Source organism: Streptomyces sp. NPDC031365 (genome assembly GCF_055569765.1).
Genome location: NZ_JBVIIM010000005.1, coordinates 279,701 through 336,409, shown reverse-complemented (window position 1 = coordinate 336,409; position 56,709 = coordinate 279,701). Strand labels below are relative to the sequence as shown.

Genomic DNA, 56,709 nt, shown 5'->3' with positions numbered 1-56,709 from the left:
CGGGGTTCATCGGTCGTGTTCGCCGCTGGTTTCGATGATGCGGCAGACGACCACGGTGTCGCCGTCGCCCCCGCGTGCCGGGGCGGCGGTGTGGTGGGCGCTGACCAGGGACTGCCTCGGCTTGCAGCTCCGGCGCTCCGCAAGACCGGCGGCTGCGGGCCGTGGCCGACGGCGCCTGGCGGCTATGCCCATCTGCGTAGCGCGCGTCACATTCCAGGGCTATCGGATCTCGCCGTCCGGTGATGTGCCACACAGGCGTTTTGTCCCTTACTAGGTGGAATAGTGGCGAGGATTGCCATGAATCGAGGTGCTTTCAGCCCATGACTTAGTGGCGGTTTGGGTGTCAGGGGCCGGAGCGGCAGAAAGGCGGGCTGATGGGTGCTATGTGCTGCTTGTGTAGTGCGGGTAAACCTCTCCGCCGAGGGTGGGCGGATGGTGTTTTGGGATGATTTAGTCGCTGGGTCGTGGGTGCCGAAGGGGTGGGGATTCGAGCGCCCGGCTACGGTCCCGATTAGTAGAACGGCCCTTTGAGTAATGGAGGGAGCGCGGGTACCAAGGGGTGGCCCGCCCGGCATGTGGCTTGTGTGCCGGGTCCATTCATGCCCGGAGGTAATCCCGAATGTCCCAGCGCTCTCGCTCCCGCAATCCCGGCTCGTCCCTGCTTCGTACCCGGGCGGCCGTCATAGCCGTTGGTCTCGGAGCGTCGGCTGTGCTGGGCGTGGGCACCGCGGTGGCTGCGCAAACCGGCAAGACCGCCTCCGCGCTGCCCGGCTCGGTCACCGCCCAGGCCGCTGAGAAGGCCGCGAAGAAGGCGCCTTCATGGGTCGCCCCCGTCAAGAAGTACAAGCTCACGGCGGGCTACGCCCAGACGGGCAGCAGGTGGTCGTCGACCCACTCCGGGCAGGACTTTGCCGTGCCTCTCGGTAGCCCGGTCGGCGCCGTGCGTGGCGGTACCGTCGTCAAGGCCGGGCCGAACGGCGGCGGGGACGGACCGGCGTATGGCAATGCCATCGTGATCAAGCACGCCAACGGGACGTACTCGCAGTATGCGCACCTGTCCCGGATCGATGTGAAGGCCGGGCAGACCGTGAAGACCGGGCAGACCATCGCCCGGTCCGGCAACACCGGCAACTCCAGCGGTCCGCACCTGCACCTCGAGATCCGTACGAGCCCGAACTTCGGCACCGCGATCAACCCCCTCGCCTTCCTGCGCTCGCAGGGCCTCAACGTCTGACGCGCGGTCCGAGGCGTGGGCCATGGTGCTCGCGCGCGTCAGGATGCGGTTGTCAGGCGCCCGCGTTGCCTGGGGCGTGCGGGCATGCGCGGCCATGTCTTCGTCGACGACCTGAGGCCGTCCGTGGTGGGACCGCGCGCACGAGCGTATGCCTGGCCTTCGATGACTCTCGGGGATGTATGCGTGGACCCGGCCATGCCGGCGAAGAACGCCCCGACGTGGTCCCCATGGACGTACGGATGCCCGGCATGGACGGCATCGAGGCCACCCGGCGCATCGTCGGCAGCGGCGGCCGCTCCCGCGTCCTGAGGCTCACCACCTTCGACCTGGACGAGTACGCCCACGCCGCACTGCGCGCCGGAGCCGGCGGCTTCCTCCTCAAGGACACGCTCCCGGACGAGCTGCTCGCCGGAATCCGCGCGGTAGCCTGTGGCGACGCGGTGATCGCCCCTCCGCCTGACCCGTCGCCCCCTGGACGCCTATGCCCATCAGCTGCCCCGGCCTGCTCGCAACCGGACAGCCGACGACGACCCCGGAGCGCGCCTCCTCACCGAGCGGGAGCGCGAGATCCTGGTAGCCATTGGCCAGGGCTGGACCAACGGCGAGATCGCCGAGCGGCTGGTGCTGTCGGAGTCCACGGTGAAGACCCATGTCGGACGGGTACCGGCGAAGATCGGCGCCAGGGGCCGGATCCAGGCCGTGATCCTTGCCTACGATCTGGGACTGACCCGGCCCAACAACCGGCTGACCCCCGGCCCGGCCGACCCAGGAAGCCGCGCAGCAACGCGGAAGGCCCCTACTCGTCACGGCCGCTGACCCAGGCTGAGCGTCGAGGCCGACGTGGCCGCTGCCGTCAGCCGTCCGCGGGAAGGGGAAGCCGTCGACGGGTGGGCGGGGGCGGCAGCGAGACGCCGAACAGCGCCCCATCCATCTGCACCCTTTCGCGACCACCGGCGATCGTGACCGAGGTTACCGCTATCCAACTAATTGACTTAGTCGGCTAGGAGATAAGGTGTGTGTCGATCAGCCGAGGAAAATCGGCCCGGCGGCGAGACGGAACGGCACCGCCGCTCTCGGGTACTCCGGAGAACAGGAGCTGTCGTGCCCATCGCGCAGTGCTCGGCCACCGGAGGCAGGTAGTGGCGGACCGGCGGGACGGCCGCCCAGGAGCCTGGGCGGGGCCGGCGTGCACGGGTAGCCCGTCGCGGTCGATTCCTCACGGCCCGGTGCCGGCTGTTCGTCGGCACTCGGGATCCCCGGCGAGATTCACCGCCGGCGCAGGAGGAGCCGTTGGCGCCGGCGCCGGCGCCGGCGCCGGACCTGATCGGAAGTGCTGCCGTCGGCGCTCCGCCGCCCTCAGCCACGCTCCGACGGCCCGGGTCTCCGCTCGGCGGAACCGGCGGCCGGGCCTGTCCTCCAGTGCGCCAACGTCCTGCCCGCAGGGAACTACCGCCCCGTCGGGGCCGGAGGCGGCGGCTCCGGAGCGGGACCGGTGACGGAGCTTACGGAATCACCACGAACCTCTTCTTACCATCACCCGGCAAGTGGCCCTCCGTGCGGGCCCTGCCCGCAACACGTGCCAGTCCCAGACGAGGAGAACCAGTGAGTCGCTCATCCCTGCTCGACCCACCCGCCGACACCACGTCGGCGGGTCGTCGGCGAATAGGCCGTCGTGTCGCGCTCGTGGCCGGGGCGGTGGGTGTCGGTTTCGGCGGGCTGTACCTGGTGGGCCTGCTGGTCTCCGGTGACGACGTCCCCGCGGGCACCCGGGTGAGCGGTGTGGACATCGGGGGGCTGAGCAGTTCGCAGGCGCGAGAGAAATTGGACAGTAGCCTGGGCGGGGCATGGTCGGAGCCGGTGAAGGTGCGCCTCGGTGAGAGTGATCGCACCGTCCACGTATCCGGCATCTCATTGGACAGTGAGGAGACCGCCGCCCGTGCCGCGCAAGCGGGGTCCGACCCGTTCACTGTGATCGGCCGCCTGTTCACGAGTGATGATCGCGAAGTCGCACCGGTGATCCGCGTGGACGAGGCGAAAGCCCGCGCGTCACTGGCCGAGGAGGCGAAGGCCTACGACCGGAAGGCACGGGAGGGAACGGTCACCTTCCACGCGGGCAAGGCGGTGCCGACGCGTCCGGTCACCGGGCGATCCCTGGACGTGGACGGCGCGGTCGAGGCCCTGACTGCCGCGATCCCGGGCCAGGGGAAGGAGCCGGTGCTGTTGCCGGTCCGCACGACCGAACCCAGGGTCGGCGCGGCGGAAGTGAACCGCGCGATGAAGGAGTTCGCCACCCCCGCGATGTCGGCGCCGGTCACGCTCACCGCGGGCGGCCGGGAGATCGAGATCAGCGCGGCGACGCTCGGTAAGCACCTCACCATGAAGCCGGACGGGGACAAGCGGCTGACCCCCGTACTGGACGGCAAGGGGCTACTGGCCGATCCGGCGGTGGCAAGTCCCCTCGCGCTGGCCACCGACGAGGCGGTCAACGCCAAGCTGCGTCTGGACGGCGGGCGAGTGGTGGTGGCCTCGGACGGCAAGGCCGGACAGGAGGTCACGGCCAAGGCGCTGCAGAAGGCCGTACTGCCGCTGCTGACCGAGACGGGGGCTGCCCGCACGGGAGTGGTTGCCACCGAGGAGGTGGAGCCCAAGCTGACCCGTGACAACGTCGGTGGCCTGGGCATCCAGGAGAAGATGTCGACCTTCACGGTGAACTTCGAGCCCGCCCCCTACCGCGTCACCAACATCGGCCGTGCCGCGGAACTGATCAACGGGTCGGTCGTACTGCCCGACGAAACCTGGAGCTTCAACCGCACCGTGGGGGAGCGGACCGAGGCCAACGGGTTCGTGGAGGGCATCATCATCAACAACGACCAGTTCGAGAAGGCGGCCGGAGGCGGCGTCTCCGCGGTGGCCACCACGGTCTTCAACGCCATCTTCTTCGCCGGCGTGAAGCCGGTGGAGTACGGAGCGCACTCGTTCTACATCGAGCGCTACCCGGAGGGCCGGGAGGCGACGGTGGCCTGGGGCAGCCTCGACCTGAGGTTCAAAAACGACTCGGGCAACGCCATCTACATCGACGCGAAGGCCACGGACACCTCCGTCACGATCACCTTCCTCGGCACCAAGAAGTACGACTCCGTCGAAGCGGTCAAGGGCCCGCGCACCAACGTGAAGGAGCCGGCAACCCGCGAGGGAGCATCCGGAGAGAAGTGCGTGCCGCAGACCCCGCTCGAAGGCTTCAACGTCGCGGTCGACCGGGTCTTCAGGGACGGCGGCAAGGAGGTCGAGCGGGAGACCTTCAAGACGAGGTACGTGCCCCGCGACGAAGTCACCTGCGACTGACTGACCGCCGAGTGACGAGCGCCGGACCCGGCGGCGCGCTCCTGGGCCGGAGCCGGCCGACAGCGGCGCGGATCGTTGGTCAGACCGCCTCGACGGCCTTCGGCGGAGTGGCCTTGCGCCGTGCCCGCCGCGCGATGGCGAGGGTGAGCACCATCATGGTGACGATGGCAGCGATCGAGAGAAGGAAGGCCGGGGAAGCGGGGGATGAGGCTGTGGCTCCGGCGATCACGTAAGCGGCGGTGCCGGGCAGAACACCGAGCGCGGTCGCGGCCGTGAAGGACCACGGGCGCACTCTGGAGAAGGCAGCGGCGAAGTTGACCCCCTGGAACGGCACGCCGGGCACGATGCGGAGCAGCAGCACGCTGACGAAGCCCTGATCGGTGAGGCGGCGGTCGAGGGCGGCGAGGATCTTCCTCTTCAACAGTGGCTGAAGCGCCTCCTGGCCGAGGCTGCGGCCGAGCCCGAAGGCGACCACCGCGCCGAGGGTGGTCCCGATCACGGCCAGCGCCAGCCCCTCGGGGATACCGAAAATGGCCCCGGCGGCGACATTGAGCACCGGCTTCGGAAAGAAGGCGAGGGTGCTCAGCGCGAAAACCACGGCGAAGGCCGGTCCGGCCCAGATCCCGGGCACCACGGATGTGAAGCCCTGGGAGAGCAGCCGCTCCGGGTTCCACACCAACAGGGAAGAGGCAGCAACGGCGAGCAGCACTATGAGCAGTGCGAGGCGGGCTTTTGGCCGCAGCATCGGTATCTTCTTCATCTTCCTTGTCCGGTACGGGTCGGCATGGCATGCGGTGACGGAGGCGGCCGGCCGCTCCGGGCCTCTGCGCGGAAGGCGACGAACGGCATGGGCGTGACCGACGGGATCAGAGCCGGTCAAGACTGCCTGTATGTGCCTGACCTCGGTGGACTGGTTCTCCACCACCTCGTCGGCGAGCCTCTTGGCAACAAGATTACGGCGTTCTTCTGCTCGTCCTCGCCGTCTCGGTCACGCGGTTATGAGGCTCGATCATCATTTCCGCGAACCTGTGGTCGAAGTCTGTGCCCCTGGAAGCCAGGCCATGAGGTCTTTCCCCTCCTGCTCAGAGGCTGTCTTCGGCCGACCTGCCAGTGAACTGGGGTTGCCGTTTCTCAGGGGCCGGCGTCCGGTGCTGCCCGTGCTGCGATAGCGGTCTGCCTGGTGGAACCGCGGGCCGTCAGCCAGTTCCAGAGTACTGAACTACTAAGTTTCTACGCAGTGTAGTAATTTCTGCTGGGTGGACGCCGACCTGCGCTCAGCCGCATATCCGAGCCCTGCCCGACTCGCCCCGGGCCAGAACCCCGCCGGGCCTCCGGGTCCGGTGACGAGAGACGCCGGCCCCCTGGCGCACGGCGGCCTTCGAATACGGTCCATGGACCCTGATGACCTTCCGTTCGTCGTCGCCGAGCACCTGAGGTACTTTCCGGACAGCTTCTTCGCCCGCCTCGGGCCGACGTTCCTGATCGCGTACAACGGGACCTACCTCACCGGTCCGGACGCGCGCGCCTACATCGCGGAGAAGGACGGGCAGCCGGTGGGCTTCCTCATCGGTGCGACCGACCCGGCGGCGCACCGCCGCCATGTGATGCGCGACTACGGGCGCGGACTGCTGTTCCGCGCCCTGGTCAGCCTGTGTCTGCGGCCCCGCCTCGCGCTGAACTTCCTGCGTACCCGGCTGGTGCGCTACGGCCGCAAGCTGATACCGAACCGGGCGGCCCGGCAGACCCCCGCTGCCGGTCACTCCGGCGTCACCGCTGTCCTGGACTACGTCGTCGTGGTCGAGCACGCCCGTTGCCGTGGCGTAGGGGCTCGGCTGATCGCGCGGTTCGTGAAGGACGCCACTGATGCGGGCTGCGCGCGTGTCACTCTCGTCACCGCCGCCGAGGGCGGGGCAGGACCGTATTACGACCGGCTCGGCTGGCGGCGTCAGGGCGAGATCCGCACGCCCGAGGGCCGTCGCCTCCTCACGTACGACCTCCCGCTGAACGAGGGCACGACGCCAGAGCGACACTGAGGCGCCGCTGGTCCTGGCTGACCAGCCCCGACCAATCAGATCGTCCCCGTACCGGGATCGCGGCCGTGCCGGCACGAGTCCCGGAAGCACTCCAGGAGATTTTGCTTGACCAGCCACGCACCGGAGGCGGCGCGCATGTGCGACGCGGCCCACCTCCACCACCCGCGCAGGGACACGGCACCATTGACCCGCATGGGTGGGCGGCGCAGGAAACTCGCTCTCGGCAGCCTTGCGCTCCTCTCCGCGACGGCGCTTCTTGCCGGCGGCTGCTCGTCCTCGTCGGCGTCGGGTGCCGCCCCGGCAACGCAGGGTGCCGGCAGCTCCGACGGGACCTCGTCGCGGCCCTCCTCGACCCCCAGTCCGACCCCCACCCCTTCGCCCACACCGTCCCTGGACGCCGCCGTCAAAGAGATCACGGACGCCCAGTGGTCCCGCATGGTGGCGGCGGGACTGTGGCGCAAGGGCTGTCCCGACGTCCGCGACCAGCTGCGCCGCGTCGAAATGAACTACGTGGGCTTCGACGGCAAGGTGCACCGCGGCGTCCTCGTCGTCACTGCCGATGTATCGGCCAGCGTCGTCCGCATCTTCACGCGGCTGTTTGAGGAAGGCTTCCCCATTCGCCGTATGGAGCCGGTGGAGGCCTACGACGGAGACCTGGACGCGAGCCTGGCCGCCGACAACACCTCCGCGTTCAACTGCCGCCGCCCCGACCAGATCAACGCCCCGTTCAGGGAGTCTCCGCACGCCAACGGCCGGGCGATCGACATCAACCCGTACGAGAACCCGTGGATCAACCTGAGGACCAAGAAGTGGTCGCCGAGCGCCAAGTACAAGGACCGCACGGAGGGGAAGGGCAAGATCATCGAAGGAGGCCTCGTCTGGCGGATGTTCACGGAGGAGGGCTGGGTCTGGCAGGACATCAAGGTGCCCGACTACATGCACTTCGACACCGGGTACCCGTCCAGGCCCTTCAAGGGGGCGTCTTCTGCCTCGCCGTCCGCTGCCCAGGAGCCAACCACGGTGGGGTGAGCGGGGTGAGACCGATCGACGAGGTGAGGGCGACACGACCGCGCTGTTCGCCTTCGTCCACAGCGTCGGCCGGGGCCTGCCCTTCCTCGTCGTCGCCCTCGGCTTCCGCCGCGCGCTGAAGGCGTTCGGGTTCGCGCGCCGTAACGCGCGGGGCGTGATGCGGTTCGCCGGGCGATGCTCGTCATTGTCGGCGTCCTCCAGGTCGCCGGTATCTGGGTGTACTTCACGGGGCAGCTGCGCTACTGGGTGGCGGCTTCCAGCCGTGGCTGTAGCGCACCTTCCGTGGGTGCAGCGACGCGGAAGCCCAGGCGTGCGTGAGGCGCAGAGTCGGCTTGCAGTCGTAGAGGCCTTGTTTGACGGCAGGCGTTGCGCTGGTCGCCGCCACCATCACCTACAACGTCATCGAGGCGATCGTCGCCATCACGGCCGGCACGCTCGCCTCCTCCACCGCGCTGATCAGCTTCGGACTGGACTCGGTCATCGAGGTCTCCTCCGCCGCGGCTGTGGCCTGGCAGTTCTCCGCGAGAGACCACGCCGTACGCGAGGCGCGGGAGAAGACCGCGCTGCGCATCATCGCACTCTCCTTCTTCGCGCTCGCCGCGTACGTCACCGTCGACTCCGTGTGCGCCCTGACCGGCACCGGCGAGGCCGAACACTCCACACCCGGCATCGTGCTGGCCGCCCTCTCCCTGACGGTCATGCCGTTCCTGTCCGCCGCCCAACGCCGCGCCGGCCGCGAACTCGGCTCCGCCTCCGCCGTCGCCGACTCCAAGCAGACCTGCCGTCGTCCTGGTCGGCCTGCTCGCCAACTCGCTGCTCGGCTGGACCTGGGCCGACCCCATCGCCGCCCTGGTGATTGCCGCCGTCGCGGTCAAGGAGGGCCGCGAGGCATGGCGCGGCGACAATTGCGGCGCGGTGACCGTCGGAGGGATCGCCGCTGAAGCCGAGGAGCAGGACGGCTGCGGCTGCGGCCCGGGCTGCTCGTGCTGCACTCCGGCGAAGGAGGCGAACACCCGGTGACCGGCTGGGCCTGGGCAACCCTGGCGCTCTACGGAATCTGGCTGATCTCCGCCTTCGGCGTCCGCACGCTCAGCCAGTACCGCCGTACCGGCGACTCCGGCTTTCGTGGCCTCTCGGGCACACAGGGCTCGGCCTCGTGGTGGGCCGGAGTGCTGTTCGTCGTCGCCCTGCTCGGCGCCGCCACCGCGCCGATTGCGACGCTGGCGGGTCTGCCGCTGCTCGTCGACGATGTCCCCGTGGTGCACGGAGCCGGCGTGGTGGTCGCGGCGCTCGGCGTCTACTCCACCCTGGTCGCCCAGGGGGCCATGGGGGCGTCCTGGCGCGTGGGTGTGGACCAGGACGAGCGCACTGACCTCGTCAGCGGCGGCCCGTTCGCCCTCGTCCGCAACCCGATCTTCACCGCCATGGCTGTCACCGGCCTCGGGCTCGCCTTGATGGTGCCGAACGTCATTGCCCTGGCCTCCCTCGCCGCGCTGGTCATCGCCGTGGAACTGCAGGTACGCGTGGCCGAGGAGCCGTACCTCAGGCGGGCGCACGGTTCGGCCTACCTTGAGTACGCCGCCACGGCGGGCCGCTTCGTTCCCGGCGTAGGGCGGCTACGGACCGGGGCCACGACGACCGACTCGTAGTCACAGCTCTTACGTCTCACCTCAGGGCCAGGGAGCCGGCCCTCGACCCTGGGGATGGACCTCGTCAGCGGGGTGCCGAGCCGCGCTCCTTGAGCATGTCGGCCATGAGCTTCATCTCGGACTGCTGGGCCTGCACCATGCCCTGGGCCAGTTGGCGTTCCTGGGGGACCTTGCACTGCTCGGCGCAGGCGCGGGCCATGGTGACGCCGCCCATGTGGTGGTCGGTCAGCAGCTGGAGGTAGAGGATCTCGGCTTGTTTGTCGCTCGTCTTGCGGAGTTGGTCGAGTTCGGTGTTGGTGGCCATGCCGGGCATGAGGGAGCCGTTCTTCGGCTGGTGGCCCATGTGGGCGTCGCCCTTCATCCAACTCATGTAGTCGGGGGACGTCTTCGGCAGGCTCCACAGGTCGAGCCAGCCGAGCAGCATGCCGCGCTGGTTGGCCTGGGTCTGCGCGATGTCGTACGCGAGGCGGCGTACGTCCTCGTTGTCGGTACGGTCGCGGATGATGAAGGACATCTCGACGGCCTGCTGATGGTGGACGGCCATGTCGCGTGCGAAGCCCGCGTCGGCGGAGGCGGCGGTGGGCACGTCGGACGTGTCCTCGTCGCCCAGAGCGGCCACGAACCAGAGGATCAGGCCGAGGGCGACCAGAGCCGCCACGGCGACGGCCCACGGACCGCGGGACGGCTTGCGGGTGGGCACGTCCTCGGAATCCGTCATGTCCGGTGCCGTCACAGTCGTATCGCTCATCAGGCGGTCAGCCCCCCGGCGCAGGTGGCGCCCTTCTCGGGGGTTTGCGAGCCCTGGACGTACTTGGTGAGGAACTGCTCGACCCTGGGGTCGGACGCCTTGTTCACGCTGAGCTGCTTGCCCCAGGCCGACAGCGTGATCGTCCCGGACTGGGTCTTGTCCGGGCTCATCAGGGTGTAGGGCGTCTTGGAGACCTTGTCGCTGAGCGTCTTGATGTCGGCGTCGGTGGCCTTGTCGTTGTAGGTCACCCAGACCGCGCCGTGCTCCAGGGAGTGCACGGCGTTCTCGTTGGGGACGGCCTTGGTGTAGACGGTGCCCTCGCAGGTCATCCACGCCTGGTTGTGGTCGCCGCCGACGGGCGGGTTCATCGGGTAGTCGACGGTGCCCTTGACATGGTTCTGCGTGAGCTTCTTAGCGTCCCAGCTCTTCTCGCCGCTGACGGGCTTCTTCGCGGCGGCGGCCTGTTGCTCGTCCTTCTCGTTGGCGCTGTTGATGTAGTACGCCCCCCAGCCGATCAGTCCGGCGACGATGACCATGCTGAGTGTGATGGTGATGATCCGGTTGCGGCGCTCGCGGGCCCGCTCGGCGCGGCGCGCCTCCTCTATCTTGGCCCGCCGTGCCTCGGATGCGGCCTTCTTGCTGGTCTTGCTCATGGCTGTGTGTTCCTCGTCTCCGCCGCGCGGTGTCGTCGGGCGGCGGTGGGTGCAGGTGTGGGGTGGATGGGCGGAAGTCGGCTGCCTGTGCATGTGGGCCCACGGCGGCGTTGCTTCCGTCTAGGTCCGTTGCACCTGCAGGACGTGGAGGTCGGGAGCGAGGCAGGCCGACGCGGGCCCGGTGGAGAGCGCGGGGGTGTCCGGCTGCCGGGGGAGGTCCGGCATGCGGGGCAGTACCGCCGGGAGTGGCTGGGAGGGAGTGGCGAGCACGGCTCGTACGCCGTCGGCCGGGCGGCAGCACACGTCGCCGGGAAGGCAGTCGGAGGGGTGCGCGGCTGTCGTCGCGTGGTGTTCGGCCGGGGTGTCCGTCGGGGCCGCGGTGGCGGACATGGTGGTCATGGAGGCGGTGGCCGGGGTGCTCTGGCCGTGGGCCACGGCTCCCAGGCAGATCACCAGTGCGGCGAGCAGCACGGCCAGGGCAGGGCAGAGTGCCGCGATCCGCGTGGTCCACCACGTTCCGCGGGCCGTGTGCTGTCTCAGGCTCCCCATCACAGTCGATATTAGGCGAGTCCTGTGGGCGGACTGTCGCCTTCGCCCGGACGCTCACTAGCCATGGCCGTCCCCCTCTGGCTCCGGGTAGACGAGGGTGCGGGTGACGAGGTGGTTGGGTGCGGTCAGAGTCTCGTGGACGATCCGGCCGGTCTCGTCGAGGGTGAGGTCGAGCTGCGTGTGCTCGGCCGGGTAAGCGAGGGCCAGGCGACGGTGGCCGTTCTCGTCCGGCAGCCGGGTGATCACCGGGGCGGTGCCGCTGCCGTACGGCTCGGAGGCGAGGAACTCCGTGCCGGTGATCGGAAGCTGCCTGAGGTTGCCGAGGCCGCGCGCGGTGTTGCTGGTGACCAGCTCGTGGAGGGTGAAGCGCGGGGTCTTCTTCATGGCGGCGACGGTCTCGCGCAGCAGGGCCGTGTCCGGGCGGGGCGGCCACGTGATCGCGAGGCCCGCGCGCCCGCCGGCCCATTCCTCGCCCGCGGACGCGGTGAGGGTGAGGCGGCTGGTGCCCCTGCGCCAGGTGACCGGGGTGTAGAAGCAGCCGGTTCCGCAGCCGCGGAGCTTCAGGGCCCGGCGGGTGCCGTGCGGGTCGGCGAGGGTGGCCTTCAGGCCGTACGACTGCTTCTCGTTGCCGCCGATCTGGGGCGCGGTGAGATCGATCACGAGCCGGCCGGTCGCGGCGCGGGCGCTGATGCCGATCTCCCCGGCGCGGGTGCCGGCGGGCACGACCGGGCCGTCGAGCGGCGGGGCGAAGGGGAGGGACCGGTTGGCGTCGGCGGGGACGGACAGCACGGTGAGCGTGGCGGAGAGGGCCAGGACGATGGCGAGCGCGCCGGTCTCGGCGCGGGCCGGGCGCTGCGGCGATGGCGTGTCGGCGCGGTGCAGGCGTCGGCGGGCGCCGAGGGCGAGACCCGCGACCACGGTGACCAGGGCGATCTTGGCGAGCAGCACCTGCCCGTATGTGGTGGTGGCAAGGTCGCCGAGCGGGACGAGGAGCAGCGCGGAGATCAGCCCGGTGACGACGACGGCGGCGAACAGCCAGGCGGCGAGGCGGGCGTAGGAGAGCAGCAGGGCACGGACGGGGGAGCGTTCGCCGCGCCATGCGGCCAGGGTGTGCAGCACGTGCAGCAGCGTTCCGGCCCACAGCGCAGCGGCCGTGAGATGTACGAACGTGAGCAACGGCCCCGCGATGGTCTGCTCGGCCTGCGGGTGGGCACGCAGAGCCTCGGCGACCAGGACTGCGGTGAGCGAGACAACCGCCCAGGTGCGGCGGCGTACCAGCACCGCCACGGCGGCGAGAGCGAAGCCCGCGACCTCGACCAGGGACAGGACGCCGGGCCGGGTGCCGGTCAGGGAGAAGAACGAGCCGTCCCCGAGTTGCAGGGCGGCCAGCACGAGTGTGGCGGCGGTGCCGATAAGCGAGGCGGGCAGGGCCCAGGAACGTGGGCGCCGGGTAGGGGTGTCGGGGACGCGGGCGGTGAGGCGTCGGCCGGCCTCCTCGCCGAGCATGACGGCGAGGGCCGCGAACAGCAGCCAGCGCAGGATCGTGGTGGGGGTGGCGTCCTTGGCGGCGGTGGTCTGGCCGGAGGCGAGGGCGATGGTGCGGGGGCCGACGGCGAAGCGGTAACGGCCGGTCATGACGTCTCCGTCGCGGGCGGTGACCTGCCAGTCGATGGTGCGCACGCCCTCGGCGAGGGTGGAGCGGACGGGGACGGTGACCGCTTGGTTGCCCTGGCTGAGCGTGGCGGTGCCCAGGCGGGCCGAGGGCTCGACGCGTACGGAGGTTCCGCTCAGGCTGACCGGCTGGTCGAAGACCAGGACGAGCGACTTCGGCGAGTCGGCCACCGTCGCGTCCGCGGCGGGGCTGGTGAACAGCAGGGTGGCGTGCGCGGACGCGGGCGCGGCGGCGCCAAACAGCAGGACCAGGACGAGCGAGACGAGCGGGACGAACGAGCCGATCGTGACGACGGAGCGCCGGACCGTTGGTGCGGAAGAGGTCACTTGTCGAGGATCTCCGGTCCCTTGGAGGGGGCGGCAGGCGGGGTGGCCTGTTCGCGCAGTTGCCGGACTTCCTCGCGGGCGCGCCGCAGCTCTTCCTGGAGCTCGGGATCGTCCGCGCCGGCCTGAGCGGAGTGGCAGGAGCGGTTCTTGGCCATGGGGCGTATACAGCACCACCAGGTGAGAGCTGCGGCGAGTGCGGTCGCCGCCAGCGGGAGCCAGACCCCCGTCATGCCGGGCGGTCCTGCGGGGTGGTGTCCCGGGACGCCTGCTCGCTGCGCAGGGCGTCGATCTCCTTGCGCAGGCGGGTCAGCTCTTGGCGGTCCCCGGTGGGGTCGGCCTGGGAGCCGCGCTTGGGGCGCATCATGAACCACATCATCAAGCCCATACCGACTGGGCAGGCGAGCGCGGGGAGGATGTAGAGCAGGTTTGCCATGGCGGGATTCCTTGTCCGATCAGGTCTGGGGGAGGCGGTTGAGCTCACGTCGTAACGGGCGGGCGGCAACGCACCCGTCCGCGATGAGCCGGTCTTCGTGGAGGAGGTGGGGTGCGAACAACAGCCGATGGGCGGCGGAAGCAGGTGGCCAAATATGTGGGCACATCACGGACACGCAGCAGGACGCGAGCAGCGCGCCACGACGTTTCCGAGGTACGACGCCAGCAGCGTCGTACCGAACAGAAGCTCTCCCATGCGGACGGCGCTTTCCGTAGTTACGTAACAGCGTGCCCACCACCGACCAGCTGCCCGTCGTGGTCGTCGGAGCCGGCCCGATCGGCCTGGCCGCCGCCGCCCGCCTCATCGAGCGCGGCCTCGAACCGCTCGTCCTGGAGGCCGGGCCGTCCGCCGGCACCGCCGTACGGGCCTGGTCGCACGTGCGGCTGTTCTCCCCCTGGGCCGAGGTCACCGACCCGGCTGCGGAGAAGCTCCTCGCCCCCACCGGTTGGGTCCGCCCCGACGGGACCGCCTACCCCACCGGCGGCGACTGGGCCGGGCACTACCTGCAGCCGCTCGCCGACGTCCTCGGCGACAAGGTCCGCTACGGCGCCACGGTCACCGGCGTCGCCCGCGCGGGCCGGGACCGCATCGTCGACTCCGGCCGCGACGAGCAGCCCTTCACCATCCACATCCAGCTTGCCGACGGCCGCGAGGAGCTTCTTGCCGCCCGCGCCATCATCGACGCCTCCGGCACCTGGTCCACCCCCAGCCCGATGGGCGCCGACGGCCTGCCCGCCCTCGGCGAGAAGGCAGCCACCGACCACATCTCCTACCAAGTCCCCGACCTGGGCGACCCGGCCGTACGTGCCCGCTACGCGAGCAAGCGCACCGCCGTGATCGGCTCCGGCGCCTCCGCCTTCACCGCCCTCGCCTACCTCGCCGACCTGGCCAAGGAGGAGGACGGGACGCATGCCGCGTGGATCCTGCGCCGCGGCATCGGTGCGAGCACCTACGGCGGCGGCGAGGCGGACGAACTACCTGCGCGCGGCGCACTGGGCCTGCGCGCCAAGGCGGCCGTCGAGGCCGGCCACGCGAGCGCGGTCACCGGCTTCCGTACACAGGCCGTGGAACGCAACGGCGACCAGCTCGTCCTCGTCGCCGAGGATCGCCGCCGCCTCGACCCGGTCGACGAGGTCATCGTCCTGACTGGCTTCCGCCCCGACCTGTCCTTCCTCTCCGAGCTGCGCCTCGGCCTCGACGAGCGCCTCCAGGCCCCCACCGCGCTCGCCCCGCTGATCGACCCGAACGTCCACTCCTGCGGCACGGTCTACCCGCACGGCGTCAACGAACTTGCCCACCCGGAGAAGGACGTCTACCTGGTCGGCATGAAGTCCTACGGCCGCGCGCCCACGTTCCTCGCGATGACCGGCTACGAGCAGGTCCGCTCCATCACTGCCGCGCTCGCTGGCGACCAGGAGGCCGCCGAACGCGTTGAACTCACCCTGCCGGAGACCGGCGTGTGCGGAGGCGCGGGCCTGTTCGACGATCCCGACGCCGCCCAGAGCAGCGAGGGCGGCGGCTGCTGCGCCGCCCCAGCCACCCTGCAGATCGGCATCGGCACCCCCGCAACCGCGTCCGGCGGCTGCTGAACTCCCCACCTTCCCAGGAGGTTCGCCATGTCCCGCGTACAGCTCGCCCTGCGCGTTCCCGACCTCAATGCGTCCGTCGCCTTCTACAGCAAGCTGTTCGGCACCGAGCCCGCCAAACTCCGCGACGGCTATGCCAACTTTGCCATCGCCGAGCCGCCGCTCAAGCTCGTCCTCCTCGAAGGCACCGCGGGCGAGGCGACCCGCATGGACCACCTCGGCGTCGAGGTCGAGACGACCGAGGCGGTGCACGCCGCCACCGCCCGCCTGGGCGAGGTCGGCCTGATCACCGACGTGGAGAACGACACCACCTGCTGTTACGCCCTGCAGGACAAGGTCTGGGTGCACGGCCCCGGCGAAGAACCCTGGGAGGTGTACGTCGTCAAGGCCGATGCCGACTCCCTGGCCAAGCAGCAGGGCAGCACCTGCTGCTCGGGCGGGGCTTCGGCCGACACCGGCTCGAAGGAACCGGTAGCCGCGGGCGGCTGCTGCTGATCCGTCGATGACCGACCTCCAAGCCAGCGAGGCCGTGACCGGCACGGGGGACCGGTCACGGCCTCGCGCCGCGCTGCCCGCCCTGTGCGTCACCCAGATCACCAGCTGGGGAATCGTCTACTACGCGTTCCCCGTTCTGAACCCCGAGATCACGCAGGCGACAAACTGGTCGGCAGGAGCGACCACCGCTGCGTTCTCGCTCGGCCTGGTCATCTCCGCGCTCGCCGGTATCCGGGTCGGGAGGATCCTCGACCGGCGCGGCCCGCGCGCCGTCATGACAGCAGGATCAGCCCTCGGCGCCGCCAGCCTGCTCGTGGTGGCTACGGCCCCCAACCTGCCCATGTTCTTCGCCGGTTGGGCGCTGGCCGGAGTCGCGATGGCCGCCACGTTCTACCAGCCCGCGTTCGCCGCCCTCACCCGCTGGTGGGCCCCGGACCACGTCCGGGCCCTGACGATCGTCACCCTCGCCGGCGGCCTGGCCTCTACCGTCTTCGCGCCGCTGACGGCCCTGCTCGCCGACCACTTGTCCTGGCGGCACACCTATCTCGTGCTGGCCGGGATCCTCACCACCGTCACCCTCCCCGCCCATGCCCTCGCGCTGCGAGCACCATGGCCCAACGCCCCACGCAGCCCTGCGCACGCCGCCGGCGCGGCCCCGGTGGCGCGCAGTCGGCCGTTCCTGCTGCTCGCGGCCGTCTTCGCCCTGTCGGCCTTCGCGATGTACGCCGTCGTCGTCGCCCTCGTACCGCTCCTCCTGGAACGCGGGTACACCACGAGCCAGGCAGCATGGGCGCTCGGACTCGGTGGCGCCGGACAAACCCTCGGCCGCACCCTGTACGCCACTCTCGCCCGACGCACCGCCGTGGCCACGCGCACGACGACCCTGATCGCCGCCGGCGGCATCACCACCGTCGCCTTTGCCGCCGTACCTGGGCCATACGCCCTGCTCATTGTCGTGTCGCTCGCGGCCGGCATGGTCCGCGGCAACCTCACCCTGCTCCAAGCCACCGCCATCACCGACCGCTGGGGCGCAACCCACTACGGGCGACTCTCCGGCCTGCTCGCCGCGCCAGCAACCACCGCCGCAGCCCTGGCTCCTTTCGCCGGGGCCATGCTCGCCGCGCCACTCGGCGGATACAGCCACCTCTTCGCGCTCCTCGCCGTCATCTCCATGGCCACCGCAGTCACCGCACCCTGGACCGTTCCTGCTGACGACACCCCGTCCGGAGCGTCACTCCGCTGACAGACCCGCGCATCGAAACTGTCCTGCGTGCGCGGCCGTCAGTTCCTGCGGCGGAAGGAAGTCGTTCTCACCTCAAGGGCCGACAGGCCGGCCGTCGTGGCAGCGGTCAATCATGCGTACTGGGCGAGGAGGCTCTCGGCTCGCGCTAGATCCTCAGGGGTGTCCACCGCTACGCCGTCCTCCTCGACAGTGATCATCTGCACGGCGTAGCCGTGTTCGACGAAGCGCAGCATCTCCACTCCTTCGGCGCGCTCCAAGGGCCCTTGCTGGAGCTGTCGGAAGCGGTGGAGAGCTGGGCCGGTGAAGCCATAGAGGCCCAGTTGGCGGAGGTACTTCGGTCGTTCGCCCTTCGGATAGGGGATGGGCTGGCGCGAGAACATCAGGGCCTCCCCATGGGCCGAGACAACGACCTTGACGACGTTGTGGTCCAGGACGGCGCCGACGTCGGCCAGTTCGGTGTACGCGTTCACGGCGAGCGCGCCCGGCGGCAGGTACTCCAGGGCCTCGGAGATGGCGTCGATGCCGGTCGGCGAGATGAACGGCTCGTCGCCCTGGACGTTGATGTACGCCTCGGCCGGCAGGCGCTCGGCGACCTCCGCGACGCGATCGGTGCCGGTGAGGTGCTCTCCGGTGCGGATGCACTCGATGCCCAGCTGGCGGCACGCCGCTTCGATGCGTTCGTCGTCGGTCGCCACGACGGCTCCGTCGAGACGTTTGGCCTCCAGGCACCGCTGGTGGACGTGCCAGAGCAGCGGCTTGTCGCCGAGGCGAGCCAACGGTTTACCGGGAAAGCGCGAAGCGCCCCAACGGCAGGGTATGACGGCGACGTGCCGGCGCCGTGTGGCGTCGGGAGCTAGAGCTGTGGTGGCGGCCACGGCGTCCTCCTGGTGGTCGAGTACGGGCGGGCCTTCAGGGCAGCAGAGCAAGCTTGGAGCGGACGGTGGGCGACGCGGCGCTCGTGAACGGCCGCCATTCGTAGCCGTCGACCTCCTCTTCCTGGAGGGTCACCGCGTGCCCTGCGCCGAGAAGGAAGGCCCAGCGGAAGTCCACGTGGTGGTGGGCCGGCTCGTCCTTCGAGGGGTTCGCGTCGATGGTGTGCACGTCGATGTCGAGGGGAACGTCCTCGAAGCCGGAGAGAGGAACGACGGCGCTGGGCGGGATGCCTGCCTCCTCGTGCAGTTCGCGCAGGGCGGCGTCGCGCAGGTGCCGGTCATCCGGTTCGTTGTGGCCGCCGGGCGCCAGCAGTTTCCCGGACGCCTTGTGCACGATGTGCAGCACATGCTGGCGGCCGTTGATGACGATGGCGCTGCATGTGACGTGGGCGGGGAACGTCTTGCGGTTCGTGGGGTCGTCAGCGGCGGCGAGCGCGGTGAACAGCAGGGTGAGGGATTCGCGTTCGCTCGGGTGGCGGGTGAGGTACGCCTCGGTGACGGAGCGGACGTGGTCGACTGAGGGAGGCACTGGGTCACCTTTCGAAGTGGTGGAGCCAGGTTGTGGCGATGGAGCCGCGGTCGGCCGCCGGCATCTCGTGCAGTCCGGGCTGGAAGCGGGCGTGGCTGAGCGCGGCGGTGGCGGCGAGTATCTCGGCCTGGACGAGGTGGATGTACGCGCCGACAGCGGCGCCGTGCACGAAGTTGACGGCACCGCCGTCAGCGAGGACGTAGAAGTAGTGGCCGGTGACTTCGTATCGCGTCAACTGGGCGCTGACAGGGCTGCGCTGGTAGAGGTCGTGGAGGCTTCCGAGTTCGAGTTCGTCCTCGGAGGAGGTCACCGATCCCAGGTACGCGCCGTTGCGCAAGGCGGCGAAGTCTCCCTGCCGCAGGGCGAGATTGCCGGTGGCGCACAGGACGAGCTCCGCATCGCGTACGGCCTCGGCGGTGGACGCGCTGGTGCGGAAGCCGAGGGAGTGCGCCTGGACTCGCTTGATCGGATCGTTGTCGTACACGGTGACGCGCAGGTCTTGGGCGCGCAGGGTCTGGGCGATGGCGCGGCCGATCTTGCCGAAGCCGATGACGCAGGCGTTGCGGCTGGTCAGGATGTCCCCGCGGGCGCGGACGAGGGCGTCGGTGGAGAACACGATCGACCGGCCGACGAGGTGGTCTTCGCAGTCCTTGAGTGGGGAGCGGGCCACGGAGACGATCGGGCACGGTAGGGAGTGGAGCGCCGCGTACCGCTGGTGTCCGTTCTCGGTGTCCTCGACGACGCCGAGGACACGGCCGGAGAATTTGCTCACGAGGGTGTCGAGGCTCGCCGCGAAGTAGCCGCCGATGTCCACCAGGACGACGTCCCTGCCGCCCGCTGTGTCCTCCAGGTAGTCCAGAGCCTGGGTGTTGTCGGTGAACCGTTCTCGGGTCAGGTCGTGGACGGGGAAGGTGCGGCGGACGGCGTCGAGGGTCGGCTGGTGGATCGATCGAGGTTTCGGCAGCACGGCGCCGACCGTGGACACCGCGGTCATGGCCCGCAGGAACGCCGGCCGTTCGGGGAGCAGATGCGTGATGACGAGCGTCGTGATCGCGTCGTCGGCAGGGAACTGCGTCGTGATCTGCCGGAAGAAGGCGTCCAGCCGCACTCGCTCGGGACTCTCCACTGCGTTTCCTCTCGGGCTCCGGGCCGCGGGGTTACGCGGCTCGGCTGTAGTCGGGGACCTGGGCGGCCAGGGCCTGCATGTGGGCGCGCAGGCCGTTGTGGAGGTCGACTCGCGGCTGCCACCCGAGGACTTCTCGGGCACGGCTGGGGTCGGCGCGGGTTAGGAGGACGTCACCGGTGCGCGCGTGGTCCTGCTGGAGCTGGATGTCGCGGCCGGTGAGGCTGGTGGCAATGTTGATCACTTCCAGCAGCGATGTGTTCGACCCGCCGCCCACGTTGATCGCGCCCTGCGCTGTCGGCACGGTCGCGGCGGCGATCGTGGCAGCGACCACGTCATCGATGTAGGTGAAGTCGCGTCGCTGGTGACCGTCTCCGTACAGGCGAAGCGGCTGTCCGGTCAGAGCGGCCTGCAGGGCGCGGTGGGTGAACATGTCGGCGCGCTGGCGGGGGCCGTAAACGGTGAAGTACCGCAGGGCGACGACGCTGGGACCGACGGGGCGCTCGGCGTAGGCGAGGCAGAGCTGTTCCTCGGCCAGTTTGGTCACGGCGTACGGGGAAGCCGGCTTCGGACGGTCGGCCTCGACACTCGCGCCGCCGTCGGTCGGGCCGTAGATGCTGGAGGAGGACGCAACGACCAGTCGCGGGACGCCGATGCGGGTGCAGGCTTCCAGGACCCGGTGGGTGGCCAGCACGTTAGACGCGAGGTAGTCGCTGAACTGCGGCCCCCAGGAGGGCCGTACGCCGGGAATGCCGGCGAGGTGGAAGACCGCGTCCGCGTCGATCAGGAGTGGGTCGATCGCGCAGTTGAGGAGGTCGGCGGTGATGTGGTGGTACCCCGGGATACCGCGCAGGGAGGCGAGGTTGGCGATGGCCGTGGCGTCGGCGGAGGGGTCGCGGCGGTCAACGCCGATGACGGTGGTGCCGGCCTGTACGAGGGCATGTGCGAGGTGGGAGCCGATGAATCCGGCGCAGCCGGTCACCACAGCCCGGCGCGGGGCGGCGGTGGTCGGGTGCTGCTGCTCGTGGTGCGGCACGGGCATCTCCAGGAAGGTGATCGAAGGGAGGAAGTCAGGTGAGGCGGGACAGGACGGTTCGGCCGTGCGCGCTCAGGGCGAGGTCGTTCTCTTTGTGGCCCTTGACCAGGGCGGTGGTCGCCTCGATGGCGCCGAAGGACTCCAGAAGGCGCCGCTCGGTGTCGGTCAGCGGGCGGCCGTACCCGTCGAGGAAGGCGGTTCGCAGGTGGGGCGCGGCCTGCCAGCGGCGGAATTCGAGCCGGGCGAAGTCGCGGACGCGGGCGTCGCGTCGCATGTGCTCGAAGTCGCAGATGCCGAAGGCATCGCCGATCAGCCAGTTGCGCGGCTGGTAGTCGAGGTGGCAGATCGCGCTGTCCATGAGGCTGTTGCCCAGGATGGCCGCGTGGTGCTTCAGCAGGTTCCGCTCGGCCGTGTCGATGAGGCCGACGTGAGCGGCCCGGTCGATCCAGCTCTGGAGGCGTTCGGCGAGCGCGGCGCCGACGGCGCCGCCCTGGGGCATGGCGGTTGCCTGGTGGAGCTTGCCGAGGACGTGGCCGGCCTCGTGATGGGCCAGTTCCTCCTCGGGTGAGCCCGGGGCCGCGGTGTCCGCCCGATCGCCTGCGAGCGCGGTCAGCAGAAGGGTGCGGGTGGCGTCGTCACGGCCGACCAGCTTCGGCGCGTGGCCGGTCAGGTGGGTGCCCCATGTCCGGTAGGCGTGGAGTTCCCTCGCGTATCGGTCGGGCTCGGTGTGCTGTTTGGCGACGAAGTGCTGCCCGTCGTCGGCCACTACGCGCACGACCCGGGGAGGGAGCAGGGGGTCCGGCATAATCTCGACGGCGCCGAGGAGGTCGTGCGCCAGTTGGATCCGGGGGTCGTCCGATGTGGCGATCACGGGGTCGGCTCCGGTGTGAGGAGACTGAGGTGCTCGGTGTCGTTGTGCCGATCGAGCATCCAGCGGGTCTGGCCCAGGCGGTTGCGGTGGTGCTGCCAGCGGGTGATGGAGGCGTGGTTGTGCGTGAAGCCCGCCGGCGAGCCGATCGGGATGTCGAGGAGCAGGGTGTGCGCGGTGATCACCGTCTCTCCGTGGGCGGCGAACACGATGCGCTTCCCCTTGTTCTCCTCGATGAGCTGACTCAGGTTCTTGCTGGCGCGCTTCAGGTACCCGTTCCAGGTGTCGGAGCCAGCGGCCCAGGGAGTGTCGGGGTGCGCATGCGGGCCGCCGTTGGCGGCTGTCTTCACCGCATCCCACGGTTTGCCGTCGGCATCGCCGTGGACGGGGCCGTCGAGCCGGTCGTCGAAGTGCAGCGGAATCTGGAGCGTCTGGGCCATGATCTCGCCGGTCTGGACGAGGCGAATCCGCGGGCCCGCGTAGACCATGTCGAAGGGCTTCTTCAGGTGCTCGGTGGCCAGGCGGCGCGCGGCCTGTTCGGCCTGGGCGTACCCGAGGTTGGTCAGTCCGGTGCAGGTGCGCGGGCCCCCGACGAGGCCGTCGGCGTTGCACTGGGCCTGGCCGTGCCGTACGAAGACGAGTTCGGTAGTGATCACGGGGTTCCTCGGAGGTGGGAGCGGAGCGGCCAGTGGTAGCCGTTGCGCCCGACGTACGGGGCGGTCAGGACGGCGTGCAGGGCCAGGAAGTCGTCGAGGCGTCCGCGGTTCGTTACGTCGAGCTGGGAGCCGTAGCATCCGGCCGCCGTGTTGTACGTGCAGAGGGCGGCGTTGACGGCTTGGTCCGTGAGTGCTCCGTACGTCAGGTGGAGTGTCGCGATGAGCTTGGCGAGGTCGTATCCCATCGGGGCTAGGGACAGGTCGTCGGTGTCGACGGTGACGATGTCCCCGGCCGTGGTGATGATGAAGTTGCGGGGGTTGCTGTCCTTGTAGAAGGCGAGCGGTCCCTGCGCGGTCTCCTTCAGCAGGCCGAGCATCGCGTACAGGGCCACCTTGTTCGGCAGGTAGCCCTGCACGTGGCGTCGCCGGAGCGCGATCTCCCGCGGGCCGAGGTAGTCGTCGAACGGCGTTCCGTCGTTGAAGCGGTGCGGAGTGCCTAGCGATGCCGACTGCAGGTCGCTGCGCCATGCGGCACCGTGCGCGCGGCCCAGCAGTTCCGCCATGCGCGGCAGGTCCTTGGGGCGTACGGAGCGGCCCTCGACTCGCTCGAACGCGAGACTGGCCGGTCTGATCGCGTGAAGGGCCGGCTGTCGCAGCGGCTTCGCGTGTTCTTTGATCCACCGGTAGTGGCGGACAGCTCCCGCCGCGCGCTCCGGTGTCTCGTAGTGCTTGGTGAACGCTGGGAGGGTCATGCCGGCTCCTCCTGCGCCTGTGCGACGACGAAGGTGATGAGGGACCGAGTGGTCAGCGGCTGGTCCGGAAGGAACTCGTGCAAGGTCGCTGCCAGGGCCCCGGGGTTCCCGTACAGGCCGGGCGCGAGGTCGTACTTGGGGTTGGTGGCGAGGTACTGCGCGAGGTGGTCGTGGCCGTCGAAGGTGAAGGCATGCTTCTCGTCCAGGGTGGCGATCACGTCGAGCGAGGAGGTGGCCAGAGCGGCGAGGTTGCCGCTGTGCGCGGCGGTGTAGAGGCTCTCGTGCTTCTCGGCCCGCACATCGAGGCCGGCCGCGGCGACCAGCTGGTCCATCTCCCGGTAGCTGTCGAGTCCCTTTGTGACGAGTACGGCCAGGCCCCCGGGGGCCAGAACTTCCGCGATCTGCGCGATGACGTCGTTGGGCCGCGGCGAGTGGTAGAGGCAGAACGCGGCGACGGCAACATCGCACGACCCGGCGGGCAGCGGGAAATCGTGGAAGTCCCCTTCGACGAATTCCGCCACGGTGTCGGGCAGTTCCTCGGAGCGTGCGCGGGCCTGGACGAGCAGGGCGGGGGCGGCGTCCAGGCCGATGACGCGCCGGGGCCTCAGCTGCTCGACGATGGCCAGGGTGCTCGTGCCGCGACCGCAGCCGATGTCGAGCACCATGCCGAGGCGGTTCGGATGCGCGTGGTGGGCCTGCACCAAGCTGACGATCGTCTCGAGCACGGGGCGACCGGACGTCTTCGCGCGCATCAGGGCGCTGGTCCGTCCGGCCAGCCGGGAGGCGTGACCGTACAGCTCCTGCCGGCGGGCGGGGTCCAGGAACGGGTTGGGCTCGTTCATGCCGCACCCCCGCTCCAGGGGCGCGGGCCGTTCAGGACTGCTCGGCGGCCACCTTCCGCAGCCAGCGGCGCGTCTGGCGCCGGTTGGCCAGCAGGACCACGTCGGCTCGGCCGGCGGCGTACTCCTCGATCTTCGCCATGACCCGGGGCCGCATCTTGCGGCGGTACGTGGCCACGTACTTGATCACGCCCCAGTGGATGCGGTTGTGTACGCCGTTGCCCTTGTGCCCGGCCCCGTGCCGGATCTGCCGGGAGAAGATCCCGTACAGGGCCGTCACGGTCGACACATCCATAAGGACCACTGTGTCGCAGGCTTCGAGCCGCACCGGCAGCGTCGAGTTGTAGTTGCCGTCGATCACCCACCGCGGCTTCGCGACCAGCTCGCGCTGCACCTCGGTGAATTTGTCCATGGGCAGCGCGTTCCACTCGTCGTCGTAGAACGCGGCATCCAGGTGCGTCACCGGGGCGTCGAGGATCCTGCCCAATTCGCGGGCCACGTGGGATTTGCCGCTGCCTCCGCAGCCGACGATGGCGACCTTCTTCATGGTGCTCCAGCGTAGAGAGGTTCGGGTGTGTGGCGGAGCCATCCCCCCGGACACGTTCTGATGACCCAGGCGTCAGGGTCTGTCGAGCGGACTCCATCAAGCAGCTCCCCGCTCGGTTGCCGTGGTCTGGACGAGCCCGTGCAGTGCGGATTCGAGGGTGTCGACCTGCTTGTTCCGGCCGAACAGGCGCAGGCGGTCCACGCACGCCGCGATCAGGTCGGCGTGCTGCCGTGTGCCGGCGATCTCGCGGAGGTAAGACAGCCGCTCGATGACGTCTCGGCCGGAGCGCACGATCAGCTCCTCCGGTACGAACCGGTCCGCGAAGCGGACGTCCGCCGGGACTAAGGGCAGGCACCCAGCGAGCACGGCCTCGAAGATGCGCTGCGTCATCTGCCCGACGGCGGCGTACCGCTCGGGCAGCATGAGGACCGTGGCCAGAGACCGGCCATAGACGTCGGCGGCGGCTTCGAAGGGGATTCGGCCGACGAAGTGGACGTCCGGCCAGCGGTCGGTCTTCGTCCACTTCCCGGCGACCAGGTGCTCGACCCGGGCGGCGGCCGGGGCGAAGAAGCGGTCGAAGGGCTCGTCGCGGTCGTACTGGTTGCCCACGTAACCGAGCGCGAGGTCGCGGGGGCGCGCGGCGAGGGTGGCGGGATCTGCCTGGGCGATGAAGTGGTCGGCGACGGGGAAGAGGAGGGAGCGCGCGCCCAGCGTCGGCGCGAGGGCAGCCTCGCAGACGAGGGTGTGGGCGGTACGCCGCCACACGCTCTCGGCCTGCAGGGTGCGGTCCTTGTCCCAGATCACGGTGGGCGTCCGGTGCCGCACGGTGTAGTGGTTGATGAGTTGGGCCTGGCGGTGCAGGTCGCAGGTGTGCCCCTCGGTCCCGCAGACCGTGGTGTTGCGGCCGGTGATCGCCCAGCGCCATTCCAGGAACACGACGTCGATGCTCGGGGTGCCGGCGTCGAAGGTGTACGCGCCGCCGAGGTCGTCGCCGGCTTCGAGGCGGTCGCGGTCGGCCTGTAGGAAGACGATGTCGTGGCCGCGGGCGATGAGGGCGTCGATGAAGGGGCGGCGGTGGCTGCGGCCCCCGTCCGGGGTGTCGGTGACGCCGTTGCCGAGGAAGCCCCAGAAGCTGTATCCGATCTTCACTTGGTGATCCACCGCCCTTCTAGGAGCAGGGCGTCGAGTCCGGAGTTGGCCAGGCAGTCCAGCGCCATCTCGGGCGTCCCGCAGATCGGCTTGCCCTTGACGTTGAGGGAGGTGTTGATCAGCACGGGCACGCCGGTACGGCGGCCGAAGGCGGTCAGGACCGCGTGTATGAACGGGTTCTGCGCCTTGGTGACGGTCTGCAGGCGGGAGGTGCCGTTGGCGTGCACGATGGCCGGCACGCGCTCGCGCGTCTTGTCCGTCACGCCGGAGACCATGGACATGTACGGCGCCTGCTGCCCGAGCGTGAAGAACTCGCCGGCGCGCTCGGCCAGGACCATGGGGGCGAAGGGCCGGAAGGGTTCGCGGAACTTCACGGTGGCGTTCAGGCGCTCGACGACGCCGGGCTCCAGTGGGGAAGCGAGGATCGACCGATTGCCAAGGGCGCGCGGCCCGGCTTCGACGGCCCCCTGGAACAGGCCGACGATCGTGCCGTGGGCCAGCTGGTCAGCGAGGAACTCGGCGGTTTCGATGCCACGGGTCTTCTGGTGAAGGCCGGGCCAGGGCGTGAGGTCGAGGGGCTGGTCCTCGTAGGAGGGGCCGAGGTAGCAGCTGCGGGCGACGCCGGCCAGAGGGCGGGGGCTGCGTCCGTCGACATGTACGGCGAGGGCGGCGCCGATCGCGGTACCGGCGTCACCGGGCGCGGGCGGCACGAAGACCTCGTCGAAGATGCCGGCCTCAATGATCTTCCCGATGCTCACGCAGTTCGTGGCGACACCGCCACCCACGCACAGGCGTTGGGAGCCGGTGAGCACGCGAGCGTGGCGGGCCAGGTGCACCATCACCTGCTCGGTCCGCTCCTGGAGGGCAGCCGCCAGGTCCCGGTGGAGGTCCGTGAGCGGCTCGCTCGGGTGCCGTTCGGGGCAGGTCTCGGCGACGAACTGCCGGGATGTCCTCGGGTATCCCGACGTGAGGGTGCGCGTGGGGAAGTAGCCGGGATTGATGCGGAAGCCCGTAGCCGTCGTGCGGACCGCCTGGGCGAACAGGTGACGGAAGCGGGCGGGGTCGCCAAGGGCGGCCAGCGCCATGACAGTGCCTTCCTCGTCGCCCCGGCGCCAGCCCAGGTGATCGGTGATGGCGCCGTACACGTAGCCCAGGGAGGCCGGGTCGTTGATCGCTTCCAGGGTCTGTGTGCGGGGGCGATGTGTGCCGTGGCCGCGGGCGATAGTGGTGGTCTGCCGCTCGCCGAGACTGTCGACCACCAGTACGGCGGCTTCGTCCCAGCCCGAGGCGGCGAAGGCGGTGAGCTGGTGGGCGCGGTGGTGCAGGATCGGCGCGACGCGAGCAGAGGGGAACTGCCGGCCGAGGATGCGCAGGCGCCGTTGGGTGCGCACGGCCACCTTGGCGAACCCGTGCGCTCGGGCCAGGCTTCGCTCGCGTGTCGCCGGGGAGAGCGCCAGGCGCAGGGCGGCGGGCGACTCGGCGAGGTAGCGGGCGGGCTGGAAGTTGTAGGCGACGGCGTCCACTTCGGCGGCGGTGAGTTTGGCCTGGCCGAGCAGCCACTCGATGGCCAGGGACGGGTAGAGCTTGGTGTGCTTCTGCTCGGAGAGGCGCTCCTCCTCCACGAAGCCGACCAGTTCGCCGTCCACGAGGAGGGCAGCCGACGAGTCGTGGGTGTACGAGCACAGGCCGAGGATGACCGAAGGCGTGCGCTTCATGGCGGCGGTCACCTCGCCCCGGCCGTCGCGGCGGGCTTGGTCGAGCGCCGCTTCAGTTCTCCGTACCAGGCGGTGAGGGCCTGGCCGAGGGGGCCGTCGATCTTGTCGGCCGCCCGCCATGCCTGCTCGCGCTCACCGTCCTTCCACAGCCGGTAGCTGTGCAGCGTCTCGGCCATCGTGTCCCAGCCGGGGTGGCCGGTCACGTCGCGGGCCTCGACTTGGTCGAGCAGAGCGTCGAAGCCCGTCCACGACGTTCGCAGCTCGGGCATGAGCGGGCTCGCCGTGAGCGAGGTCAGCAGCTCGGCCTGCTCGACGTGCTCGTCGTAGATGTGCAGCGAGCCGACGTGCAGGTGGAATTCGCCCAGCTTCGAGTCGAGCCACCCGGAGACCAGCTCGTGCAACACGGTGTAGAAGAACACGTCGTACGGCATGCCGATCCACACGTCCTGGCCGCGCATCATGGTCGCCATATGCAGGCGGCCGTCGCGCAGATGGAAGCGGAAACCGAGGGTGCAGGGCACGTCCTTGTGCCCTGCGGCGTCCTGGGCCGGGTCGTAGAGCTGGACCAGGGCCCGCCGGGAGTCGGGGTCCTCCTTGAGGATCTCCACGACACGGGCCAGCTGGTCCACCTTGCCACCCCAGTTCCGCATCCTGGGCCCGTACGCGCCGAGCAGTACGCCGTCGTTGGCGTACCGCCGCAGCCGCGCGTTGTAGTCGAAGATCCACGGGTCGTCGGAGCCGGAGAGGTGCCAGACGGTCTCGGCGACCGCGAAGGCCGGGTTCACGATCCGGGCCGGGGGAGCGTAGAGCAGGCGGGCGCGCGGCTGGGTGAGCAGCAGGTGGACGTCACGGACTTCCCGCGTGGCCATGCCCCGGGGGCTGACCTTCTCGCCGGACTTGGCCAGCATGATGGCGCCGGAGAACAGCTCGGCCATGCTGTCGGCGGTGAGGTGTGTCATCGGGCAGGAACTCCTTTGCCCTGGGGCGACGCAGAGGTCGCGCCGAAGGCATCGTGGTGGACGTGATCGGATGATCTGGCGCTGGCTTTGGCGCGCTGGGTGATGAGGCGAGCGACCTGGGCCGCGCTGTCGCCGCGCCACCGGCACACCGCGTCCATGGCCGTCTGCGGAACGGGCGTGCCCGGTTCAAGCAGTGCGGAGAGCGCTTCGGCGACGTCAACGGCGTTGTGGCACCGGGTCGCCAGGCCGTGGCCGGATAGGTTCAGCGTGCGTTCGCCCGGCGGGCCGATTTCGAGGACCGGGACGCCGAGCAGCGCGGCCTCGATCCCGCACGTCGAGTACGCACTCGCCAGAGCGTCGGCCCCGGCAAGGCAGCCCCGCGCGCCGACCCGCGGATCGGCCACGGCCACCAGCGGCCCTCCCTCCTGCTTCAGCAACGTGGCGAAGGCATCGGCGCCCTGCGCCGGGTGCGGAGCGATGACGAGACCCCAGTCGCCGTCCGCCGCACTCAAGCCGTCCAGGAGGAGGTCCGCCTGGGTCTTGAGGTGACCGGGGCTGAACGGCTGGCAGGCCCACACCGCGATCCGGGCAGGGACGCGGCGATTGCCCGGAGCCAGCACCTTCTCCAGGTACCGCCGCTGTGCCTCACGGCCGAGGGCGGCCAGCGCGTCGAAGCGAGGCTGTCCCAACACGTGCACCTCGCCTGCGGGGTGGCGGACCCACGCTCGGGCCAGGGGGAGGTCCCGTTCGCCCATGACGACGATGTCGCGGCTGTGAAGTGCCGGCCAGGCGACTGACTCTGCCATCCACGCTCCGTGCTGGACGTGGACCGTGTTCGCGCCGTGACGCTCGGCCGCGTGCGCGGCCAGTGCGCCCAGCGGGCTGGTGTCGTTGCTCAGGAGGACGGTGTGCGGCCGGGTCGCGGACAGGACACCGTCGAGCCAGCTCTCTGCGCGGAGGAGTGTCCGCCATGACGGCTGAGTGCACCCGCCGCTGGTTTCGAGGAGTACGGACAAGAGCCGTACGAGACGCGCGAGTTGGAGGCAAAAACCCTTGACGCGGACGATGCGCTCGTCGTCGGGCAGATGCAGGCCCTCGGCAGTGCCGGAGAGGGTGAAGAGGTCGCTCGGCGCCGAGCGCAGGTCGATGCCCGACGCCGTCGGCGCGGCGCACCGCTCCGCAGGGTCGGTGGCGAGATCGAGCAGCAGGTTCGTCCGTTCATCGCGCTTCAGCTCGACGAGAACCGGCATCAGGGTGGCCGCATGCCGGGAGGTCCACGACAGCGCCACGACGTCTCGCTGCTGCAGGTCCGCAGGGAGCGGGCTCGGCTCCGTGTTCGCCGTGCTGGAACGGGAGCGGTTGCGTAACTGGGCGGAGCGGGTCGGGTTGTGCGGAGCCGCTGCCCCGAGCAAATAGGCGATGCCGGACCATGTGACGGTGTACGCGAGGTACTCCCGCGAGCTGCTGGTACGAAGCCCGACGAGCCCCTCGTACGGGGCGAGGGCCAGGGGCCCCGGAGCCGTCGCGAACGGCTCCCAGGCGTCCAGGGCCAGCAGCTTGCGCAGGATCTCGGCCACGAAGCGCCGAACGGGAACGTGCTGGACGTGGAGCCAGCCAACGCCGCCCGGTGTGGAGGCGCGCGAGGATCCGTATGGTTCCAAGGCGTCCATGACGTCCTCGACGAGGGCGCGCAGTTCCTGCCGGTCGACAGGGATGGTCTCCAGTTCCCGGGTCCGGATGTGGTCGGCCTTCGCGTGGTCCAGGGCGCCGCTGCCGACGAGAGCCCATCGGGGCTGGCCGGCGAAGTCGGAGCGGACCAGACCCAGACCGCCGGTCGCACGGGTGCTCACACCAGGCTCCCCTCGACGAACGGCGAGGCGGAGGTAAGCAGTTGCAGCAGTTCCTCCGGCGAGGTGACGATCTCGGGTGCGGGCGAGGTGGGCTGCCCGTATCCCCACCCGGCATGGACGTAGGCGACACCGGCGCGGGCCGCCGATTCCTGGTCGACCGCCATGTCCCCCACGTAGACAGCCGCGGCGGGGTCGACTCCGAGGTCGACCAACGCCAGGAGGATCGGGTCGGGGGCCGGCTTCGCCCGGCCCGGCCCAGCGGAGGTGCGGACGGTGGCGAAGGGGCATCCGAGCTGCGCGAGGAGCGGGGCGGCACGGTTGATGTGCTTCGACGTCACGATGCCCAGCCACCAGCCGGCGGCCACGAAGGCATGGAGCACTTCGACAACGCCGGTGAATTCGTGTGCGAGGTGTGCGGCGGCGACGGATTCCGTCTCGTACGTCCGGCGGACTGCGTCGACGTCGGCGACGCCCAGCCGATGCATGATGTCGCCGAACTCGCGTCCCAGGTGACGCTCGTAGTCGGTGAACGGAAGGGTGATGCCGTGGGCCTCCTGCACCTGCCGCCACGCCTTCTGCATCACCGGACGGGTGTCGAGCAGGACGCCGTCGAGGTCGAGAAGAAGCGCACGCTGCGCGCGGCCAGCGTGCTGTCTCTCGCCAGCTGTGATCTCGGATGCGGCCGGAGGCGGTGTCGTAATCGGGGCGGGAACGGTCATGCTCGTTCTCCTCATCAGGGTGGCTATTGGCAGCAGGCGGCGTGACTCAGAGGTCCGAGACCGGGTCGACTTCACACTCGGGGTACTGGCTGGGCCCGCCGGCCTTCTCGAACGGCGCATTGAGGCTCGTGGGTGGGTGGTGACGCGGGGCGACTCGCACTCCTCTGCCGGACCGTGTGGGCGACGGCTGCGGGCGAGGCTGGCGAGCACACGTCGGATACCGACCGGATCGAGGAAACCGCTGTAAGGCACCGTGACGGGACGATGAAATCGGATCACTCACGGTTCACTCATCCACTCGACCGGCAGCGACCTTTCCCCCTCACTGGCTCGACTTGAGGTAAGGAAATGCCGGGCTGACGAGTGGACGCCGGTGCCGACGAATGGTCACAAGGTCCGGTTGCGCGGGTTGGACAGGAACAGCGCGGTTTGTCTGCCGAGTCAGCAGCGGTTCTGTTTGGCCCAGCCGTTCTGGAGGTCCTGCACTTGTTCCTCGGTGAAGCCGCGCTGCCAGGGCCTCTCGGCCGGTTCGCCCCCGCGCTCGGACCAGACACGAACAAGGACGTACAACTGCCCGCCAGGGCGCAACCAACGGCGTGCGTCGACCATGAACCGCGTGTGGTCGATGAACGGCAGGATGTTGCGGCAAACAATGAGGTCGAGCGAGCCGGGCTGCAGTCGAGGCGGGATTGCCCCCGCGTCGAAATCGTGCACACCGTAGCGCAGCCGACCGTTGACGCCTTGCCGATGCGCGGTCCGGATCGCGATCGGCGAGAAGTCCAGGCCCAGCACGTCGTAGCCCCAACGGGAGAGCTGTCGGCTGAAGCTGCCGATGCCGCAGCCGACGTCGAGTACGGATGCCCCGGCGTGCGGGTTGACGTGCTGGAGAAAGCGGTCGACCTCGGCGTCGGTCACGAGGCGGTCTATAGCCCGACCCTGGCTGTACCAGGCATCCCACTGCTCGGGACTGAGGCGATACAACAGCGACTTCATGCTGCGTCCTGTGGGTCATCAGTCGAAGCCGAGGCTGCTCCGTTCCCTGAAGCCGGCAGGCGGGAGAGCCGGTGAAAGCGGGAGAGGTCCAAGCCGCCACCTTGCACCTCGCCGGCAGGGACGGCGAAGAGATCGATCCCGGCCTCGCTAGGCAGTTCCGGGGCGGCCTCCTGGATGGCGAGGAGCGCCTCGCCTTGCTCGCGGTGCGGCAGGAGCCGCGGCGCCCGGTCGGTGTGTCCTTCGAATGTCATGGTGGGCCTCTGGTCAGGTGAAGTTGAAGGTGATGGCGAGCACGGCGAACACGGTGGCGATGAGGAGGACCTGGGCGCTGATCTGCCTCCAGCCCCAGCCCTTCTTGTCCATCCAGCGCAGCGGACGCCTTCAAGTCGGCGCAGTGGGCTCCTCGGGGATCACGAGGTGTACGAACGCCTGGTACCGCTCGCCCAGATGCTTGATCACGGCGCGGTACTCGTCGTCATCGGAGCTGATGTTGTGCCGGTCGAGGACGATCACACCCTCTGCGAATCCGCCTCGGATCTGTCGCTCGACTTCCCTCCATCCAGGGCGCTGCCAGGGGGGCGTGTAGACGCTCCGGCCCGTGCGCGAGCCGGGGAAGTACGTTGTGGGCACGGGTGCGGCAACATCGTGGAGCCTTGCTCCTATCGCGTAGCCGTGCTGCTCCGCCTCGGCATGGAGGGTGTTCCAGTCCTCGTCGGGGCTGGCCCCCGGACTCGGCACCAAGCTGTACGCCAGGACGCGAAGCTGCCGGTCGCTGCTTTGACGGTCGCGTTTTCCGACAGCCTCTCGATGGAAGTGCTGGCGGAGCTTACGGAGCTGCCCATTGTGCGACTGGCGCTCCAAGGGGTCGGGACCACTGTGCCGCCCCTGGATCCGGTCATTGCCGGCATTCGGCCAGCTGCCGGATGACTGCACCTCCAGCCCCAGACCACGGTCGGCCACGGAGCTCAACACGTCGGATCCAAGGTTGGTTGCGTCGTGCGGCGACATGGGGGCGCCTCCGTGAGAGTGGGAATGACCGCATATGTAGTCCGGCCGCTGTCGGTTACGCCCCACCGGTGTGACAGGCGTGCTACTAGGAGCAGCCCTCGTCCACCCAGGTCGTTGGCGCCGGCGCGTCGTCGCTTGGCCGGGGTGGTGCTCCCGTCGGTGACCTCGATCCGGAGCTGGCGGTTGCCGTACCGCACCCGCAGACCCACAGCCCCAGAGCCGTGACTGATTGCGTTGGTCACCAACTCTGAGACGACAAGCTGGGCGTCTTCTGCCGGGGCGTCCGGCAGGGCCCACTGCCTCAGCACGGCCGCTGTGGTGCCTCGTGCTTGAGCGACGTGAACACTCGCCGGCGCCATGACCATCTCGAAGGCACGGGATGCCAGCGCAGACACGGTCGGCGCGCTGCTGGCGGCGGTGGGCCCGCCGTCAGTCATCCGAGGGTGGGGAGGCGTTGCTGCCCGGTGCGTGGTCATGTGCCCATCGCACCGTGGTGTCGTGATCCGGAACAGGGGAAACCTGAGGGGGAAAACTTTGTCAAGGGGGGAAAGCGAGGGGGGAGTTGGGGTCAGGATTGGATTCCCCACCGATAGAGGTCACACTCATGGCAGCAGATCCGTTCGCCGAACTACTCCGTCAGCTGCGCCGTAACGCGGACCGATCGCAGGATGAGCAGGCGGATGCGATCAACGCGGCCTCGGGCCGGGCGACGGTGACCCGCCGAGAGGTCAGTCGGTACGAGAACGGTGAGAACGTCCCTACGAACCACACACTTGGGCACATCGCTGTGGCCTGCGGCGTCCCGTTGGAGCCGCTCCTGCGGGAGGCCAAGGCCGCCCGAGCCAGGCGGAGGAAGAAGGACGACGCTGAAGGGGAGGACCTGGACGACGTGAAGCGCCGAACGCTGCTGGGAGGCGCCGTCGTCGGCGCTGCTGCCGCTGCCGAGCCTTGGGGCCGACTCGCCTACGCGCTCAGCAAGGGAGCCAGGATCGACCCCGAGTCCGCGTCGGTGCTCATCGATCACGCGGCCGAGTTGCACGTGGACGAGCTGAGTGAAAGCGCACGCAGTTTGCAGAACCGGGTCGAGTCTCACCTCGACGCGATCACGGCGGCCCTTCCGCGCGCTGGCGGCCACGAGCGAGCGCTGACCATCGCGGCGGGGGAAACCGCGGCCCTTGCCGGATGGGTCGCCTGGGACCTGGGGGAACACGATAAGGCTGCTGCCTATTACCGGGTGACCTCGGAGTGCGCGAAGGAGGCCGGGCACCCGCCCTTGCGCGCCCTGGCGCTTGGCTACGCGAGCTACGGTGCCGCTACCCCGGGTAAGGCGCTGGAGATGCTGTCACAGGCGGCTCAGGATGTGCGGGGGCATGGCAACGCGACCGCTGCGGCGTGGGCATTGGGACGGTACGCGGAGGAAGCGGCTCAATCAGCTGACGAAGCCGGCGCTCTCCGGGCCTTGGAGCAGGCGAGATTCGCGTATGACTTCGCGGATCACACGAACGAGCAGGCGTGGGTCCGCTTCGTGACGCCGTACCGGATGGACTCACTGGCGCTTTCGGTATACGGCGAACTCAAGCGCCAAGAACTGACGGTCACAGCCGACTCCGCGGTCGAGCGCCTCGGTGAGGAACTGCCTGACTCTGGAGTGGTGGTCCTCGGTGACCTGGCGTCGGCACTTCTGCACGGCGGCGACGTAGACCGTGGGGTCTACGTCGCGCGCCAGTTCGCCGCAGCAGCGGAGTCAAAGCCGAACACCATGGGACGTCAGCGAGCGCAGAGCATCGCTGCCTGGCTCCCCGACACGGAGCGCGACCTGGCCGGCCACTTGTTGGCGTTCGCGTCGTGAGCCATCCGGCGAGCAGGCTCGGTGACGGTGAGACGCCGGGTGGCGTGCCCTACTGCGGGTGAGTCTCCTCGACCACCCAGGACAGGTACGCCTCCGATCCTCCGGTCACGGGCAGCGTGACCCACTGGGGGACGTCATACGGATGCTTCTCGTGCAGCCACGCCTCCAGTGCCGGGAGACGGTCCGATGAAGTCATGTACGAGATCCGCCACTCCTGCGCCGTCTCGACCTTCCCCTTCCACCAGTAGAAGGCGGTGATAGGCGCATCGATGTGAACGCCCGCTGCCAGCTTGCTCTCGACCGCACCCCGAGCCAGCGCCTTCGCCTGATCCTCGTTGTCACTGGTCGTCTGCGCGATCACAATTTCGTGGGCCATGCAACTACCTCTCCAGCTCGGGTACCGCGACCCTACCCAGCCGTCCAGCGCATGCCGACGGGCGGTCGTTACCAGTTGCAGACCTACGCGGAGCCGGACGAGGACGAATGCTGGACCGACCGCGAGGCACGGGACGCGGCCCTCCCCATGCCCGAGCCACCGTGCGCGGATCCGGCCTTCGCGGTGCTTGGCGTCAACAGCCGAGTGCCCGGGACACTGGTGGACCTGTGGCGCAGATGGCAGAGCGGGCCGGGCCGCCTCTGGGAAGGGGCGGGGACATGTGCATACCTCTCGGACGAGATCGTGCGAGGCATCCGCGGTAACGAGGTACCCGATCTCGTCGCCGAACAGCTACTGAGCCCGGCGAGCGGCCTTCCGTGCAGCCCGGCCGACGCAGAGCCGGACCTGCCCGAACGCGACCACGGTCCGGAAAGGCGGCCGGGCACCGTTCGGCCAGGCATCTTCGAGGACAACCCGGTCTTCGACCGGCGCCCTGTCACCCTCGATCACATCCGTGCGCTGCGCACGCTGGCGCCCCGTGCCGATGAGCTCGGCCTCGTATTCTCGGCGAGCGGAGGAGCAGAAGTGCTGCCTCTGGGTGCCATCGAGAGGCGGCTGACCAAGGGGTGGCTGGGCGTCCGCAGCGCAGGAGCCCGTCACCTGCCCGGTAGCGTGATCGGCCCGGAGGAGCCGGAAGCAGTCCCGAGCCGAGGCACGTGATGCCCAGCTGCACGGTCGCGGCCCGGGCGTCCACGATCCCCATGTCGCCGAAGGTCTGGGGCTTGACGAGTGCAGACGCCGAACCCTCCGCCAGACCTACGGCAACCGAAGATCCAAATTTGAATCTTCGCCTGCTTGCCCTGGCGCGCGGCGCGCACGACGTGCGGAGCCTGGACGCCGGATGGCCTGGCTGGCTACCGGTAGCGGTATGACACGGCCTGCTCACGGATGATTTGGGGACCAGCTCTGGGGACCAGTGCTCGGTGCATGGATCTGCCTTGCAGCGGCGCCCGTGGCAGAGGTCTGGGATAAGAGGGAATGCGCCCCAGGGTCGAAACATGGGGCGGTCAGCACAGATTGCTGCGCGAGACAGATCCGGATTCCGCGCTGCTCCACGGGCCTCGTGTCCAGTTCGCGCCCGGAACGGGCGTTCATCCGTCTATGAGCGTCCGCGTGACGGCATTGACGGACGTGCTTGGGTTGGGGACCATGTCTGGGGACCAGTGGTGGATACATGCATTGCTGCCGGCATGGTGGCACGGACTGCTGAGCTGCTGGCTACCCAGCGCGCCGGATGCTTGCCACGTTGGCTCCGGACTCGGTGCCGGCAGTGAGCGTGATGTGCCAACCATCCGCGGTACGGCGGTGTTCGGAGGCATACAGCGGAGGCAGAGTGCGCTGGACCGGGCCGATGGGGACGTCCTGGCCGAAGATCCTTATCTCGTAGGCGGGGTGGTTCTGCCTGAGCTGAACAGGCTGTGGCGCGGTGAACAGCCCTCGTATGGATTCGGTGTCATCGGCTTCCATGGTCACTGAAGTGACTACTTCATCGACCACTCCACCCGTCAGCAGTGTGTGGGCCTCGCGTATGGCACGAAGGTCTTCGGGGCTCGGGTCTTTGGGGACCATCAGAGTGGTCACCGCCAGCTGCTCGATGGCGACGAGCTGTTCGAGTACCCGCAGCACCGGCACCGCGCCGTCATGGCGCGGTGTGATGCGGAAGGGCGCGGGGTCGCTCACGGCGTGTCCCGCCAGGGTCATCTGAAGGCATCTTGCCGACTCCGCATAGGAAGCGAACCGGACGACATCCAGCCATTGCCCAGGCCGTAGCGCCTCGGGGACGTTCACATCGATCCTGATCGAGGACTCCCGCGTCGTGCGGTCCAGGCGAAGCCGGCAGGTGATCGCTCCTGTGGGGTCGGCTCCCAGGAGGGTTCCTCCATGAGAGCCGGAACGGATGGACGTCATGTGCAGCCCGAGCGCGGCGAGGCGTTTGCCTGCTGGGTCAGTAACGATCAACTGGGCCGGCAGGCCCCGGGGCTCGGGAACCGCTTCTAGGCGGACGCGGTCGGAGCCCTGCGGCGGTAGGAGCGAGGGCGGGCCGGACATCTGCACGTGGTGTGCCGGCAGCTCGATGGGGTCACCGTACCGTCGGCAGCGCTCGAATTCCGAAGCGGCGGACTCACCCTCCGGGGTGTCGGGGTCGGTGATGCTGAGCGCGATGTGGAGTGGCTGGTCGCGATCGGCTCCCGGATAGGCGGGGAGAACTTCAATGTCGGTGTGCGGCCCCGGGCCGGCGGTGATGCGGAAGGTGTAGTGCGGGTCCAGCTCGGCCAGGCGGTCGCACAGCTGTCGGAGCCGCGCGGCTGCGTCGGCCGCCGTGTCAATGGGCGAGATGTGACTCCGGGCGATCTCCTGAAGCAGGTGCCCCAGCTCCGCGTGATGGTCGGCGAAATAGAACCGGCGCACAGCCGGGTGCTCGGCCAGTCGGGCCTTGATCCAGGTGGCCCCGCGCCACGAAAGGGGGAACGAGAACCTCTGCTGAAGGCCGCTGAACCACTTCTCCTCGGTCGGGTTGAGGTCGATCGGCACGATGACGTCCCAGCTGACGGGGTTCAGCAGCGCGGCCCGACCCAAGGACTTCTCGACCTTGTCCCGACGCCCCTTTGTCATCCGGCCGGTGAAGGATTTCATCTCGAAGACGTGGAGCCCGTCGGGGGCCGTGAGCTGTGCGTCTCTGCCGCCATCGCCGCCTGATCCATCGACGCGCAGGAGCTGCGGGTGCATGCAGCTGAGTAGGACGGCGACGGCCTGTTCGTAGGCCCCTGGGTCCTTCGGCCACTCCACGTCACCCACGCCTGCCACCCTCCGAGGCCACGAGCCGACCTGGTCCATCCCTCACAGTAACGTCGGCCACTGACAGAGCCCCCGGAGCCGTCACAGCCGAGCGAGCGGTTATCGGCCCGAACTCGGCTGTGGGGCTGGACCTGGTCTGCGTTCTGGGGACCAGTTGGGGACCAAACGGCATGCGCGGTGTCGAACTTCATACCGCGAAGCGCACGGTATCTGCCCCTGAAATAGCCGGTTCATCCAGATAATCCCGGTAGCCCGCACTCCTGGGGGTCAAGGGGTCGCAGGTTCAAATCCTGTCGTCCCGACTGTGCGGAAACGCAGGTCGGAGGTCGTTCTCTCATCCGTGAGAGGGCGGCCTTTCGTGCGTGTGGGGAGCTGGTGGTCGGGGGTGGGGTCGCGGGCCCGGGAGAAGGCGGGTGTGTCAGTCTGCTGAGCTATCCTTCCCGCCACCGCACACCGACTGTAGGGACCACGAGAATTGACCGTCCTGTCTGCTTTCCCGCTGCCCTTTCACACCTCCCGGTCCATATCGTTCGCGGCACCCCGAACGCTGCGGGAACTTCAGATGATGCAGTGCAGCGCGCACATCCGCGCGAAGCCGGGGTGGTTCGACAAGATGAACGACGCCGGCATCGTCGCCAGGTGGACGCAGGAAGCGGTCGCCCAGGGCCTCACCGAAGCGCAGGTACGTTACGTGCTCGCCGAACTCGTGCACTACGCCGCGCTGCGGGACGGACGAACCGGCATCGAGGTGTCCGCCGTCGACGGGGTGTGGCAGTCGGACACCCTGGTCGAGGACCATCTCAGATCCCGGCTGCGCGAGGCGGTCCGGGTCCTGGAACAGATCCCCGAAGCAGAACAGGACTGGCATCCCGGATCCGGCAGGCAGGTACTGGATCTGGTTCATCCCTCACTGTTCTGCCTGGTGAGAGAGGTGAGCGGGGCGCCCGAGCGGGCTTGGCGGAACCCGACGGACCGCCACTCGACGTACGAGTTCTCGGAGAGATTCCAGTGGCTCCCCACGGACGTCGACGTCAGTGACGACGGCGATGTTGCCTTCCGTTCGTACGTGAACAACGTTCACCCCGAGAGGCATCACGCACTGGCCACCGTCCTGCCGGACGTGTTCTCGCGCATGCGCCCGCTGCTGGAGAACGTGCTCACCGATCTGCGTCATCCGCGGCCCCTGCGGATCGAGGCCGATCCCTTCGGGTGGTACGACGCGGAACCGGAGTGGCCGGACGAGTCTTCCTACAGTGATGCCGCGGCCTACACCGAAGCCCTCCGTGCATGGGAAGAGGCCCAGGACGACTGGTGGGAGAACCGCCGCCCGGCCGTCCCGGACGCCCCGGCCTTCACCCCGCCCGGGGCGCCCGACGACTTCGCCCGAGTCGACCTGCGCGGCCGCCGCCTTCAGGTCATCGTCAAGCTCGCCACCGTTCAACTCACCCCGGACAAGCCCGAGTACCCAGGCGGTTCCTGGCATGTCGAGGGGATGTTGAACGAGCGGATCGTCTCGACCGCCATCTACTACTGGGACAGCGAGAACATCACCGAAAGTCGGCTGAGTTTCCGGGCGGCACTCGACGACCCGCACTATGAACAGAACGACGACAACGGTCTGCGGGAGGTCTACGGCCTGGAGGACGAAGACGCACTGAACCAGATGCTGGGATCGGCATCGACGCCGGCGGGTCGCTGCCTGGCGTTCCCGAACATCCTGCAACACCGCGTCAGCCCGTTCAGCCTCATGGACCCCACCCGCCCGGGACACCGCAAGATTCTTGCGTTCTTCCTGGTCGACCCGTCGGAAAGAATCGTCTCGACTTCCGATGTGCCACCGCAGCAACCGTGGTCCGACACCTCGACCATGACGCTTGAACAGGCCAAGAGCTACCGCGAACAACTCATGCAGGAACGCAAGTTCTTCGTTGACGAACACAACGAGCAACTCTACGAACGAGAATTCTCCCTCTGTGAGCACTGAACGGCTTGACCCGCGCTCCTGGGGTGCAAGGCACTTCGGGGCCAAGGGGGCGCAGGTTCACATCCCGTCGTCCCGACGGCTGGTCCTGCCCGGCGCGCGTGGGCCGGGGAACGCCACCCTCCCCCGAAGGTGACGTCCCCCGGCCGCTCCCCCGGCGCCGGAAATGGCTCTGGTGTCCGCGGCCGGCCCGTGCCGTTACCAGCACATGACCGCAGTCTCGCCCGGCCCCCACGCGGAGTACAGGCGGATACGGACGTGATAGCGGCGGCCCTTGACGAGCCGGGCCCCGATCGCCGCGTCGCGACGCGTGCCCCCGTCGTCGTCGCCTGCGAGGAAACGGGGTTCCCCGTCCCGCTCCTCGAACAGCACGACGACCCGGTCGGCGTCGCCGAAGGTGCCCACCGTGTAGTCGCGGGTCTCCGGCGGGTCGACGAGGAAGTCCGCCTGCTCCCCGGGCCCCAGCCCCAGCGGCACCGAGCGGAACGGCACCAGCGAGGGCGGCGGTGTGGGCGGCGCCGGCGGATACCTGCGCAGTATGGATTCCTTGTCCGCCGGGGACAGGGTGCCCGGCGGATGCACACCCCCGCGGTACTGCTCCGGCTCAAGGATCAGCCCCGGCGGAAGCGCGGCGTGCATGATCGACTGCGGGTCCCAGAGGGAGCCGTTGGCCTCGTCCGGGCCGAGCCTGCGCAGGACGGTGTCGTACGTCCTGTCCCGGCTGAAGTGGTTCGGCGGGCACGCCAGTTCGGCGTACACGGCCTCGTCGTCCCAGTGGATGCCGGCGTACGGGCTCTGGTGCTCGTGCAGCATGCCGAGCGCGTGCCCGATCTGGTGCAGTGCCATCGCCCGTTCGCCCGGCACGGTCAGGTCCCAGCCGAAGTTCATGGTCCGCTCGTGCACACCGGTGCGCAGCGCGTCCCTGCCCACGGCCGACCAGGAGCCGTCACCGCACTGGAACCCGATGCGCAGCTCCGCCTCGGTGCGGTCACGGACCTCGGCGAACGTCAGCCCGAGACCGAGCCCTCGCCACTCCTCGAAGCACTCGCGCACCACATCCTGCTGCTCCTTGGCCCCGCCCCAGGCGACCCAGCGGGCCCGCCCGGTACCGGGTACGGCGATCCGGGAACCGGCCTTGTCGCCGTCGAAGAAGTAGTAGTGCAGCACCGTGCCGTTGACCCACAGCCGTCGCCCGCCGGTGAGCGCCCCGAGCCGCTCGGCGGCCAGGCCCGGCGGATACGCGGGGGCCGGCTGCCGGGGCAGCGAGCAGTGGCGAGCGGTCATGGACCACAGGCTGCCCTGCGATCCGGCCGGTGCGCCTGAGTCCGGGTCTCCTCAAGTGCCCCTGTATCAGGCTTGAGTATCCGCGCTCCTGTTCTCGTGACGAATGCGCGACGGTATGCCAACGGGCCGCAGGGGCCGCACGGGACGGTCACGACGACGCTCGGGCCGCCCTGGCCGTTCACCGGCCGGGAGGCCGAACTGGACCTCATACGACGGTCGCTGAGCGGCGCCGGGCGCGGCCTCGTGGTGACCGGGGCGGCCGGACGGGGCAAGACCCGGCTGGTCGCCGAGGCCCTCCGCGGCACCGACTGCGCCCGGGTCACCGGAACTCCGCAGAGCCGGCACCTCCCCTTCGCCGCCCTCGCCCCCCTGCTGCCCGAGCCCGTCACCCTGCACCGCGCGCTGCACCACCTCTCCGGGGTGCGGACGCTGCTGGTCGACGACGCCCATCTGCTCGACGACGCCTCCGCCGCGGTGCTCCACCAGCTCGCCGTGCACGCACGCACCCGGCTGCTGGTCGTCGTCGCCGACGACGGGGTGGTGCCGGCCGCCGTGTCCCGGCTGTGGACCGGGGAACTGCTGCCCCGCGTGGCCCTGGCACCGCTGCCCCGGGAGGAGACCGCGCGGCTGCTCTCGGCGGACGCGGACGACACCCCCGAGCCGCTCACCGTGAACCGGCTGCACCGCCTGTGCGACGGGGACCTGCGGTTGCTGCGCGAACTCGTGGACACCGTACGGGCGTCCGGTCTGCGCACCGGCGTCCAGGGCTCCTGGGCCTGGCGCGGCCCGGTGCCTCCGACCCCGGCGGTACGCCGACACACCGCCCCTCTCCTGGACCGTGCCGGCCCTGGGGTGCGCGAGACGCTCGACCGGCTCGCCTCCGCCGAACCCCTGCCGCTCGACGCGGACGAACTCGACCTCACCGCCCTGGAGCAGCTGGAGGCCGACGGCCTGATCGACGTCGACGGCCACGGCCGCGTCCGCCTGTCCCACCCCCTGCACGGCCCTGTGCTGCGCTCCGCCGCCGGCCGGTTGCGCACCCGCCGGCTCGCCCGCCCGCGCGAGGAGCGCGCCCTCGCCCTGGACGCCGAGGCGTCGGAGCTGGCGGAGCGGATCGAGCGTGCCGACGTCTCGGCGGCGCACGCACCGGTGGGCGACTGGCTCGTGGGGGAGGGGGCACCGGTCCCGGCCGGGTACGCGGCCCTGCGCGCCCGGTACGCACGGCTGCGGGGCGAGCTGCGGGAGGCGGCCGCCTGGGCCCGCGAGGGCCTGCGCACCGCCCCGGCCCACGATCCCTGCCGCACGGAACTCGCCCGCGCCGATGGGCTTCCCGTGGCGGAGGGCGATCCGTACGACGCGGTGCGCCTCGGCACCCCCGAGCGTGCCGGCGGGCGGCTCACCGGCGTCTTCGCCGACCACGCCGACGCCCTCGCCAGAGCCGACGGACCCGCCCTGGACCGGGTCGCGGGGGAGTTGGCCCAACGCGGTTTCCTGCTGTTCGCCGCCGAGGCGTACGCCCAGGCCGTGTCCGCGCACCGGGAACCACTCGCCGCCCGCACCGCCCGCACGCGTGCGGTCGCCGTGGCCCGCCGTTGCGAGGACGCGGGTACGCCTGCGCTGGCGGGGCTGGTGCTGGGTGAACTCACCGCTCGGCAGAGGCAGATCGTCGCGCTGGCCGCGGCGGGACTGAGTAATCGGCAGATAGCGGAACGCCTGACCCTGTCCGTCCGGACGGTCGGCAACCATCTGTACGGGGCGTATATGCGACTGGGTGCGCCGAGCCGGTCTCATCTGCCTCGTGTCACGGAGTCGCGGGAGGCGATGCCTGCCTGAACTGTCCGCCCAAGAACCCGGAGGGTTCTTCGGCGTGGTCGGCCGCGGGCCGTCGGTGGCTGGTCGCGCAGTTCCCCGCGCCCCTGGAGGCGGTCAGCTGCACCGATCTCGCGGGCGCGGGGCTGTGTCGATATGGCTCCGCCGCGTGGGCGCGAGCAACCACGCTGTACCCGCAGCCGCAGCCGCAGCCGCAGCCGCAGCCGCAGCCGCAGCCGCAGCCGCAGGTTCACGCCGCCCCGAAGGCGGTGAAGGCCCATCCTGTCGCCCGGTGCACCGCATCGCCCGGAAGGGCGGCGCGGGCGTCACGCAGGGCCTCCGCCAGGGAGAGGCCCGTGTCGAGGCCCTCGTGGAGGGCAAGCATCAGCGGCACGACCGCCGCGTCGTTGACCGGGGCGCTGCACGCCACCACCCCCGCCGTGCCCAGCGGCAGCAACGCCGTGACCAGCCCGAGGAGTTCATCCGCCCCCACCGTCGCGAACCGAGCCGTGTCGCAGCACGACAGGATGATCCGGTACGGACTGCGGTCCAGCCGCTCGAAATCGTGCACGATCAGCGGACCGTCCGCCATCCGCAGGGACGAGAACAGCGGCCCGTCCGCGCGGAACGCGCCGTGCGCGGCGATGTGCGCCAGCGCGGCACCGTCCAGCTCCGTCAGCACCCGCGGCACCGTCGCGTCCTCGTGCTCCAGGACCGTCGCACCGCCGTAGCGGCCGGCCAGTTCGACCACCTCCGCGCCGCCCGTGGCGAGGCCCGGACCGCGCACCAGCACCTGAATGCCCCCGCCTGGCGGCGCCGTCTCCCTGGCGCGCAGCCAGCTGCTCGCCGACGGCGACACGCTCAGCACCCGCTCCCGCAGGGAGGGCAGCAACGCCCACGGCACCCGGTGCAGCCTCCCCGGCGGCACGATCACCACCGGCCCGTCACCGAGATGCGCCGCGGCCGGACCCAGCAGCAGCTCCTCGAGCCGGCGGCCCGCCGCCTCCACCACCGGCAGCCGCGTCTGCGCCCCCGGATGGGCCAGCCGCCGCAGCCCCGCCTGCACGTGCTCGGCCTCGGTCTCGGCCGCCGCCAGCGGCCCCGCCTCGAACCGCCGCACCCTGCCCTGCCCGCACAACAGCACCTGCACCCGCCCGTCGAGCACGGCCAGCTCCACCAGCCGTACGTCCTCGCCCAGCCGCGCGAGCAGCCGGCCGACGTCGAAGCGGTCCCCGCCGTCGGGAGCCTCGCCCCGCATGTGCAGCGTGCGGGACCGGATCTCCCGCTCCAGGCGCCGCTGCTCCCGCTCCAGGGCCGGTACGGGCCTGCCCTCCATCCGGGCTTCCTCCGCGCGGGCGGCGATGACCCGGTAGGCGGTCATGTCGCTGAGCAGCGCGGGGTCGGCAGGAGGCCGGGTGGGCGGTGCGGACAGGGCGGTGGCCCGCCAGCGTTCGCTCCACACCAGCAGCCGCCGAGGCCCGCCCGAGACCAGGCTGGCCTTCTGCGCGAGGGCGGCCAGTTCCGCTCCCTGGGCGGTGGCCCGGGCCCGCAGCTCCGAGGCACCCAGCGTCATCCGGTGGTCGTCGAGCACGTCCAGGCCGCGCCGGCACGCCTCCAGAACCCCGCGCGGGGAACCGGCGGCCTGGGCGCGCAGCGCCTGCGCCGCCCAGCCCGTCATCCGCGCGAGCGGCGGCCCGCCGCGTCTGCTGCGCGTGGCGAGAGCCAGATGCCGCTCCGCGTCAGCCGTCCAGCCGAGGTCCAGCGCGATACGGCCCGCGAGCAGCGACGCCTCGGGCGCCGCCGGAGCGCCGAGCGCGAGCAGCCTCTCCGCCACCGCCGCCGCGTCCGCGACCAGCCGGCCCGAACCCCGCCCCGCCGCGTGCCGGGCGCCGATCAGCACCAGCCGCGCGTGCGCCTCCCACCAGGTGCGCCGCTGCCCCGTGAACAGCCGCACGGCCAGCGCCGCACGTGCGATCGCCGTCTGCGGCTCGTCCGCCAGCCGGGCCGCCCGCGCGGCGACCAGCAGCAGCTCGGCCTTGCGCGTCGACTGCCCGCCGATCCCGTCCAGCGCCCCGAGCGCCGTGTCCGCCTCGGCCAGCGCCTCCGCGGCCAGCCCAGCGGCCATGAGCACCTCACAGCGCCGGATGTTCAGCATGAACGTCGGTGTGCCCAGCTTGGCGTAGCGCTCCTCCGCCTCGTCGAGCAGCCGCAGCGCCGCCGGGACGTCGCCGGAGCGGAACGCCGCCAGGCCCCGGCTCTCCACGGCGTCCGCCTTGTCGTGCTCCTGGCCGGTGGTCTCCCACAGGGCCTCCGCCGCGGTGAAGTCGGCGTCCGCCCGGTCCACCGCGCCCAGCGCGAGATGGACCGTCGCCCTCAGCGTCAGCGCACGCGCCGTCCAGATCACGTCATCGGCCTGCCGCAGTACGGGAACCGCCCGCCGTACGTCCTCCAGCGCCTCCTTGTGATGGCCCAGCACCCAGTACGAGTACGCCCGCCGGAACAGCACCCGCGCGCGTGTGTGCCCACTGCCGCGCTCGACGCCCCGGCGCAGGGCGTCCAAGCCCTGCCGGGTGCGCCCCGCGTGCACCAGTGCGACCCCGAGGGTGGCGAGGACGTCCGCCTCCCGCTCGGCCGAGTCCGCGCGCGACGCCCAGGCCCGCGCCCGACGCAGATGGCTCAGGGCGAGCCGCATGTCGCCGAAGTCCCGCTGCCAGATGCCGATCACCTGGTGGGCGACGGAGGCGTGCAGCGGCGCGGGACGGCCGCCCAGGACCGTTTCCGCCCTCGCCAACGCCTCACCCGGGGCGGCGAACACCATCGGCAGCAGTTCCAGCACCGTGTCGCTTCCCGCTGTCACCCCACGATGGTAGTGGTCCGCAACCGCGTCCCACAGGCCCGACGTTGTATCAGACGACCGTCCCGCGACTCTGTATCACGACAGCTCCGCGGCCCCGGCCGCCGTCGCCCGAGTGGAGGACATGCCATGGCACCACAGCGATTCCGTGAGCAGTTCGCACAGATCCAGCGCTCCATGCCCGACGTTCCCCTGGCGATGGGGCCGGACGACGCGGGAGAGTTCCTCTACGAGAAGGGTGTCGTCCTCGCCCGCGACGGAGAAGAGGCCCGCGTCGTCGAGGACACCGTGCGGCAGCACTTCACCACCTTCGCCGGCCTCACTCCGGACCGTGTGCGCCGGGCGGGCCCGGAGACCAACCGCTCCGGCATCACCCGTATCCAGGTCGCCGACCCGGGCCAGGGCGACGGCAGCGGCGATCCGGCGGTCGCCGGCGCCCTGCGCGCGCTCTCGGCGACCGAGGGCCGTACCGGACGCCGTCTGGTCAGCCGCAACCACGTGGTGTCGATCGCCGTCAACGCCTGCCCCGGCGACGAGCCCGTACCCGTGGCGCCCGGCGCGGGGCCCAACCCGGCCGCTGCCGACGCCGCCCACGACCCGGACAGCGCCGTCGGAGTCCTCGTCATCGACACCGGCCTCATGCACGACCACCGTTCCTACCCGCTGCTCGCGCACACCCGGGGCGACGCCCAGGTCGCCGAGTGCGACGACGACGGAATCCTCCAGCAGTACTGCGGCCACGGCACGTTCATCGCCGGACTCGTCGCCGCCGTCGCCCCCAACACCGACATCACCGTCCGCGGCACGCTCAACGACGCCGGGGCCATCCTGGAGTCCGAGTTCGGCGAGAAGCTCTTCGAGGCCGTCGACGAAGGCGGCTGGCCCGACGTCATCAGCCTCTCCGCCGGCACCTCCAACGGCCGCACCGACGGGCTGCTCGGCGTCGACGCCTTCATGCGGGAACTGCGTGAGCAGCACACCCTGCTGGTCGCCGCAGCCGGCAACAACGGCAGCGCCACACCCTTCTGGCCCGCCGCGTACGCCGACCTCCCCGGCTACGAGAACGCCGTGCTGTCCGTCGGCGCGCTGCGCGGGGACGGCGAGTTCGGCGCCTGCTTCAGCAACCACGGCGGCTGGGTGAAGGCCTACGCCCCCGGCGAGCGTCTCACCAGCGCCCTCACCGGCTTCGACACGCCCGTCCCGTACGTCTACCAGCACTCCACCTACGACGCCTGCCGCTACGGCTTCACCTACGCCTGCACGTGCCTCCACCCGCGCCACACGGGGGTGCTGAGCGAGGACGGCGGCTCGGGCAAGCCGGACCAGGTGATGTTCGAGGGACTTGCCCAGTGGAGCGGGACCTCGTTCGCCACCCCCGTCGCGGTTGGCATGATCGCCGCCCAGATGACGGGACAGGCTCAGACCGACCCGCGCAAGGTGTGCCGTCAACTGATGGACGCGACGACCGAGTTCGCCGAAGTGCGCGGGGCGCACGTCCCCGCCCTCCTGCCGCCCACCTGGCGTCCCGTGCGGGTCTCACCGTCCTCCACGCGGGCATGAGGACCGGAGTCGTCCCCTCCGCGGCGTACGATGACGGGCCGTACACGAGGGGTGGGACCGTGGAGCGTAGGGAAGTCGGCGCGTTGGTCCGGTCCGCTGGCGACGGCGACGCGGCGGCCTGGAAGGCGATCGTGGAAGGGCTGGGCCCCCTGGTGTGGTCCGTGGTGCGCGCACACCGGGTCTCCGAGGCCGACGCTCACGAGGTCTACCAGACCGTGTGGTTCCGCTTCGCCCAGCACCTGGGGCGGATCCGGGAACCGGAGAAGGCGGCCTCCTGGCTGGCCAGTACCGCGCGGCACGAGTGCCTGAAGGTGCACAGGAACGCGCGCCGCCTGATCCTGACGGACGACCCGCAGCTGCTGGACCGGGTGAGCGAGGACGGCACGCCGGAGCAGTCGCTGCTGGAGACGGAGGAGGCGGCCGCACAGACCGAACGCGTGCGGCGGTTGTGGCAGGAGTTCGAGGAACTCGGCGAGCGGTGCAGGCAGTTGCTGCGCGTGCTGATCGCCTCGCCGCCGCCCAGTTATCAGGAGGTGTCCGCGGCGCTCGACATCGCGGTGGGCAGCATCGGACCACTGCGCCAGCGCTGTCTGCGCCGGCTGCGGGCCCGGCTCGAGGCACGGGGGACAACGTGAACGACATGACCGGTATGAACGACGACGAGGACTTCGGCAGCGGGCTGCTGGAGGAGGAACTCCGGCAGGCGGCAGCCGTCCTGGACCCGCTGCCTCCCGCCCTGCTGCAGATCGCGGTGGATGCCTACGCGCTGCACGACCTCGACGCCCGCGTGGCCGAGCTGACCTTCGACTCACGGGTCGATGCCGTCCCGGTCAGGGGTGCGACGGACGTGCCGCGCATGCTGACCTTCGACGCGGGCGAGGTGACGCTGGACGTCGAGGTGAGCGAGCAGGGCCTGATGGGCCAGGTGCTGCCGCCCCAGCCGGCCCGCATCGAGGTACTGCGCGGTCCGCAGCCGACCGCCGTCCTCACCGCCGACGACATGGGCCGTTTCACGGCCGACGCCACCCCCTCGGGCCCGTTCGCCCTGCGTCTGCGCACGGGCGACGACGTGGTCGTCACGGAGTGGCTGCGGACCTGACCCTTCCGGGGCGGGGACGGACGACACGCCGGGCCGGCGTCCCCTCCCGTGCGGGCGGGCGGGCGTGGCCCCGGGGCCGTACCGCCGCGGCGCCCGCGTCAGCGGGACGCCGCGTCGACGAGGGCGGCGAGTGCCGAGGCGAGCCCGGGCAGGCCCTCGCCCGCGGGACCGCCCGGTTCGGACATGTAGGTGTCACGGCGGATCTCCACCATCAGCGCCGACACCTGAGCCCGCTCCCCGTAGAACTCCAGCGGTACGTACGTCCCGGCGAACGGGCTGTCCAGCCCCGTCTCCCCGCACGGCGCGAACGCCTCGCGGGCCGCCTCCAGCAGCCCTGGCGGGGTGTGGAAGGAATCGGTGCCCAGACACACCTCCGGCCGGGGCCCCTCGGCGTGCAGTTCGTAGGGCAGCGGCGCGCTCGGATACGAGTGCACGTCGACGATCACGGCCCGCCCCGTCGCCGCGAGCCGGCCGGCGACCGCCTCCGTCATCGCCCGCGCGTACGGCCGGAAGTACCGCTCGACCAGCGGCCCGGCGTCGAACCCGTCGGGCCGCAGCACCTCCTTGTGCGTGGTTCGCGTGTAGACCGCGCCCATGCCGACGGACAGCATCTCCTCCCGCTCGTCCGGGAACCGCTCCGGATCGACGACCAGCCGCGACAGCCGGTTCACGAACCGCCACGGCGTGACGCCGGCCCGTCGGGCCGCCGCCTCGGCCATCGACGCGGTGTGCGCGTCCGTGATGTGGTCCAGCTCCCGCTCCAGCCCGGCGTCGTCCAGCACGATCCCGGACCGCACATCGGCCGGTATCTCCCGCGCCGAGTGCGGCACATGGAGGATCACGGGGGAGTCCGGGTCGCCGGGAAGGAACGCGAAGGACGGTGGGACGTCGGTCATACGGCTGCTCCGGAAGCGTTGTCGGTGGTGCACGGAAGGATCAAGGTGCCACACCCCACTGACAACGCCGACAACCGAGGACCTCATGCCGATCAGCAACGAGCACGTCGCCGCCCCCGCGTTCCTGCGGGTCCTGTACCGGGACGACTACTACCCCGACCACCTCGTGGACCGTGGCCGGGCCGTCCTGCTCACCCTGTGCGAACGCGTCGAGGCGGACCGGCCAGCGGACCTCGCCGCGCTCCGCGCCCTGACCCACGCCGCCACCGAGGAGTTCAACGTTCTCGCAGCCGCATGCGAGGCGGCCGTCGGCAGCGAGATCGAGACGGTGGCCCGGGAGGAGATCGCCGAGGAGTTCTGGTTCGTCGCCCGCGCCCGCGCCCGCGCCCGCGCCCACGGCTTCGCGGACGCCGGTGCCGAGGAGCTGATCGCCCCGCGCGAGTGGTGAGCCGCCCTGCCGGCGGTACGGCTCCGCCCCGGCCGGGCGCGAGGCCGGCCGGGGCGGAGGACGAGGGCTGCTCCCGTCAGCTCAGGGACGCCAGCGCCTCGTTCCACGTGGTGGACGGGCGCATGACCGCGGCGGCCTTGGCCGGGTCGGGCTGGTAGTAGCCGCCGATCTCGGCCGGCTTGCCCTGCACGGCGTTCAGCTCCTCGACGATCTTCGCCTCGTTGGCGGCGAGCGTCTCGGCGAGCGGGGCGAAGGCCTTCGCCAGGTCCGCGTCGTCGGTCTGCGCGGACAGCTCCTGCGCCCAGTACAGGGACAGGTAGAAGTGGCTGCCGCGGTTGTCGATGCCGCCAACGCGACGGGTCGGGGACTTGTCCTCGTTGAGGAAGGTCGCCGTGGCCCGGTCCAGCGTCGCGGCGAGGACCTTGGCGCGGCTGTTGCCCGTGGCCGCCGCGTAGTGCTCCAGCGACGGCACCAGCGCGAAGAACTCACCGAGCGAGTCCCAGCGCAGGTAGTTCTCCTTCACCAGCTGCTGCACGTGCTTCGGCGCCGAGCCGCCGGCACCCGTCTCGAACAGGCCGCCGCCCGCCATCAACGGGACCACCGACAGCATCTTGGCGCTGGTGCCCAGTTCCAGGATGGGGAACAGGTCGGTGAGGTAGTCGCGCAGCACGTTGCCGGTCACCGAGATGGTGTCCTCCCCGCGGCGGATGCGCTCCACCGACAGCTTGGTCGCCTCGACCGGGTTCAGAATGCGGATGTCCAGGCCCTCGGTGTCGTGCTCCGGCAGGTACTGCTTCACCTTGGCGATCAGGTTGGCGTCGTGCGCGCGGGTCTCGTCCAGCCAGAACACCGCCGGGTCGCCGGTGGCGCGGGCGCGGGTGACGGCCAGCTTCACCCAGTCGCGGATCGGGGCGTCCTTGGCCTGGCAGGCGCGGAAGATGTCACCGGCGGATACGGCCTGCTCGAGGATGGCGTCGCCGTTGCCGTCGACCAGCCGGACGGTACCCGTGGTGGGGATCTCGAAGGTCTTGTCGTGGCTGCCGTACTCCTCGGCCTTCTGCGCCATCAGACCGACGTTCGACACCGAGCCCATGGTGGACGGGTCGTAGGCGCCGTTGGCGCGGCAGTCGTCGATCACGGCCTGGTAGACGCCGGAGTAGCTGGAGTCCGGCAGGACGGCCAGCGTGTCGGCCTCCTGGCCGTCCGGGCCCCACATGTGACCGGAGGTGCGGATCATGGCCGGCATGGAGGCGTCGACGATGACGTCCGAGGGGACGTGCAGGTTGGTGATGCCCTTGTCGGAGTCGACCATCGCCAGCTCCGGGCCCTCGGCGAGTTCGGCGTCGAAGGACGCCTTGATCTCCGCGCCCTCGGGAAGGGCCTCCAGGCCCTTGTAGATGCCGCCCAGACCGTCGTTCGGGGTGAGGCCGGCCGCGGCGAGCTTGTCGCCGTACCGGGCGAACGTCTTCGGGAAGAAGGCGCGCACCACATGGCCGAAGACGATCGGGTCGGAGACCTTCATCATCGTGGCCTTGAGGTGCACCGAGAACAGCACACCCTCCTGCTTGGCGCGGGCGACCTGCGCGGTCAGGAACTCGCGCAGCGCGCCGACGCGCATCACGGAGGCGTCGACGACCTCGTCCTTGAGGACGGGTACGGACTCGCGCAGCACGGTGGTGGTGCCGTCGTCACCCTTGAGCTCGATGCGCAGCGCGCCGTCCTCGGCGATGACGGCCGACTTCTCGGTGGAGCGGAAGTCGTCCGCGTCCATGGTGGCGACGTTGGTCCTGGACTCGGCGGACCAGGCGCCCATACGGTGCGGGTGGTTCTTGGCGTAGTTCTTCACCGAGGCGGGGGCGCGACGGTCGGAGTTGCCCTCACGCAGGACCGGGTTCACGGCCGATCCCTTGATCTTGTCGTAGCGGGCGCGGATCTCGCGCTCCTCGTCGGTCTTCGGGTCGTCCGGGTAGTCCGGCAGCGCGTAGCCCTGGCTCTTGAGCTCGGCGACCGCGGCCTTGAGCTGCGGGATCGACGCCGAGACGTTCGGCAGCTTGATGATGTTGGCCGCGGGCGTCTTCGCCAGCTCACCGAGCTCGGCGAGGGCGTCCGGGATGCGCTGGTCCTCGGTCAGGTACTCCGGGAACACGGCGATGATGCGCCCGGCCAGCGAGATGTCACGCGTCTCCACGGTGACACCCGCCTGCGAGGCGTACGCCCGGACCACCGGCAGGAAGGAATACGTCGCCAGGGCCGGGGCCTCGTCAGTGTGCGTATAGATGATGGTCGAGTCAGTCACCGGGTGCTCCGCTCCACGTCTGCAACATTGCTCGACATCAAGATATCTTGTGACGGCCCCCGGCTCGACAGGGGTCCACGCCGAGTTCCGGGCAATCGCCCGCCACACGGTCATGGCGTCGCGGCGGGAGACCACCCGTCCGGCCTCCCGGACCACCTGTCCGGCCTCCCGGACCACCTGTCCGGCCTCCCGGACCACCTGTCCGGCCTCCCGGACCACCTGTCCGGCCTCCCGGACCACCTGTCCGGCCTCCCGGACCACCTGTCCGGCCCTTCGGACCACCTGTCCGGCCCCTCGGACCTCAGATCGGCCGGGCGGTGATCATGTCGTCCGGCGCGGACTGCGTGTCCCGCTGGTGGGGGAACGTCACCGTGCCCTGCTGGAGCGCCACCGTACGCGCGGGGGAGGGGATGCGGATGCCCTCCTCGCGGTAGCGGCGGTGCAGGCGCTTGATGAACTCGTGCTTGATCCGGTACTGGTCGCTGAACTCGCCCACGCCCAGGATCACGGTGAACCCGATACGGGAGTCCCCGAAGGTGTGGAAGCGGACCGCCGGATCGTGTTCCGGCACGGCGCCGGTGATCTCGGTCATCACCTCGGCGACGACCTCCATCGTCACCCGCTCCACCTGCTCCAGATCACTGTCGTACGACACCCCGGCCTGCACCAGGATCGTCAGCTGCCGCTCGGGGCGCATGAAGTTGGTCATGTTCGTCTTGGCGAGCTGGCCGTTCGGGATGACCACGAGGTTGTTGGACAGCGCGCGGACGGTCGTCTGACGCCAGTTGATGTCCTCGACATAGCCCTCCTCCCCGCTGCTCAGCCGGATGTAGTCACCCGGCTGCACGGTCTTGGATGCCAGGATGTGGATGCCGGCGAACAGGTTGGCGAGCGTGTCCTGCAGTGCCAGCGCCACCGCCAGACCGCCGACGCCGAGGGCGGTGAGCAGCGGGGCGATGGAGATGCCGAGCGTCTGCAGGCCCACCAGGAAGCCGATCGCCAGGACCAGGATCCTGGTGATGTTCATGAAGATGGTCGCCGACCCGGCGACACCGGAGCGGGCCTGGGTGACCGAGGCCACCAGCCCCGCCACCACCCGGGCGGCCGACACCGTCGCGGCGAAGATGACCAGCACGGTCAGCACCTGGTTGACGTTGTGCTGGACGGTCCGGGTCAGCGGCAGCGCCGCCGCCGCGGAGGCGACGCCGCCCGCGACCGCCGCCCACGGCGCGATCATGCGCAGCGCGTCCACGAGGACGTCGTCCCCGCGCCAGTTGGTGCGCTCCGCGAGCCGGCCCAGCCGGCGCAGCATCATCCGGAGCAGGAACGCCACCAGCAGGCCGGCGGCGAGGGCGATACCGGCGAACACCAGATCGTCCATGGTGAGCGAGCGGGTCACCGCTCACCTCCGGCGCATGCCCGGGCCGACGGGGATATGTGAGGTCGTGTCACGTGGTCACCTGCTCGAGTTCAACGGGATGTACGACGGGCCGGCCTTCCTGACCTGCGGTCGGCACGATCGCTCATCCTGCCGTATCCGAGGGGCAGTTCGTCCGGCGGGTCGGACCCCGACCAGCCCACCCCGCGGTCAGATCACCTTCAGCCGCACCAGCGCGCCCAGCGTCAACGCCCCCGGCAGCAGCGGCAGCCACACCGTGATGACCCGGAAGACCAGTACCACCGCCGTGGCCGGCGCGGCCGCCCCGCCCACCGCCACCAGCGCCACGACCAGCGCAGCCTCGACCGAGCCCAGCCCGCCCGGAGTGGGCACCAGCGCCACCGCGACCGTCGCCGCCAGGTATGCCACCGCCATGTGGGCGGGTGGCACCGACAGCCCGAACGCCGTCCCCACCAGCACCAACGCGGTCGCCTGCAGCGCGGGGAAGGCCAGCGCCCCGCCCCACAGCGCCAGTGCCCGGGAGGGCAGGGCATGCACCGACCGCGCCTCGCCCAGAGCCGTCCGCAGGAACGAACACACCACCGTCCGCACCCGCCGTACGGCCGCGAGCACGCCCACCGCGACGACCACCGCCGTGCCCGCCGCGAACAGCAGCGGACCGAACACCCCTGCAGGCAGCAGCGAGCCGAACCGCAGTGCGCCGGGGAACGCCACGAGAAGGGCGGCCAGCAGCCCCACCCGGCCGACGGACTCCGCCAGCAGATACAGCGCCAGGGCGGCCGAGGAGCGGGCCGGCGTCAGCCCGCACACCGCCATGAACCGCAGATTGACGGCGCTCGCGCCCAGGCCCGTCGGCAGCAGGTGGTTCGCCGCGCCCGCCGCGAACTGCGTGGCCAGGAGCCGCCGCCCGGGCAACCGTTCGACGACCGCTCCCTGCCGGGTGAACGAGGCCGCCACCCAGGTCAGACAGGTCACCCCCGCCGCGGCCAGCAGCCAGGGCCGGCGGGCGGTCGTCAGCAGGGCGAACCCCTCGGCCAGCACCGACCGGTGCCGCACCGCGACCACGGTCACGAGCAGCAGCGGCAGCACACACAGGATCCGGCGGAGCGTCCCCGTCACACCGGCCGAGCGTGTCCCCCGTAAGCCAACGCCGGGTTGCGGCGGCGCGGACGGCCGCCGGCCGGGAAAAGTCGGGTGGGGCGCGGCGGTGACGTCCTTGACCTCACTCATGGTCGAGGTTCTACCTTCGCACTCATGAGTATGGAGACCACAGCGTGGACACAGCTGCGCAGCGTCATGTCCGCCGAGGACGAGCACCGCCCCGTGACGGGGGAGACGCTGCGCCGTATCGCCGCCTTCGCCCGCCCGCACCGCCGCCGGCTCATCCTGTTCGTGCTGCTCGGCACGGCGACCGCCGCGCTCGCCGTCGCCACCCCGGTGCTCGCCGGACGGGTCGTGGACACCATCGTGTCCGGCGGCGACGCGGCCACGGTGGTCCGCCTGGCCCTGCTCATCGCGCTGATCGCGATCGTGGAGGCCGCCCTCGGCGTACTCGGCCGCAGACTGTCGGCGGCGCTCGGCGAGGAACTCATCCTCGATCTGCGCACAGCGGTGTTCGACCATGTACAACATATGCCCGTCGCGTTCTTCACACGCACCCGTACGGGAGCGCTGGTCTCCCGTCTCAACAACGACGTCATCGGCGCCCAGCGGGCCTTCAGCAACACCCTGTCGACCGTGGTCGGCAACGTGGTCACCCTGGTGCTCACCCTCGCCGTGATGCTCACCCTGTCCTGGCAGATCACCCTGCTGGCGCTGGTGCTGCTGCCGGTGTTCGTCATCCCGGCCCGGCGCATGGGCCGCCGCATGGCCGGGATGCAGCGCGAGGCCGCCGCCCTGAACGCGGCCATGGGCACCCGTATGACCGAACGGTTCTCCGCGCCCGGCGCCACGCTGGTGAAACTCTTCGGGCGTCCCGAGGAGGAGTCGGAGGAATTCGCGGTCCGTGCCCGCCGGGTCCGCGACATCGGCGTCCGCACGGCCACGGCCCAGACGGTGTTCATCACCGCGCTGACCCTGGTCTCCGCCCTCGCCCTGGCCCTGGTCTACGGCCTCGGCGGCCGGCTCGCCCTCAGCGGCGTGCTGGAGCCCGGCGCGGTGGTGGCGCTGGCGCTGCTGCTGACCCGGCTGTACGCGCCGCTCACCTCGCTGGCCGGGGCGCGGGTGGAGGTCATGAGCGCGCTGGTCAGTTTCGAGCGGGTCTTCGAGATCCTGGACCTCGAGCCCCTCATCCGGGAGAAGCCGGACGCACGCGAGGTGCCCGAGGGCCCGGTGGCCGTGGAGTTCGACGACGTCCGCTTCGGCTATCCGTCCGCCGACAAGGTCTCCCTGGCCTCCCTGGAGGAGGTCGCCACCCTCGACCCGCGCGGCGGCGAGGAGGTCCTGCACGGCATCTCCTTCCGCGCCGAACCGGGGCAGACCGTCGCCCTCGTGGGCTCCTCCGGCGCGGGCAAGTCGACCGTCGCCGGCCTGCTGCCGCGGCTGTACGACGTCGACTCCGGCGCCGTACGCGTGGGCGGCGTCGACGTCCGCGACCTGACCGCCGCCTCGCTGCGCGCCACCCTCGGCATGGTCACCCAGGACGGTCATCTCTTCCACGACACGGTCCGCGCCAACCTGTTGCTGGCCCGGCCGGACGCGAGCGAACCCGACCTGTGGGACGCCCTGCGCCGGTCGCGTCTGGAGCCCCTCGTACGGGCCCTGCCCGACGGACTGGACACGGTGGTCGGAGAACGCGGCTACCGGCTCTCCGGCGGCGAACGCCAACGCATGACGATCGCGCGGCTGCTGCTGGCCCGTCAGCGCGTCGTCATCCTCGACGAGGCCACCGCCCACCTGGACAACACCTCAGAGGCCGCCGTCCAGGAGGCGCTCGCCGAGGCGCTGGAGGAGAGGACGGCGGTCGTGATCGCGCACCGGCTGTCCACCGTCCGGGCCGCCGACCTGATCCTGGTGATCGAGGCGGGCCTGATCGTCGAGCGCGGTACACACGAGGAGCTGCTGGCCGCGGACGGCCGCTACGCGGAGCTGTACCGCACCCAGTTCGCCTCCGGGCCGGCCGAGCACGACCCGGACGGGCGTGGCGCGCCGGCGGCAGTGTAGAACCCCGAGCAGCAGAAGCGGGGGGGGGGGGGGGGGGGGGGGGGGGGGGGGGGGGGGGGGGGGGGGGGGGGGGGGGGGGGGGGGGGGGGGGGGGGGGGGGGGGGGGGGGGACG

The 56,709-nt window shown here is 70.5% G+C and carries 49 protein-coding genes and 2 pseudogenes; 19 read left to right on the top strand and 32 right to left on the bottom strand.

The genetic code is table 11. The annotated features are described in order from the left end of the window. The first annotated feature begins 619 nt into the window (after positions 1-619). The 3 genes and pseudogenes from ACZ5C2_RS11635 (at position 620) to ACZ5C2_RS11625 (ending at position 4,576) form a co-directional block, all read left to right on the top strand. Positions 620-1,234 (top strand): M23 family metallopeptidase, encoded by a 615-nt coding sequence (locus ACZ5C2_RS11635; RefSeq protein ID WP_189909545.1) that lies wholly within the window; start codon positions 620-622, stop codon positions 1,232-1,234. A 152-nt stretch (positions 1,235-1,386) separates the two neighbouring features. Next, positions 1,387-1,972: pseudogene (locus ACZ5C2_RS11630) on the top strand (LuxR C-terminal-related transcriptional regulator); the annotation flags it as partial. Between the two features lie 864 nt (positions 1,973-2,836). Then, positions 2,837-4,576 (top strand): VanW family protein, encoded by a 1,740-nt coding sequence (locus ACZ5C2_RS11625; RefSeq protein ID WP_413790167.1) that lies wholly within the window; start codon positions 2,837-2,839, stop codon positions 4,574-4,576. A 79-nt stretch (positions 4,577-4,655) separates the two neighbouring features. On the opposite strand, the gene ACZ5C2_RS11620 is transcribed toward ACZ5C2_RS11625, so the two are convergent. Further along, on the bottom strand, positions 4,656-5,336 hold the full coding sequence (locus ACZ5C2_RS11620) for a TVP38/TMEM64 family protein (RefSeq protein WP_189909544.1): 681 nt from the start codon (positions 5,334-5,336) through the stop codon (positions 4,656-4,658). 631 nt (positions 5,337-5,967) lie between these two features. On the opposite strand from ACZ5C2_RS11620, the gene ACZ5C2_RS11615 reads away from it, so the two are divergent. From ACZ5C2_RS11615 to ACZ5C2_RS11600, 4 genes and pseudogenes are all read left to right on the top strand, one after another. Then, a complete protein-coding gene (locus ACZ5C2_RS11615; RefSeq protein WP_189909543.1) occupies positions 5,968-6,609 on the top strand; it encodes a GNAT family N-acetyltransferase in 642 nt (213 codons plus the stop codon). A 105-nt stretch (positions 6,610-6,714) separates the two neighbouring features. Then, on the top strand, positions 6,715-7,638 hold the full coding sequence (locus ACZ5C2_RS11610) for a M15 family metallopeptidase (RefSeq protein WP_246531968.1): 924 nt from the start codon (positions 6,715-6,717) through the stop codon (positions 7,636-7,638). Between the two features lie 371 nt (positions 7,639-8,009). Then, positions 8,010-8,658 (top strand): annotated as a pseudogene (locus ACZ5C2_RS11605) (cation efflux transmembrane domain-containing protein); the annotation flags it as partial. Then, a complete protein-coding gene (locus ACZ5C2_RS11600) occupies positions 8,655-9,287 on the top strand; it encodes a methyltransferase family protein (RefSeq protein ID WP_189909542.1) in 633 nt (210 codons plus the stop codon). The pseudogene ACZ5C2_RS11605 and the gene ACZ5C2_RS11600, both read left to right, overlap by 4 nt. Positions 9,288-9,351: 64 nt before the next feature. On the opposite strand, the gene ACZ5C2_RS11595 is transcribed toward ACZ5C2_RS11600, so the two are convergent. The 6 genes from ACZ5C2_RS11595 to ACZ5C2_RS11570 all read right to left on the bottom strand — a co-directional run bounded on the left by ACZ5C2_RS11595 (position 9,352) and on the right by ACZ5C2_RS11570 (position 13,668). Further along, a complete protein-coding gene (locus tag ACZ5C2_RS11595) occupies positions 9,352-10,005 on the bottom strand; it encodes a DUF305 domain-containing protein (protein WP_189909541.1) in 654 nt (217 codons plus the stop codon). Positions 10,006-10,034: 29 nt separating this feature from the next. Next, positions 10,035-10,688, bottom strand: coding sequence for a DUF3105 domain-containing protein (locus tag ACZ5C2_RS11590; RefSeq protein WP_189909540.1), 654 nt, complete (start codon positions 10,686-10,688; stop codon positions 10,035-10,037). A 120-nt stretch (positions 10,689-10,808) separates the two neighbouring features. Beyond that, complete coding sequence (locus tag ACZ5C2_RS11585; RefSeq protein ID WP_189909539.1) at positions 10,809-11,237, bottom strand: hypothetical protein; 429 nt, start codon at positions 11,235-11,237, stop codon at positions 10,809-10,811. Positions 11,238-11,294: 57 nt separating this feature from the next. Further along, entirely contained in the window at positions 11,295-13,235 is a 1,941-nt protein-coding gene (locus ACZ5C2_RS11580) for a copper resistance protein CopC (RefSeq protein WP_266403037.1), read from the bottom strand. Continuing rightward, positions 13,232-13,390 carry a hypothetical protein gene (locus ACZ5C2_RS11575; RefSeq protein WP_189909538.1) on the bottom strand — a complete coding sequence of 53 codons (159 nt, stop codon included), beginning with the start codon at positions 13,388-13,390 and terminating at the stop codon, positions 13,232-13,234. The genes ACZ5C2_RS11580 and ACZ5C2_RS11575 overlap by 4 nt, the downstream gene beginning before the upstream one ends. A gap of 71 nt (positions 13,391-13,461) precedes the next feature. Then, entirely contained in the window at positions 13,462-13,668 is a 207-nt protein-coding gene (locus tag ACZ5C2_RS11570; RefSeq protein WP_189909537.1) for a hypothetical protein, read from the bottom strand. A gap of 287 nt (positions 13,669-13,955) precedes the next feature. Between ACZ5C2_RS11570 and ACZ5C2_RS11565 the strand changes: the two genes are divergently transcribed. Genes ACZ5C2_RS11565 through ACZ5C2_RS11555 form a run of 3 tightly spaced genes read left to right on the top strand, consistent with a single transcriptional unit; the run spans position 13,956 to position 17,052 of the window. Further along, the gene (locus ACZ5C2_RS11565) at positions 13,956-15,317 is read left to right on the top strand and encodes an NAD(P)-binding domain-containing protein (protein ID WP_189909536.1); all 1,362 of its coding nucleotides are present in this window, start codon (positions 13,956-13,958) and stop codon (positions 15,315-15,317) included. Between the two features lie 27 nt (positions 15,318-15,344). Beyond that, positions 15,345-15,809 (top strand): ArsI/CadI family heavy metal resistance metalloenzyme, encoded by a 465-nt coding sequence (locus tag ACZ5C2_RS11560; RefSeq protein WP_189909535.1) that lies wholly within the window; start codon positions 15,345-15,347, stop codon positions 15,807-15,809. A 7-nt stretch (positions 15,810-15,816) separates the two neighbouring features. Further along, positions 15,817-17,052: an MFS transporter gene (locus ACZ5C2_RS11555; protein WP_189909534.1), complete on the top strand. Its 1,236-nt coding sequence runs from the start codon at positions 15,817-15,819 to the stop codon at positions 17,050-17,052. Positions 17,053-17,162: 110 nt separating this feature from the next. On the opposite strand, the gene ACZ5C2_RS11550 is transcribed toward ACZ5C2_RS11555, so the two are convergent. The 17 genes from ACZ5C2_RS11550 to ACZ5C2_RS11470 all read right to left on the bottom strand — a co-directional run bounded on the left by ACZ5C2_RS11550 (position 17,163) and on the right by ACZ5C2_RS11470 (position 33,086). Next, on the bottom strand, positions 17,163-17,927 hold the full coding sequence (locus ACZ5C2_RS11550; RefSeq protein ID WP_189909533.1) for a 3-deoxy-manno-octulosonate cytidylyltransferase: 765 nt from the start codon (positions 17,925-17,927) through the stop codon (positions 17,163-17,165). Positions 17,928-17,961: 34 nt separating this feature from the next. After that, the gene (locus ACZ5C2_RS11545) at positions 17,962-18,513 is read right to left on the bottom strand and encodes an NUDIX hydrolase (protein WP_189909532.1); all 552 of its coding nucleotides are present in this window, start codon (positions 18,511-18,513) and stop codon (positions 17,962-17,964) included. A gap of 4 nt (positions 18,514-18,517) precedes the next feature. Continuing rightward, the gene (locus tag ACZ5C2_RS11540; protein ID WP_189909531.1) at positions 18,518-19,639 is read right to left on the bottom strand and encodes an adenosylhomocysteinase; all 1,122 of its coding nucleotides are present in this window, start codon (positions 19,637-19,639) and stop codon (positions 18,518-18,520) included. Positions 19,640-19,670: 31 nt separating this feature from the next. Next, the gene (locus ACZ5C2_RS11535; protein ID WP_246531967.1) at positions 19,671-20,678 is read right to left on the bottom strand and encodes an NAD-dependent epimerase/dehydratase family protein; all 1,008 of its coding nucleotides are present in this window, start codon (positions 20,676-20,678) and stop codon (positions 19,671-19,673) included. 28 nt (positions 20,679-20,706) lie between these two features. After that, entirely contained in the window at positions 20,707-21,543 is an 837-nt protein-coding gene (locus ACZ5C2_RS11530; protein WP_189909530.1) for an aminoglycoside phosphotransferase/kinase family protein, read from the bottom strand. After that, complete coding sequence (locus ACZ5C2_RS11525) at positions 21,540-22,196, bottom strand: histidine phosphatase family protein (RefSeq protein WP_468789100.1); 657 nt, start codon at positions 22,194-22,196, stop codon at positions 21,540-21,542. Before ACZ5C2_RS11525 ends, ACZ5C2_RS11530 begins: the two co-directional genes overlap by 4 nt. Then, positions 22,193-22,948, bottom strand: a complete 756-nt coding sequence (locus ACZ5C2_RS11520; RefSeq protein ID WP_189909528.1) for a phosphotransferase — start codon at positions 22,946-22,948, stop codon at positions 22,193-22,195. Before ACZ5C2_RS11520 ends, ACZ5C2_RS11525 begins: the two co-directional genes overlap by 4 nt. Continuing rightward, positions 22,945-23,790 (bottom strand): class I SAM-dependent methyltransferase, encoded by an 846-nt coding sequence (locus ACZ5C2_RS11515; RefSeq protein ID WP_189909527.1) that lies wholly within the window; start codon positions 23,788-23,790, stop codon positions 22,945-22,947. Before ACZ5C2_RS11515 ends, ACZ5C2_RS11520 begins: the two co-directional genes overlap by 4 nt. Before the next feature lie 31 nt (positions 23,791-23,821). Next, positions 23,822-24,334 (bottom strand): P-loop NTPase family protein, encoded by a 513-nt coding sequence (locus ACZ5C2_RS11510; protein ID WP_189909526.1) that lies wholly within the window; start codon positions 24,332-24,334, stop codon positions 23,822-23,824. 96 nt (positions 24,335-24,430) lie between these two features. Continuing rightward, positions 24,431-25,483 (bottom strand): glycosyltransferase family protein, encoded by a 1,053-nt coding sequence (locus ACZ5C2_RS11505; RefSeq protein ID WP_246531966.1) that lies wholly within the window; start codon positions 25,481-25,483, stop codon positions 24,431-24,433. Further along, the gene (locus ACZ5C2_RS11500) at positions 25,480-27,198 is read right to left on the bottom strand and encodes a carbamoyltransferase family protein (RefSeq protein ID WP_266403048.1); all 1,719 of its coding nucleotides are present in this window, start codon (positions 27,196-27,198) and stop codon (positions 25,480-25,482) included. The genes ACZ5C2_RS11505 and ACZ5C2_RS11500 overlap by 4 nt, the downstream gene beginning before the upstream one ends. An 8-nt stretch (positions 27,199-27,206) precedes the next feature. Continuing rightward, complete coding sequence (locus ACZ5C2_RS11495; protein ID WP_189909523.1) at positions 27,207-28,157, bottom strand: thymidylate synthase; 951 nt, start codon at positions 28,155-28,157, stop codon at positions 27,207-27,209. Then, positions 28,154-30,007 (bottom strand): hypothetical protein, encoded by a 1,854-nt coding sequence (locus ACZ5C2_RS11490; protein ID WP_468789096.1) that lies wholly within the window; start codon positions 30,005-30,007, stop codon positions 28,154-28,156. Before ACZ5C2_RS11490 ends, ACZ5C2_RS11495 begins: the two co-directional genes overlap by 4 nt. Further along, the gene (locus ACZ5C2_RS11485) at positions 30,004-30,726 is read right to left on the bottom strand and encodes an HAD family hydrolase (protein ID WP_189909521.1); all 723 of its coding nucleotides are present in this window, start codon (positions 30,724-30,726) and stop codon (positions 30,004-30,006) included. Before ACZ5C2_RS11485 ends, ACZ5C2_RS11490 begins: the two co-directional genes overlap by 4 nt. Positions 30,727-31,167: 441 nt before the next feature. Next, entirely contained in the window at positions 31,168-31,719 is a 552-nt protein-coding gene (locus tag ACZ5C2_RS11480) for a class I SAM-dependent methyltransferase (protein ID WP_266403051.1), read from the bottom strand. A gap of 381 nt (positions 31,720-32,100) precedes the next feature. Further along, a complete protein-coding gene (locus tag ACZ5C2_RS11475; RefSeq protein ID WP_189909519.1) occupies positions 32,101-32,727 on the bottom strand; it encodes a hypothetical protein in 627 nt (208 codons plus the stop codon). After that, positions 32,685-33,086, bottom strand: coding sequence for an ATP-binding protein (locus tag ACZ5C2_RS11470; RefSeq protein WP_246531990.1), 402 nt, complete (start codon positions 33,084-33,086; stop codon positions 32,685-32,687). The genes ACZ5C2_RS11475 and ACZ5C2_RS11470 overlap by 43 nt, the downstream gene beginning before the upstream one ends. A gap of 245 nt (positions 33,087-33,331) precedes the next feature. Here ACZ5C2_RS11470 and ACZ5C2_RS11465 point away from each other — a divergent pair, with 245 nt between their 5' ends. Then, positions 33,332-34,576 carry a helix-turn-helix domain-containing protein gene (locus ACZ5C2_RS11465; protein WP_189909517.1) on the top strand — a complete coding sequence of 415 codons (1,245 nt, stop codon included), beginning with the start codon at positions 33,332-33,334 and terminating at the stop codon, positions 34,574-34,576. Positions 34,577-34,625: 49 nt separating this feature from the next. Here ACZ5C2_RS11465 and cutA read toward each other — a convergent pair whose 3' ends face one another. Continuing rightward, a complete protein-coding gene (gene cutA, locus ACZ5C2_RS11460; protein ID WP_189909516.1) occupies positions 34,626-34,952 on the bottom strand; it encodes a divalent-cation tolerance protein CutA in 327 nt (108 codons plus the stop codon). Positions 34,953-35,003: 51 nt separating this feature from the next. On the opposite strand from cutA, the gene ACZ5C2_RS11455 reads away from it, so the two are divergent. Then, on the top strand, positions 35,004-35,672 hold the full coding sequence (locus tag ACZ5C2_RS11455; protein WP_189909515.1) for a hypothetical protein: 669 nt from the start codon (positions 35,004-35,006) through the stop codon (positions 35,670-35,672). A 558-nt stretch (positions 35,673-36,230) separates the two neighbouring features. On the opposite strand, the gene ACZ5C2_RS11450 is transcribed toward ACZ5C2_RS11455, so the two are convergent. Next, a complete protein-coding gene (locus ACZ5C2_RS11450) occupies positions 36,231-37,808 on the bottom strand; it encodes a hypothetical protein (protein WP_189909514.1) in 1,578 nt (525 codons plus the stop codon). 475 nt (positions 37,809-38,283) lie between these two features. Between ACZ5C2_RS11450 and ACZ5C2_RS11445 the strand changes: the two genes are divergently transcribed. After that, positions 38,284-39,792: a DUF4246 domain-containing protein gene (locus ACZ5C2_RS11445; protein WP_468789091.1), complete on the top strand. Its 1,509-nt coding sequence runs from the start codon at positions 38,284-38,286 to the stop codon at positions 39,790-39,792. A 195-nt stretch (positions 39,793-39,987) separates the two neighbouring features. Here the strand turns inward: ACZ5C2_RS11445 and absR1 are convergent, their stop codons facing one another. Continuing rightward, entirely contained in the window at positions 39,988-41,073 is a 1,086-nt protein-coding gene (absR1, locus tag ACZ5C2_RS11440) for a beta-glucuronidase AbsR1 (protein WP_468789089.1), read from the bottom strand. Positions 41,074-41,169: 96 nt separating this feature from the next. Here absR1 and ACZ5C2_RS11435 point away from each other — a divergent pair, with 96 nt between their 5' ends. Further along, complete coding sequence (locus ACZ5C2_RS11435) at positions 41,170-42,906, top strand: LuxR family transcriptional regulator AbsR2 (RefSeq protein ID WP_468789087.1); 1,737 nt, start codon at positions 41,170-41,172, stop codon at positions 42,904-42,906. Between the two features lie 226 nt (positions 42,907-43,132). Here the strand turns inward: ACZ5C2_RS11435 and ACZ5C2_RS11430 are convergent, their stop codons facing one another. Then, a complete protein-coding gene (locus ACZ5C2_RS11430) occupies positions 43,133-45,700 on the bottom strand; it encodes a CHAT domain-containing protein (RefSeq protein WP_468789154.1) in 2,568 nt (855 codons plus the stop codon). A 165-nt stretch (positions 45,701-45,865) separates the two neighbouring features. Between ACZ5C2_RS11430 and ACZ5C2_RS11425 the strand changes: the two genes are divergently transcribed. Genes ACZ5C2_RS11425 through ACZ5C2_RS11415 form a run of 3 tightly spaced genes read left to right on the top strand, consistent with a single transcriptional unit; the run spans position 45,866 to position 48,395 of the window. Continuing rightward, positions 45,866-47,296 carry a S8/S53 family peptidase gene (locus tag ACZ5C2_RS11425; RefSeq protein ID WP_468789085.1) on the top strand — a complete coding sequence of 477 codons (1,431 nt, stop codon included), beginning with the start codon at positions 45,866-45,868 and terminating at the stop codon, positions 47,294-47,296. 59 nt (positions 47,297-47,355) lie between these two features. Then, on the top strand, positions 47,356-47,931 hold the full coding sequence (locus ACZ5C2_RS11420; protein ID WP_468789083.1) for an RNA polymerase sigma factor: 576 nt from the start codon (positions 47,356-47,358) through the stop codon (positions 47,929-47,931). Between the two features lie 14 nt (positions 47,932-47,945). Next, positions 47,946-48,395 (top strand): hypothetical protein, encoded by a 450-nt coding sequence (locus ACZ5C2_RS11415; protein WP_468789152.1) that lies wholly within the window; start codon positions 47,946-47,948, stop codon positions 48,393-48,395. A gap of 98 nt (positions 48,396-48,493) precedes the next feature. Here ACZ5C2_RS11415 and ACZ5C2_RS11410 read toward each other — a convergent pair whose 3' ends face one another. Next, a complete protein-coding gene (locus ACZ5C2_RS11410; RefSeq protein ID WP_468789081.1) occupies positions 48,494-49,291 on the bottom strand; it encodes an N-formylglutamate amidohydrolase in 798 nt (265 codons plus the stop codon). A gap of 85 nt (positions 49,292-49,376) precedes the next feature. Between ACZ5C2_RS11410 and ACZ5C2_RS11405 the strand changes: the two genes are divergently transcribed. After that, on the top strand, positions 49,377-49,739 hold the full coding sequence (locus ACZ5C2_RS11405; RefSeq protein WP_468789079.1) for a DUF5713 family protein: 363 nt from the start codon (positions 49,377-49,379) through the stop codon (positions 49,737-49,739). Positions 49,740-49,815: 76 nt separating this feature from the next. On the opposite strand, the gene ACZ5C2_RS11400 is transcribed toward ACZ5C2_RS11405, so the two are convergent. The 3 genes from ACZ5C2_RS11400 to ACZ5C2_RS11390 form a co-directional block, all read right to left on the bottom strand. Beyond that, the gene (locus ACZ5C2_RS11400) at positions 49,816-52,035 is read right to left on the bottom strand and encodes an NADP-dependent isocitrate dehydrogenase (RefSeq protein ID WP_468789077.1); all 2,220 of its coding nucleotides are present in this window, start codon (positions 52,033-52,035) and stop codon (positions 49,816-49,818) included. Between the two features lie 301 nt (positions 52,036-52,336). Then, a complete protein-coding gene (locus ACZ5C2_RS11395; protein WP_468789075.1) occupies positions 52,337-53,434 on the bottom strand; it encodes a mechanosensitive ion channel family protein in 1,098 nt (365 codons plus the stop codon). Positions 53,435-53,623: 189 nt separating this feature from the next. Then, a complete protein-coding gene (locus ACZ5C2_RS11390) occupies positions 53,624-54,523 on the bottom strand; it encodes a lysylphosphatidylglycerol synthase transmembrane domain-containing protein (protein WP_468789150.1) in 900 nt (299 codons plus the stop codon). 171 nt (positions 54,524-54,694) lie between these two features. On the opposite strand from ACZ5C2_RS11390, the gene ACZ5C2_RS11385 reads away from it, so the two are divergent. Next, entirely contained in the window at positions 54,695-56,596 is a 1,902-nt protein-coding gene (locus ACZ5C2_RS11385; protein ID WP_468789148.1) for an ABC transporter ATP-binding protein, read from the top strand. Positions 56,597-56,709: the final 113 nt, after the last annotated feature.

What these genes read in the sequence shown, in the direction of transcription:
- ACZ5C2_RS11465 (WP_189909517.1), top strand. Translation starts at nt 33,332, where the DNA reads ATGGCAGCAGATCCGTTCGCCGAACTACTCCGTCAGCTGCGCCGTAAC.
- ACZ5C2_RS11405 (WP_468789079.1), top strand. Translation starts at nt 49,377, where the DNA reads ATGCCGATCAGCAACGAGCACGTCGCCGCCCCCGCGTTCCTGCGGGTC.
- absR1 (WP_468789089.1), bottom strand. Translation starts at nt 41,073, where the DNA reads ATGACCGCTCGCCACTGCTCGCTGCCCCGGCAGCCGGCCCCCGCGTAT.
- ACZ5C2_RS11635 (WP_189909545.1), top strand. Translation starts at nt 620, where the DNA reads ATGTCCCAGCGCTCTCGCTCCCGCAATCCCGGCTCGTCCCTGCTTCGT.
- ACZ5C2_RS11470 (WP_246531990.1), bottom strand. Translation starts at nt 33,086, where the DNA reads ATGGCGCCGGCGAGTGTTCACGTCGCTCAAGCACGAGGCACCACAGCG.
- ACZ5C2_RS11410 (WP_468789081.1), bottom strand. Translation starts at nt 49,291, where the DNA reads ATGACCGACGTCCCACCGTCCTTCGCGTTCCTTCCCGGCGACCCGGAC.
- ACZ5C2_RS11515 (WP_189909527.1), bottom strand. Translation starts at nt 23,790, where the DNA reads ATGAACGAGCCCAACCCGTTCCTGGACCCCGCCCGCCGGCAGGAGCTG.
- ACZ5C2_RS11555 (WP_189909534.1), top strand. Translation starts at nt 15,817, where the DNA reads ATGACCGACCTCCAAGCCAGCGAGGCCGTGACCGGCACGGGGGACCGG.
- ACZ5C2_RS11575 (WP_189909538.1), bottom strand. Translation starts at nt 13,390, where the DNA reads ATGGCCAAGAACCGCTCCTGCCACTCCGCTCAGGCCGGCGCGGACGAT.
- ACZ5C2_RS11510 (WP_189909526.1), bottom strand. Translation starts at nt 24,334, where the DNA reads ATGAAGAAGGTCGCCATCGTCGGCTGCGGAGGCAGCGGCAAATCCCAC.
- ACZ5C2_RS11415 (WP_468789152.1), top strand. Translation starts at nt 47,946, where the DNA reads ATGAACGACGACGAGGACTTCGGCAGCGGGCTGCTGGAGGAGGAACTC.
- ACZ5C2_RS11500 (WP_266403048.1), bottom strand. Translation starts at nt 27,198, where the DNA reads ATGAAGCGCACGCCTTCGGTCATCCTCGGCCTGTGCTCGTACACCCAC.
- ACZ5C2_RS11615 (WP_189909543.1), top strand. Translation starts at nt 5,968, where the DNA reads ATGGACCCTGATGACCTTCCGTTCGTCGTCGCCGAGCACCTGAGGTAC.
- ACZ5C2_RS11595 (WP_189909541.1), bottom strand. Translation starts at nt 10,005, where the DNA reads ATGACGGATTCCGAGGACGTGCCCACCCGCAAGCCGTCCCGCGGTCCG.
- ACZ5C2_RS11585 (WP_189909539.1), bottom strand. Translation starts at nt 11,237, where the DNA reads ATGGGGAGCCTGAGACAGCACACGGCCCGCGGAACGTGGTGGACCACG.
- ACZ5C2_RS11495 (WP_189909523.1), bottom strand. Translation starts at nt 28,157, where the DNA reads ATGACACACCTCACCGCCGACAGCATGGCCGAGCTGTTCTCCGGCGCC.
- ACZ5C2_RS11590 (WP_189909540.1), bottom strand. Translation starts at nt 10,688, where the DNA reads ATGAGCAAGACCAGCAAGAAGGCCGCATCCGAGGCACGGCGGGCCAAG.
- cutA (WP_189909516.1), bottom strand. Translation starts at nt 34,952, where the DNA reads ATGGCCCACGAAATTGTGATCGCGCAGACGACCAGTGACAACGAGGAT.
- ACZ5C2_RS11560 (WP_189909535.1), top strand. Translation starts at nt 15,345, where the DNA reads ATGTCCCGCGTACAGCTCGCCCTGCGCGTTCCCGACCTCAATGCGTCC.
- ACZ5C2_RS11480 (WP_266403051.1), bottom strand. Translation starts at nt 31,719, where the DNA reads ATGAAGTCGCTGTTGTATCGCCTCAGTCCCGAGCAGTGGGATGCCTGG.
- ACZ5C2_RS11455 (WP_189909515.1), top strand. Translation starts at nt 35,004, where the DNA reads ATGCCGACGGGCGGTCGTTACCAGTTGCAGACCTACGCGGAGCCGGAC.
- ACZ5C2_RS11620 (WP_189909544.1), bottom strand. Translation starts at nt 5,336, where the DNA reads ATGAAGAAGATACCGATGCTGCGGCCAAAAGCCCGCCTCGCACTGCTC.
- ACZ5C2_RS11535 (WP_246531967.1), bottom strand. Translation starts at nt 20,678, where the DNA reads ATGCCCGTGCCGCACCACGAGCAGCAGCACCCGACCACCGCCGCCCCG.
- ACZ5C2_RS11385 (WP_468789148.1), top strand. Translation starts at nt 54,695, where the DNA reads ATGGAGACCACAGCGTGGACACAGCTGCGCAGCGTCATGTCCGCCGAG.
- ACZ5C2_RS11475 (WP_189909519.1), bottom strand. Translation starts at nt 32,727, where the DNA reads ATGTCGCCGCACGACGCAACCAACCTTGGATCCGACGTGTTGAGCTCC.
- ACZ5C2_RS11485 (WP_189909521.1), bottom strand. Translation starts at nt 30,726, where the DNA reads ATGACCGTTCCCGCCCCGATTACGACACCGCCTCCGGCCGCATCCGAG.
- ACZ5C2_RS11425 (WP_468789085.1), top strand. Translation starts at nt 45,866, where the DNA reads ATGGCACCACAGCGATTCCGTGAGCAGTTCGCACAGATCCAGCGCTCC.
- ACZ5C2_RS11570 (WP_189909537.1), bottom strand. Translation starts at nt 13,668, where the DNA reads ATGGCAAACCTGCTCTACATCCTCCCCGCGCTCGCCTGCCCAGTCGGT.
- ACZ5C2_RS11430 (WP_468789154.1), bottom strand. Translation starts at nt 45,700, where the DNA reads ATGGTGTTCGCCGCCCCGGGTGAGGCGTTGGCGAGGGCGGAAACGGTC.
- ACZ5C2_RS11520 (WP_189909528.1), bottom strand. Translation starts at nt 22,948, where the DNA reads ATGACCCTCCCAGCGTTCACCAAGCACTACGAGACACCGGAGCGCGCG.